Origin of the sequence: Corynebacterium sp. S5S1 (genome assembly GCF_001913985.1) — a bacterium.
In the GTDB taxonomy this organism is placed as follows: domain Bacteria; phylum Actinomycetota; class Actinomycetes; order Mycobacteriales; family Mycobacteriaceae; genus Corynebacterium; species Corynebacterium marquesiae.
Map to the genome: position 1 here is coordinate 1 of NZ_MKXT01000013.1, position 49,612 is coordinate 49,612.

Consider the following 49,612-nt stretch of genomic DNA (forward strand, 5'->3'; position numbering starts at 1 on the left):
ACGACTCAAGGGTCTAACCCCGATGCAATATCGAAATCAGACCCTTGAAGCCCTAACCGCCTAGAATTAAACCAGTCCAACTTTCGGGGGCCAGTTCATCGCGAAAGGGGTCCATTAACGGCGCGCCTTGTCGCGGGAGCGCAGCACCAGGCAAGCGGTGAGAAAGATGGTCGTCCATACCGCGAAGTTTAACCATGCGGCCCACATGGGGTGCGACACTGTGCCTTCCTCCCCGTTAAGAAACTGCATGCCTTCTGCAAGGGGCCACTGGGCGAGTACAACCGGGCCAAAGAGGGGAGTGAAGCGGCCCAATTCCATTAGCGGCTCGGTAAGTGGAGTGAATACATTGGCGGCAAAGAGGAAGAGGACAACGGAGGTCGAGGCGATTGCGACAGAATTGTCGGTGGGCAAAGCCATGGCCCACACCAAGCCATAAAAGCCAAAGGGAATGGAAACTAGGACGCAGGCGATAATGGCTAAAACCCATTGCTGTGGTTGCATTGCAGCTTGTGTCATGGCACCGGTGATAAACACCGCGGTGATGGGGAGCAGTGCCTGAAAGCCGATTGATGTGAGGTTTGCCCACAGAATCTGCCGTGGGTGTAGGGGAGTAAGTGCTAATTGGCGCGCCCACCCAGTCTTGGTATCTGTCACGGCGGAGCCAGCGGCAGATACGGATCCTGCCACGCCGCCGTAGAGGGCCATGCTAATCATCTCTAAGGCGGCGAAGTTTCCTCCTTTAAAGGAGGCATCGCCAAAATCCATCATGGTGCCAAAGAGCAGGTAGAAAAATACCGGCAAGAACGTGCTGAAAAACAGCGGAGTAAGGTTTCGGCGAAGGCGCAACAAGTTATGGATGGCAAACCCGAAAGTGCGCGCACTGGTTGTTGCTGACTGTGCAGTCATTGCATGTTCCTTTCACGAAGTAGCCAACGGAGAGACGGGTTAGGACTGGGATGATGTCAAAGCAAGAAATGCGTCCTCTAAAGAGTGTGTGCGAATAGTCAGGTCATGGGCCGAGGTGTGATTGAGAAGATAGCTCGCAAGTGCATCGGAGTCACGGGTGGTCATCCGGGCGTAGCCGCCAGACAAGGAAATCTCGGCGACGGTGGGTAGCTTTTTCGCATTTAAAAGTGTGCCGTCGAACTTCGCCTCGACTATGCGCTTGCCCGACTGTTCGCGCAGTTCTGTGGCCTTTGCATCGGCTCGCAGCTTTCCTTCGTGTAGGAGAATTATCCTTTCTGCAAAATTGTCTGCCTCTTCGAGGTAGTGCGTAGCGAAGACAATGGTGCGTCCCTGGTCTGCTTGTCTGTGCATGGTGGACCAGAACTCGTGGCGCGCTTGAGCATCCATGCCAGCTGTTGGCTCATCGAGCAATAGGATTTGGGGATTGCCCAAAATAGCGAGGGCGAATCGCACACGTTGTTGCTCGCCACCAGAGCATTTTCCTACTGGGCGGTGCAGGATCCGGTCTAGGTCTGCTTGTTTGGCAACTTCTCCGATGGGAAGGGGATGGGGAAAGGTAGAGGAAATCATCTTTAGGGTGTCCTGGACTGTGAGCTCGGGTAGCAGGCCACCGGTTTGCAGCACGGCTCCAATCTGCGCTGCGCGGATCGCAGCGTGCGGTGTGTGTCCGAGCACAGAAATGTTGCCGGAGGTGGGTGTGGTGAGACCGAGGATGAGATCAAATAGGGTGGTTTTGCCTGCTCCATTGGTGCCTAATAGGCCTACGATCTCGCCTTGGGCGATGCTGAAGGATATATCGCTGAGCGCATGGATAGGTCTGGAGGATTTACTAGCAAAGGATTTGCTTACTCCGGATACGTCGATGGCTGGCGGCTGTGCAGTAGATGGGCTTATAGTGCTCATACCTGGAAAGTATCCGTAGCCAGCAAGAATGATGTATAGGCCCTGTCATTACATTTTCATGACAAGTGTCATGACGCGATAAGGTAGGAGAGTGCTTACTACTCTCGCAGCAGCTGCTGGACTATTCGTGGCCACCAACATCGATGACATTGTGGTGTTGTCCCTCTTCTTCGCCCGTGGTGCTGGTCGCAAGGGCACGACGCCCGCGATTCTGCTAGGTCAGTATTTGGGATTTCTCGGCATACTAGCGGCCTCGGCCATTGTCGGATTGGGCTTAAATGCCGTATTACCTGAGGAATTGATTCGCTACTTTGGTCTCATTCCATTGCTTCTAGGCCTATGGGCAGCGTGGCAAGCATTCCGGGGTGAGGATGACGATGAGGATGCTTCGGGTAAGAGGCTGAGCACACTTGCGGTAGCCGGGGTGACCTTTGCCAACGGTGGCGACAATATCGGCGTCTATGTACCAGTGTTTACCACCTCTACGCCGGCTGAAGTAGCGATCTATTGCGTGGTCTTCTTAATCCTCGTGGCGCCCTTAGTGTGGGCAGCGCGGTTTGCGGCAACGCGGCCGGGCATTGCAGAAGCACTAGAAAAGTGGGAAAGCATACTGTTTCCAGCGGTCTTAATTCTTTTAGGAATTGCGATCTTGCTTGCGGTGTAAACGCAGAATAGAAAAAGCCGGCACCTTCACGGTGCCGGCTGAATATTTGTCGGGCTAACAGGATTTGAACCTGCGACCCCTACACCCCCAGTGTAGTGCGCTACCAAACTGCGCCATAGCCCGCCGTCGAACTGTGCGACTTGTCTAGATTACATCAGTAGGATTCTACTGTGAAATTTGGGGTGTAACCTGCGCTAAAACTCGCCGCTGGAGTACACCCAAGCGCCGCCGACGCGGCGAAACGAGGAACGCTCGCGTTGTGAGCCAACGGCCGCGCCTTTATAAAAGGCCTCAAACTCCACTACGCCGGAATTATCGAGCAATCCGCCTGCTTGGGTGTCTAGGATATCGAGGCGATAAAACCGGACGGGAGAATCCGCCAGGTCGAGTGTTTCAGGGCGAGTATCGGGATCCCACGTACGGAGTAGATAGGCTTCGTCGCCAGAAACAAAGGCGCTAAAGCGCGAGCGCATGAGCGCCTCCGCGGTAGGGGCATTGGTGCCGGCATGGTACCTACCGCAGCACTCGCCGTAGGTCAGGCCGGTGCCGCACGGGCAGCGGCGCGAGGAATCAAAAGCCGCCATTAGAGCGCGTCCACGTCCACGATGGTGACGTTGCCGAGCATGCGCTCCACATCGGTGTCCTTCGCGGCAGAGCGCAGGGCAGCCTCTTCTTCCGCTGAGAGTTTTCCGACAAGCTCGATGCGGCGCTCAAAGCTGGCGGGGCCGGTTTGGGTGATGCTCACGTGGACGTCGTCAAGCGCAAGCCTCTTGCCGGCATCCTTGACTGCTTGGGTAGCGGCCGTGGCCAGCGCGGACATAATTAGGCCCTCGGCGGTAAAGCCCTTACCCTTGCCGCCATTCTTCTTCGTGCGGTCGGCACTGAGGCTGTGGTCATTGTGGCGGACGACCACGCCGAATTTGGTGCCGGTGGCCGGCTGCGCAACTGCGGCGTCGGTTCCTACTTCTTCTGGCCGATAGTCAGGAACGATAAACTGCTCGGCCCACGCACCGATGAGATCCGCAGCGCGGGCTGCCGTGCCCTGCTTGGTGAGCAGATGATCGGCCTTGTCCAAGGAAACCAAGGATTTGGGGTAGCGCGTGAGCAGAAAGATATTTTGCGCATTGTCTATGCCCACCGTTTGGTCAATGGGCGAGTGCAACACCATCAGTGGCTTGCGGAGCTTGGGCAGGTACTCCTCGGGGTTGGTATCCGCCAAGTCCTCGAGGAACTTGCGGGAAATGATAAGGCCGCGGCCGCCGAGGATGACTTCCACCTCGCCGTTGGCATCGACCTCGCCGATTTTGTCCGCATAGTGCAGCACGGAGTGGGCAGGATCAAAGGGCGCGCCAATGGTGGCTACCGCCTTGAGTGATTTCATGGTGGTGGCCGCCTTCAACGCGGCAGCTCCACCTAGCGAATGGCCCATGAGTAATTGCGGGGCAGAGTAGTTCTCCGTCAGCCAGGCGGCAGCGGCATGGATATCATCAACGTTTTGGCTAAAGGTAGTATCGCCAAATTCACCGGCGGACTGGCCAAGGCCGGGAAAATCGAAACGCAAAGTGGCGATGCCGAACTCAGTGAGCTGTTTCGCAGTGCGGGCGGCGCCGGGAGTGTGGCGGGAGCCGGCGAAGCAATGGGCAAAGATGGCGTAGGCGATCGGGGGAGAATCCGGGAAGTCGATGGTTCCGGCCATCTCGGTACCCCGGCTCGAAGGCAGCTTAACGTTGACGGATTGCATGAGAACTACAATAACGGGCCTCTTACTCGCAAGCCATACCAGGTTGACTACAGTCGATAAGAGCAATCCAAATAAGGAGGATGAGGTATGGGCGCGTTCGATTGGTTCTGGAAGGCAATGGGCTCGCAAAGCGAGCGTAACGATAAGAAATCCAAGGCCATCGTGGGTTCAGCCGATGAAGCGGCCCGGGCATTGGGCCAGCAGGACAACGCAGCTGTAGCCCAAGCCGCACGCGATGCCGTTGCAGGCGGCGAAATTGCAGATAAGGCACAGTTCCTCGCGGCCTTAGCAGTAGCGTGCGAGCGTACCCTGGGGATGCATCCCTTTAATGTCCAGTCCCAGGCCGTCCTGCGCCTACTTACCGGAGACGTTATCCAGATGGCAACCGGTGAAGGCAAGACTTTGGTAGGCGCCATGGCGGCTACAGGTTTCGCGTTGACTGGCAAACGCGTCCACGTTGTCACTGTCAATAACTATCTCGCCGCCCGCGACGCCGAATGGATGCGCTCTGTCGTGGAGTTCTTTGGCTTAAGCGTTGCCTCGGTAACTGAGGGCATGTCACCGGATGAGCGCCGCGCTGCCTACGCGCAGGATATTATCTACGCACCGGTCAACGAGCTGGGCTTTGACTTGTTGCGCGATAACCAAATTACCGACCGCTCTCACACGGTGCAGGCAGCCGGCGACGTTGCCCTCGTGGACGAAGCCGATTCCGTCCTCGTGGATGAGGCCCTTGTGCCCCTAGTGCTGGCCGGTAATCGGCCAGGTGAGGCCCCCACTGGGCACATCACCAATGTAGTTTCTCGGCTGCGCGAAAAGCTGGACTACTCCATCTCTGAGGACGGCCGCACCGTTCAACTGACCGAGACTGGTGCCCGCCGCGTGGAGCAGGAATTGGGCATTGATTCGCTTTATTCGGAGGAGAATATCGGCACCATCTTGGTGAAGGTCAACCTCGCCCTGCATGCCAAGGCCCTGCTTATCCGGGACATCCACTACATCGTGGTGGATGGCAAGTTACAGCTTATTGACGCCTCCCGGGGCCGCGTTGCCGACCTACAACGCTGGCCCGACGGGCTCCAAGCGGCAGTAGAAGCCAAGGAAGGCCTAGAGGTTTCTGAAGGCGGGCGCATCCTCGACACCATCACGCTGCAAGAACTTATGCGGCGTTATCCACTTGTGTGCGGCATGACTGGTACCGCGGTGGAGGCGACCGATCAGCTGCGGCAGTTCTATGGTCTTCATGTATCCGTGATCGACCGCAATAAGCCGCTGCAACGCTTTGATGAGCGAGACCGCATTTACGCGACAGTAGATGATAAATCCGCCGCCATCGTGGAGGAAATTGCCACCATTCACGCCACGGGGCAACCCATCCTCGTGGGCACGCAGGATGTCGCCGAGTCGGAAGATCTGGCGGATGCTCTCCGCGATCGGGGAATTGAGGTTAATGTGCTCAACGCCAAAAATGATGAGCAGGAGGCACAGATCGTCGCCGAGGCCGGCGATATTGGACGCGTCACCGTCTCTACCCAGATGGCCGGACGCGGCACCGATATTAAGCTGGGCGGTGCTCACGAAGCTGACCACGATGCAGTAGCGGAAATGGGTGGCTTGGCGGTTATCGGTACCTCCCGCCACCGCACTGCCCGCTTGGATAACCAGTTGCGCGGCCGTGCAGGCCGGCAAGGTGATCCGGGCCTGTCCCTATTCTTCGTCTCCCTTGAAGACGATGTGGTTCAGCAAGGCGGCGACGGCGAGACTGTGCGTGCCCAACCAGCAGAAGACGGGCGCATTGAATCCAAGCGAGTTAGCGATTTTGTGGCACACTGCCAGCGAGTGACCGAGGGTCAACTACTCGAAATTCATGCCCAGACCTGGAAGTATAACCAGCTCCTAGCCGATCAGCGCATCATTATTGATGAGCGCCGAGCCAAGCTGTTGGATACAGATCAGGCCTGGCAGGAACTAACCCAACGCGCTCCGGAGCGCACAGCAGAGCTACGGGAGGTCCCTGAGGAAGCACGCATCAAGGCCGCGCGCGAAATCATGCTCTATCACTTGGACTTGGCCTGGGCCGACCACCTAGAGCTCATGGACGATGTGCGCGAGTCGATCCATCTGCGCGCCATCGCCCGAGAGACTCCCATCGACGAGTACCACCGCATTGCGGTGAGGGAGTTTAAGGACTTGGCTCAGAGGGCCGTCGACAAGTCTGTGGAGACTTTCCGTACAGTGCTTATCGATGCCGCCGGGGCACACCTCGATGACGCCGGCCTCGCTCGTCCGAGTGCTACATGGACTTACATGGTGTCCGATAACCCCCTTGCGGGCAAGGGAAATTCCGTGCTGAGCGGCATCGGAAACATTTTCCGGTGAAATTATTCCCCACGAAGGGGTCACGGACTCACATGAGTCGCTAGTATTGTTATAAGTAACTCGTAACTAATCCCCGGAGGTAACAATGAGCGAGAACACCGGAACCCCGGAACCACAGGTAGAGACCACATCTGTATTCCGCGCAGACCTGCTCAAGGAGATGGAAAACGGCGCGAATGGCAATGATGCTACCGTTGCCGGCACCGACAACCTGGCGGAAGGTCAGGCCCTCCTCGTGGTAAAGCGTGGCCCGAATGCGGGTGCCCGCTTCTTGCTGGATCAAGCGACTACTACCGCCGGCCGCCACCCCGAGGCAGACATTTTCCTCGATGACGTTACGGTGTCCCGCCGCCACGCGGAGTTTCGCAAGAATGATGACGGCAAGTTTGAGGTAGTTGATGTGGGATCTCTGAACGGAACCTACGTTAACCGCGAGCCCCGCAACTCCCAGGTGCTCGAGGTAGGAGACGAAATCCAGATTGGCAAGTTCCGCTTGGTTTTCATCGCTAACCAGAGCTAATTTTTTTACGTAGACTAGCCGCGCTTCCTTATTAGGAGGGGCGGTGTAGTCTGCTTATGGCACGATAAGAACTTTCAGTACCCCTAAGAGATAGACACAGTGAGCGCAGCAGATTCTTCGGCAGCAGCAGTACGCCGCACCAGCCCTAAAGCTAAGAAGCCAAAGACCATGTCCATTGGCGTGGTTTTGGAGACGTTGAATCAGCAATTCCCAGATGTCACGGTGTCTAAGATTCGCTTCCTTGAATCTGAGGGGCTCATCAGTCCACAGCGCACGGCCTCTGGCTATCGCCGCTTCACCCAAGAAGACGTGGACAGACTGCGGTATATTCTCACCACTCAGCGCGATAACTATACGCCGCTGAAGGTTATCCGCGAGCAGCTAGAAGCCATGGATTCCGGCCAGGTGACCGCCATTGTTTCTGCGGGAAATGCAGAAACCCTACTCTCGCCGCAGCAGTTTAGGGCCCCTGTGGTCACGCGCCTGACCGATGTAGAGGTAGCTACCCAAGCTAGTGCCAGCGAAGATGATGTAGCTTCCTTGGTTAAATATGGCCTCATCCGCCCGGATGCCGCAGGCTTTTTCAATACCGACGACGTGGCCATTGTCTCTGCCGCAGTGGCGCTTAAGGCATTTGGTTTTGGCGCCCGTGAGCTCAAGTCCCTGCGCAATAACGCCCGCCGGCAGGCAGACCTGATCTCCCAGGCGGCAGCTCCCGTGGCGCACTCAAACTCTGATACCGCGCATCAGAAGGCAGAGGAAATCTCCCAGCAAATGACCGCTCTAGTGGTCTCCCTGCACGCAACTCTGGTGAAGTCGGATCTGCGCGACGAATACCACTCCTAATACACACGTAATCCCGCGTTTGTGGGAGAGTGGTATTTATGAGTGATGTATCCCTAGAGTTTCACGGTATCCACCAGGTAGGCCCCGAAGACGATGTGTGCGCTGTGCTGCGCTGGCCGGAAGAGAACCGGTTGATCCCCGTGTGGATCTCCCCGATTGAAGGCATGCAACTAGCTGCCGCTTTAGACGGCCACCAGCCTAATCGTCCCACCTCGCACGATCTTATCTGCGAGGTACTAGAGGGCACTGGCGGGGTAGAGGCCATTGAAATTGCCAACTACCACCAGGGAACGTTCACGGTAGATATTAAGGCTCCGAACGGCGAGGTTTATGACTCTCGGTTGAGCGACGCACTTGCCGTATCCGAATATTTCCACGTCCCCATTTCAGCCGAGGCGGGTCTCCTTGCCCAGGTTTCCGTATATGCCAGTGATGCGGACGTGAAAGAGTACTTCGACCTGGAAATTTCCGCCCCCGCCGCAGGCGATAATCTACCGGCCAGCGAAAACAATGATTCCTCGACCTCGGCGTCGGGAAATGCCCAGGCAGATGCGGATTTTGAAGCCATGATGAGGTCTTTGGGTATGGAGGAAAAGGATTTCCTATCGGGGGATGACGACGAAAAAAGTTAATGACACGCGTGTGACTAATGGTGACAATGGGGTTTGAGAAGTCTAAAGTTGTACTTGACAGTTGAGCAAGCAGCGCTTGACGGGCGTATGCGCTTGGCTTTTAATTGATCTTTAGAACTTCCAACAAACCCCATTGGAGTAATTACGTGAGCATTAACGAGGACTTCCAGTCCGAATCCACCTACGTACAGGAATCTCTTTTTGACGTCGGACCCGACGAAGAGGTGGGCTACCGCGTTCCCATCGCTTGCCAAGTTGCCGGCATCACCTACCGCCAGCTGGACTATTGGGCACGCACCAACCTGGTCAACCCTTCCATCCGCACGGCACGCGGCTCCGGCTCCCAGCGCCTGTACTCCTTTAAGGATGTGCTGGTACTCAAGATCGTGAAGCGCCTGCTGGATACCGGCATCTCTCTGCAAAATATCCGATTGGCAGTTGAGTCCCTCCGGGATCGTGGTGTGAATGACCTAGCAGAGCTCACCCTCGTATCCGACGGCACTACCGTTTATGAGTGCCGTTCCAACGATGAGGTCATTGACTTGCTCGCCGGCGGCCAAGGCGTCTTCGGCATTGCAGTTCCGGGTATCTTGAAGGAGCTGTCTGGCACCATTTCTTCTTTCCCTTCGGAGCGCATTGAAGACTTCGCCGAAGACAATGTAGTCGGCCTCGACGAGTTGGCCGCTCGTCGCAAGCGCAAGAGCTCCTAAGCTCACCCACACAGAATCCACCCTCCTTCCCGGCTCACGGGGAAGCAGGGTGGATTTTTGATCTCTATCGCAATGAGAGCACCCTGCAAGACAGCCTATTCCGCGCTGTGTGGCCTCGCGGGATCGAAGTCGAGCCCAAGCTTAGTGCCCGAGCCGACTCTGTCTTTATATCTGGTGCAGTGCCCGTAGCTCCGCGGTGTAGGGGAGCACTAGCCACTATGAGCAGACATGAAAGGCACCGAACGATGCCTCGTTCGGTGCCGTAGGCAAGGAAGAGTTGCGTATTAGACCCCTGCGGCCTTATTAATTGCTCTAGAGACCGTCGCCTCATCGGCTGAGTCAACAGAGGTGAAGCTATCAGCTGCGGACTTCAGTGCGGCATCGACATTGCCTTCACCGACATGAACGACGCTGAGGGAAACGTCCTTGGAGGCGGCGTCGTCAAGAGCGGATGTGAATTGCGCATCATCCATGTCCTGCTCGGTACCAGTAGTTACCACGACCACGCGTGCTTTCTCGCCAGTTCCTGCGGCTTGATCGGCGGCATTGGCGATAGCTGCTACTACGGCGCTGCGTGTTTGCGGAACACCGCCAGTTCCGAACCCATCTAGAGTGCCGGACACAGCGTTGCCATCACCAAAGCCCAGGTTTTGGCGGAAGCCAACCGTGGCGGTCTCAGCGATAGGAGAGGAGTAGTTCCACAACGAGACTGCCCCGCCGTCTGCGGCTAGATCAGAAGCAGTGGTGCCCAAGGCTTGGGCCACAGGGCCGTACATCGGCGCCATGGCCGAAGATGTATCCAGAAGCAGGAGCGTATTCGCCGCCACCGTCACATCGGCCTTGGGAGCTGCTGCGGAACTCGTCGCTGCAGCAGAGCTTGTCGGGGAAGAACTCTTGGGGGCAGCGGAGGTGGAAGCACTGGAAGCAGCTGTCGTACTGTTCTCCGGTGCGTCCTCGGTGCTGCTTTCCACTGCGGCGGGTGCGGCGGAGTCTTCGCCGTCGTCGTTGCCTGCGCCGCGCAAAAGGAAGACCACCAAGGCAATTATGGCCAGTAGCGCGATAATAGCCACCGCAATAACCCATCCCGCTACTGCGAAGCTATTTTTCCCGTTTGAATGCCGTGCCATGTGGTGTCTTCCTCCCAAACAAACTGCCGTTGTTAGTGGCTCATTCTAGCGGGGCAAGTGCTTGATCTATCACAGCGACAAGCCGGTCTCGCAGTGGTTTAGCTGTGAGCGCCAGCGTTCTTTGTCTCGAGACGTACTCGGCCTTGCCCTCAGGGGTCTCGATGGGTACCACGCCAAGTCCCCAATCACGGCAGTCATAAGGAGATGCCTCCATGTCAAGGATGCGCGCTTCAATCGCCAAATCCAGACATTCAAGGAAAAGTTCGCCTGGTACGAGAGGTCCCAGCTTCCAGGCCCACTTATATAGATCCATCGTGACGTGTACGCAGCCTGCCTGGTCATTGTCGGGCTGATCCTCACGATGCAGGACAGTGAGGTTAAGAGGGCGAGCGGGAGGGGTAAAGAACCGGAAAGCATCATAGTGAGAACACTTAATTGAGTGCTCATCGACAACCCGGTTGGTGCCGTCCGCACCGAGCCGCAAGGGCAGCGAATGGCGCGGGGAATCCGTGTGGTAGACCATTGCCCATTCATGCAGACCGAAGCAGTCAAAGTGGACCGGATTGGTAGCGGAACGCCGAAGCAGATTGGAGATATAGCGAACCGAGTCACCTCGACGCTCTAGAAAGCTGGCGAGGTCGACGGTGATGCCTTCTGAGGTGGCGTGGTAATCCCGCCATTCAGCGTGCGGAGGAGTGCCTGCTAGCGCAGTTCCTACACCCGGGTGCCAGCGCTTTAGGTGAGAGGGACGTACGGGGTAGTACTCAAAGAGAAAATCGAAAACAGGGTGGTAGCTGCCAGGATGCCGGAAGCGCTCCAAGCGGTCTGTGGCTTGCTTTTCGTGTTCATGCTGTTGAGCACTCCAGTCCTCAGGGCTCAAGATGCGCATGAGCGTTCACCTCCTTGACTTAACGGCGTCGGCGGCGGGCGACTTTGCCGTCTGAGCGGCGGCGTTGGGAATTGGATTTCTTGACTGGTTTTGCTGGTTGCTGGGGTGCGGCCTGCCCCGGTGGCGGAAGCGCAGGGCCATTGGGTTTGCGAGCGCCCGTAACTTCTTTGAGTATTGGAGAGCCTGCAGGATTGTCACGGTGAGAAATATCGTGCTCCGTAGCTGTGACTCCGGCTTTCTTTATGAGCGCGGCTACTTCCTTGCGTTGTTCATCCATGACCAAAGTGACTACGGTACCCGCAGCGCCGCCGCGTGCCGTGCGGCCGGCGCGATGAAGATAGGATTTGTGCTCTGCGGGTGGATCGACGTGAACGACGAGAGAAACGTCCGCAATATCGATTCCGCGGGCGGCAATATCGGTGGCGACCACAACTGGAATGCTGCCATCGGCGAAGCCTTCGATCGCGCGGGTACGCGCGCCTTGGCCTTTATCGCCATGCAATGGATAAGCGTTGATGCCGGAGCGACGCAATTTCTTGACCTGCCTGTCCACGCCGTGCTTGGTGCGCATGAACATGATGGTTTTGCCTTGGCGGGCAGCAATGCGCAGCACCACCTCGTTGCGGGTGGGCCGCTCGCCGACGAAAAAGAGGTGATGGGACATGGAATCCACTGCAGCTTGCACCGGGGCAGTGGAGTGGACCACCGGATCGTGGAGGAATTGCTCCACCAGTTTGTTGACGTCGCCGTCAAGCGTCGCCGAGAACAGCAAGCGCTGGCCTTGAGCCGGAGTCAGGCGCAGAAGCTTGCGTACCTGGGGCAAAAAGCCCATATCGGCCATCTGGTCAGCTTCATCCAGTGCAGTAATCTGGACCGCATCCAAATGCAGCCTGCCCTGGTCAATTAGATCCTGGGCACGGCCAGGGGTAGCGACAAGAACATCAACGGGGCGGGCGAGAGAGCGTATATGGTGATTAATATTTACCCCACCCACGACAGCAAGCACTCTTAAGCCCAGCGTTGCCGCAGGTTCATCAAGGCGCTGATGAATCTGAGTAGCCAACTCGCGCGTCGGGGCGAGGATAAGCGCCCGGGGATGAGCAGGCTTGGAAGCACCGATTCCGGCAAGGCGGGCGAGCATGGGCAAGCCAAAAGTATAGGTCTTGCCCGACCCGGTAGGGCCGCGGCCGAGTACGTCTTTGCCTGCAAGGGCGTCGGGAATCGCGGCTTTTTGAATAGGAAACGGTTCGGTAATGCCTTCGTTGTGCAGAACGTGTACCAGGCGCTGGGGAAGGCCGAGATCGGCAAAGGTAGTCATCGCTTTTCTATCCTATCGGCAGCGTGGCGGATCGCCGCATTCCACGAGAAAGACCTGCTTGGAAAAGGCGAAAGGGCCCCGAAGGGCCCCAATTACGTCACTGCGAATCTAGTCGGTTTGAGTCAGGCTGCGGTCACCGGACCACTCAATGTGGAAGGTGCCTGGCTTGTCGGTGCGCTTGAAGGTGTGGGCGCCGAAGAAATCGCGCTGGCCCTGAATGAGAGCGGCCGGCAGACGCTCGGCACGCAGGCTGTCGTAGTAGGAGAGAGATGACGCAAAGACCGGTGCCGGCAGTCCCAGCTGGGTAGCGGCGACGACCACGCGGCGCCATGGGTCGATGAGATCTTCCAGCTCGCCCTTGAAGTAGGGATCGAGGATGAGGGCGGGCAAGTCAGCATTATTGTCATAGGCTGCGCGGATGCGATCCAAGAACTTGGCGCGGATGATGCAGCCGCCGCGCCAGATGGTTGCTAGATCGCGCGGGTCAACGTCCCAACCGAATTCTTCGGACCCAGCCTTAATCTCGTCAAAGCCCTGGGAGTAGGCAATGAGCTTGGCGGCATAGAGCGCGCGGCGCACATCCTCGATGAACTCGGCCTTGTCCACATCGAGCGCCTTGATGGTGCCGGCGGGAAGCTGGCCTTCTTGGGCGGCACTGCGCTGCGCGGTGGAGGAGGACAGCGCGCGGGCGAAGACGGATTCGGCAATACCGGTAATCGGAACGCCGAGTTCCAATCCATTGATGGCAGTCCAGCGACCGGTGCCCTTCTGGCCGGCGGCGTCCACGATGATGTCGACCAGCGGAGCGCCAGTCTCCGGATCCTTTTGGGCCAGAACCTCGGCGGTGATTTCAATGAGGTAGGAATCAAGGTCGCCGGAGTTCCATTCGCGGAATACCTCTGCGATCTCGGCCGGTTCCATGCCTGCGCCATAGCGCAGCAGCTGATAAGCTTCGCCGATGACCTGCATATCGGCATACTCGATACCATTGTGGACCATCTTGACAAAGTGGCCGGCGCCGTCCGCGCCAATGTGGGTTACACACGGAGTGCCGTCCACGTTGGCAGCGATGGACTCAAGAATCGGGCCGAGGGTCTCCCACGACTCCTTGGGGCCGCCGGGCATGATGGCCGGACCGTTGAGCGCGCCTTCCTCGCCACCGGAGATTCCGGCACCGACGAAGTGCTTGCCGCGGGCGGCTACGTCCTTCTCGCGGCGAATGGTGTCAGTGAACAAGGCATTGCCGCCGTCGATGATGATATCGCCATCATCCATGGCCTCGGCCAGCTGATCGATGACGGCATCGGTGGCCTTGCCAGCCTTGACCATAATGATTGCCTTGCGCGGGCGCTCCAAGGAAGCCACAAAGTCTTCGATGGTTTCCGAGGGCACGAAGTTGCCTTCCTCACCGTGGGCCTCAATGAGTGCATGAGTCTTTTCAGGGCTGCGGTTATACACCGCTACGGTATTGCCGTTGCGGGCAAAGTTACGGGCCAAATTAGAGCCCATGACCGCCAGTCCCACGACGCCAATCTGAGCAAGTTCATTCTTATCAGTCATGCTGCCTATCCTACGTCACTAGGCTGCGAGGCTGGCATCAATGGCTAGGCTGGTGGACTATGTCGGATACGCAGAAACTCAATGACTTGCTCCACCTCGCGCATACGCGAGTGCTCAACGCAGAAGAACTGGAGTCTCTCAATGCCTTAAACGGCGGCCTTGCAGAATTGCTAGGACTGCAGTTCACCCACGTGGGCCCGCGCGAGGCCCGTGCGAAACTGCAGGTGCTGCCGGAGCATCACCAACCTTGGGGAGTAGCCAACGGCGGGTTGTATTGCTCCATCGCAGAAACCGTGGCCTCCATTGCCAGCGTGGCGGCTGCCGACGCCCCCGCAGTCGGCGTCAATAACTCCAGCGACTTCATTCGCTCCACAGGCGAAGGCGAGTTAGAAGCCGTGGCCACGCCGGTGCAGCTAGGCGGCCGCACCCATGTGTGGAGCGTCGAGATGCGGCAAGGCCGCGAGCTTATCGCCCGCACCACCTTGCGCACTATGATTCTGCGCTAGTTCATCCGAGCGGCGGTAAAAGACATGCCGTGGGCGGAAAGCCGCTGCAGATAGGGCTTTCCAAGTCCGGTGGCCGGGGTGAGTACGCCGCCTGCGCGGCTAGTACCGGAGCGCGAATCGAGCAAGCAGAGCGCAGCCTGGCTCAGCATCATTGCGGTGACTTCATAGCCCGGGTCGCCTTGTGCCGACACGGTGGCTCGCCAGCGTTGGCCATCTTCGGTAATGCCGTGGTGGCTGACCTGGAAATGTGCGCCGTTAGGTCCGGGGGTGGGCAAGACCTTTTCCACTAGTGGGCGCAGGCGCGACTGAGTGCCATCAAAAAGTAGCTTGGTGGCGAGCGCCAGCCCATAGGCGCGGGCGCGACCGGGAAGACCGGTGCCAGCCCACCATGCTTCCTTGTAAAACAGGCGTGTGCCCCACGCGCGCCCGAGCAGAGCGTTAGAGCGGCGCACCACGCGGGTATTGAACATGGACATGAAAAATGGTCCTACCCAGCCCACGCCGTCGACTTCTTTGATTTCGAAGTCATTCTGGAGACCGTCTAAGCGTGGCCCGGCCTTGGGATCCGGGTCCAGTGAGTAAGGATTATGCAGGTTGCGGGCTACATCTTTATCCGCGTGCGCGGCATGCGAGACCTGCAGGGAAGACTCGATGGTGCCTGGTGAGATTCCGCCTTTGAGCTTATCGACGACCATCTGCACCCGTGCAAACGGCTTTCCTGCCGCCTGGTAGAGATTGAGCATGCCAATATCCGAAGGGACGGAATCAAAGCCGCAGGAGTGAACGATGCGCGCACCCGTGGATTGGGCGGTGGCGTGGTGGGAATCGATGCTTCGGCGAATAAAGGGAACCTCACCGCAGAGGTCAACATAATCTACGCCATGGCGCGCGCAGGCGGCAACGACGTGGCCGCCATACAGGCTGTAGGGTCCGACCACGGTGATTAGTACCTTGGTATTTTCCACCATGTGCTCCACAGCGTCGGCATCATCGGCGGCGGCGATGGCGATGTCCCAGTGCTGATTGAGTTCATCGCGCAGCGCGGCTAGCACCGGTCGGTTCCGGCCGGCCAGAGTCACAGAGGGCGCGTTAATCGAGGCAAGGTAGCGCGCCACCAATTGGCCGACCAGCCCGGTAGCGCCGTAAACAGTGATATCGCTCATAGTGCACGAGCGTACCGGAGGGATTAAAGCCAGTGGTTCTTTCGGAACCAAGCCCACAGGCCTACCACTACCAAGATCATAATGATAATCGCCATGGGGTAGCCCAACGCCCAGTGCAGCTCCGGTATGATGTCGAAGTTCATCCCGTAGATACCTGCCACCAGGGTAGGCGCGGCCCACATACCAACGACCGCGGAAATCGTGCGCATGTCGGAGTTCTGCTGCATGGTTACCTTGGCTACCGAGGCGTCGATAAGCGAAGTAAGACGCTCATCGAAGCTGGAGACTTGGTCCTTGACCACAAGCTCATGGTCGTTGACATCGCGCAGGTAGGAGCGCAATTGTTTGGAAATTAAATCCTTGTGGTCAGAAACCATGGACTTCAGCGCCACTGAGAGCGGGTCAATGGCATGCTTCATCTCCAGCACCTCACGCTTAAACATGTAGATGCGGTCCACATCAAACTTGAGGTTCGGGGTGAAGATTTCTTCTTCCAGCTCATCGACTTCGATGCTGATAAGGCGCGAAATCTCCGAATAGCGGTCCACCATCATATCCAGGATCTTCCAGGCCATGGCCACCGGGCCAAGCTCCACTAAGTCCTGCTCATCTTCCACGGTATAAGCCAGGTTGGGCAGCTTTGCGCCGTGGCGCACGGTGATGATGAAGTTGGAGCCCATGATCATCTGGATCTCACCGGTGGAAATGATCTGGCGCTTATCCGTGACCTCATCGTGATCGCGGTAGTTCACGGAACGCGCGACCACGAAGAGCTGATCATCGTAACGCTCGAGCTTAGGGCGCTGGTGGGCCATAACGGCGTCTTCCACGATAAGTTCGTGGATGCCGAACTGGGAGGCCACTTTGGTCATTTGGGACTCGTAGGGCTCATGGAGGCCCACCCAAATGAATCCGCGGCCGTATTCCTCTATGGCTTCCAGCGCGGAGCTGGTGGAATACTCCCCGGGAAGCGCCTCGCCATCCACAAAGACGCGGCAATGTTCGATGGCGCGCTCCGGTGGTACCGCCAGGGAAGTGGGCTTACTAGGAGGCTCGGATTTCTTGCGGCCCCTAAAGGGTGAAGGTACGGATGGCATCTTTTCAGCCTCCTTTGCGCGGTAGTGCGGGTATTTTCCCAATGGGCAGGCGGCGATTTTACGCAGCGGGTAAATCTTACACCGAAGTCGGGTAATATAATCGAATCTATGCCTACGTGGAAAGAAGTAACCGAAGCTAATCCCGAGCACTCCCATAACTTTGCCCGCAAATGGAAGGTGCTTGCCGCACAGGGCAAAGATATCAATGGCGAGGCCCGGCTTATCGACGCCATGGTGGAGCGCAACTCCACCATCCTTGATGCCGGCTGTGGCACCGGCCGCGTCGGCGGCGAGCTGCTTCGCCGTGGCCACAGCGTTGTGGGCGTCGACGTAGACTCCATTCTCATCGAGCACGCTGAGCACGATTTCCCAGAGGGGCAATGGTTCGTGGGAGATCTGTGCGAGGAAGAGGTGCCAGAAGGCCCCTTTGATATCGCCGTATCTGCGGGCAATGTCATGGGCTTTCTAGCGAAGGACGGCCGCGAACCCGCGCTGCGCAATATCTATAATTCCCTAAAACCAGGCGGTCGCCTCGTCAGCGGCTTTGGCGAGGGCCGTGGGTGGGAATTTGCTGATTTCCTCGACATGGCGCAGAAGGTGGGCTACCGAGTCGACTTCACTTTCTCCTCGTGGGACATGAAGCTCTTCTCGGAGCATTCCACCTTCCTCGTCGCCGTTCTGTCGCGCCCTGGTTCGGACTTGCTGGCCTAGAAGCGCCTATCGGCTTGGTCGAAGAAGTCGACCTCATGGTGGCTGGCGGTGATATAGGCGCGCTCGGCCCGCAGGCGGGTGCGCTCATCCGCCTCGGAGAGAGCTTGTTCGACGATGTCGAGGCTAGCGCGAACCCCGTTAAGGAAGTCCTCGCCACCGTACATGGAGAGCCATGAGTGATAGGGGTGTTCGGGGGAATCAAATTCTGCGAGGTGGAGGCCTACTTCTGCATATAGCCAGTAGCAGGGCAGTACCGCCGCAGCGCCCACCACGTAGTCATCCGTGTGCGTCGAACGGATCAGGAAATCCGTATAGGCGCTAGTTACCCGGGAGGCTGCAGTCGTAATATCGCTCTCGAGCCAGCCGCGGTGCAGCTCCGCCTCTACCGCCAAGCAATCATGCGCTCCCTCAGCCCAGTGCAGTTGCTGTGCCGCTTCTGGGGCTTGGCTGGCGAGGCGAGCCAACGCCTTGGAGTAAGCATTCAGGTACTGGGCATCTTGGTCGAGGTAGAAGCCAAAGGCATCCTTCTCCAACGCTCCCGTTCCCAAGGCCCGAATAAAGGGCAGCGCCTTGATTGCCTCCCAGTGATCCCCGGCTAGGTTCCACAGGCGTTGCGTATGCGGGCCGGCTGCGGGAACGCGGGGCTGGTCGACGTTTGCCGGTTCTACCAGGTTGCCGGATAAGTACGGCTGGGGCAGGGTAGACGCCGCCTGCATGAGACGCTGCGAGCGGTGCAGGTGGTCCACGGGCCCGTGTCCCTTGCCCACGTGAAGCGCATCCGCATGGGCAATGGCCTCGTGCAGCCACTGGGTGGACCACGTTAGAGCTGCCGCGGGGCTATCACCGGCTCCCAGGCGGGTGGCTAGGGCAGAGGAAAGGGAACAGCCAGTACCATGCGTATTCTTCGTGTCCACTCGGCTTGCAGCAACGCGGTGCACGGACCCATCCGCATTGACCACCGCATTATCGGCGATGTCACCATCGAGATGCCCACCCTTGACGACGACCGCGGTATTAGCAGCCTTTGCCCACTCCTTTGCCGTGGCAATGGCCTCTTCTAGGTCGCTCGCCTCGTTCGTGTGAGCAAGGACTGCCAATTCTTTTAAGTTCGGGGTGATGAGATCCACCTGGGAGCAGAGATCGCGTACGGCCTGTTCTGCTTCCTCTTCCAGCAGGCGATCTCCGCTGGTAGCCACCATGACCGGATCAAGTACCACGGGAACATCGGCCGGCAGGCGGCGCAGGAAGGCTGCGACCTTGGCGGTAATGGCGGCGTCGGCAAGCATGCCAATCTTTACCGCATCAATCTCCACATCGTCGATGACGGAGTCTAGCTGCTCCTGCAGAAAGTCCACCGGTGGTACGTGGACACTGCGGACACCCTGGGTGTTTTGAGCCACCAACGCCGTCACGACGCTCATGCCGTAGCCGCCTGCGGCAGAGATGGACTTCAGATCGGCTTGAATTCCTGCTCCGCCGGTGGGATCAGTACCGGCAATGGATAGTACTCGGGGATAGATGCCTTTAGCCATGGAAAGCCTCCTTAAGGTGGGCGGCGACTGCTGCGGGGTCCTCGGCCGCCATGATGTCGCTGACTACGCAAATTCCGGCAAACTCGCTGCCCGCCAGCTCGTGCGCATTATGGGTCTTGATTCCACCGATGGCGACGGACTCGATGCCACGCTCATGTGCGGTGTGAGCGAGTGCTGCGGCCGTAGCCGTACCCATGCCGGCTGGGGCGTTTTTCTTCGTTGCAGTCGAATGCACGGGCCCGATGCCGATGACGTCTGGGCGAGCATCGTCCGCAATAGCAGCAAGCTCCTCGTTACTGCCGATGGATAAGCCAATAAGCTGTCCCTCACCCAGCTTCTCTCGGGCTTCGCGAAAAGCCATATCATCCTGCCCAATGTGCAGGTGGCAGCCGAGCTTTGCTGCCACCTCGACGCGGTCATTGATGACTAGCGGGACATCGCCCAGTACGTCAAGCAATTCGCGTGCGGTGCGCTCGATCTGTTCATCGCTAGCTTCCTTGTCCCGGAGCTGGACAACGGTAACACCGCCGCGTACAGCCTCCTGCACGATGGGGACCACGTTGTCTCGCCCGCCAGCCAGATCTGGATCGGTGACCAGGTAGAGCGTCCAGTCAATAGCCACTTAAACCTCCTCCACATCAGTGAGCTTGACTAGGCCCTCGATATCCGCGGTTGGAACATCGTAGAGCGCATCCAGCCAAGCAACGGCAAAGGAGCCGGGGGCGTGGTGCTTCTCGGCGGCCACGCTTCCCGCCGCACCAACGTGCGCGTGGGCGGCGATGATCGCTTCGAAAGGATCCTCCCACGCGGCCAGATATGCGGCGCAGATAGCACCGAGGGAACAGCCAGTACCGATGACGTTTTGGAGCATCGGGTGCCCTGATTCGAGGTAGACGGCACGCGTTGTAGCGCCGACGTGGACGATAAGGTCTCGGGGGCCGGAAATGGCCACGACGGCGCCGGTATCCCTGGAAAGTGCTACTGCCGAATCCAGGGCGGCTTCCACGCCATCGGTAGATTCGACTCCTCGGCCGCCCCGTCCGGTTCCTGCGAGGGCAATGATTTCTGAGGCATTGCCACGGATCGCGCCCGGGCCAAGTGGCAGCACCTCGCGCATGAAGTCGGTGCGGTTACTCAGGCCGCCGGCGCCTACCGGATCGAGTACCCAGGGGGTGTGCGCGGAGTTCGCCCCAGTGATGGCCTCGCGCATGCCGCCGTATTGCTCTGAGCTGGGCGTACCGCAATTGATGAGTACGCCGCTGGCTACCTGCGCAAATTCGCGCGATTCCTCTGGCGTATCGACCATTGCCGGGCTAGCCCCGATGGCCAGCAGGGCATTGGCGGTGACGTTGCTGACGACCTTATTGGTCAAACATTGAATAAGCGGCGTGGACTCGCGCACAGCGTCGTGTGCGCGCAGAAAAGCATAATCCACAACTATCCCTTCGCTAGTTCTAACTGAGTGCAGGTTCGATGGGTATTTCTCAGCCGCACCGTGTGTGGCACCCCATGTTGCGTGTCTCAGCCTAACAAAGGTCACGGAAACTATGTGCGAAAACCAGCGTCCGGGTATCCAGTTGTGGAATCGCCGGCGCTAATAACGGGTAGTCCAGGAAAATAAAAATCGCCGCCCGCAGCCTGCGTGCAGCAGGTGGGGCGGCGATGCGAGCGAGGAGATATTACTTCTCGTTCTTGTTAATGATATTGCGCGCGATGCGCTGCTGGGTGGTGATTTCCAGATTGCCGCGGTCGCGGGAAAGGATATTGGTTGCCCAGTTAACCAGCACGGCCAAACGGCTGCGCAGACCAATGACGTAGGTCAGGTGCAGGCCGAGCCATGCTACCCAACCTGCAAAGCCACCGAATTCGGTCTTGCCCAGCTTAACGACGGCGTTGAAGCGCTTGACGATGGCCATGGAGCCCTTGTCGAAGTAGTCGAAGGCTTCCTTCTCATTAGCGGTAGATTCCTCATCCACCTTGGCCTGAATGAGCTTAGCGACGTGCGCGCCACCCTGGATTGCAACCTGTGCCAGACCCGGCAGGCGGTTGAGGGAGATCATGTCACCGACCATGTAGACGTTATTGTGCTCGCCTACGGTTAGGTCCTCGTTGACGGAGACGCGACCTGCGCGGTCTGCCTCGACACCAGCCTGCTCTGCAACCATCTTGCCCAGTGGGGAAGCGGCCACACCGGCGGACCAGATCTTGGTAGCACCCGTCAGGGTGGTCGCTTCCTCGGTCTTCATATCCTTGTAGGTGACAGTATCCGCGGTTACGTCGGTCACCATGGCGTTGAGGTGAACCTGTACGCCTTCCTTTTCCAAGGTGCGCTGCGCCTTGCGGCCCAGGCGCTTGCCAAATGGTGGCAGTACCTGTGGGGCGCCATCGAGCAGGTAGATCTTGGCGGAGGTGGTGCCGTAGTTGGAGTAGACATCGTTGAGGGTACGGTTTGCCAGTTCGGCAATCTGGCCGGTGAGCTCAACGCCGGTTGGGCCAGCACCAACGATGATGAAGGTGAGCAGGCGCTCGCGCTCTGCGGGGTCGTCAGTAAGCTCAGCCTTTTCAAACGCCGAGATGATGCGGGAACGCAGCTCCAAGGCATCGTCCAAGGTTTTCATGCCAGGGGCGAACTCGGCGAAGTGGTCGTTGCCAAAGTAGGACTGACCGGAACCTGCGGCGACAACCAGGGAGTCATAAGCATAGGTGCGGGAGAACTCGTCCTGCTCGGCGGTCACCGTCTGATCCGCCAGATTGATATCAGTTACCTCAGCGTTGACGAAGTGGACGTTGTCCTGATCACGAAGCAGCTGGCGGGTGGAAGGGGCAACCTCACCGGCGGAAATCATGCCGGTAGCTACCTGGTACAGCATCGGCTGGAACAGGTGGTGGTTCTTCTTATCGATGAGGGTGATTTCCACATCGGCGTTCTTCAGCTTCTGAACGGTGTTGAGACCACCGAAGCCGGCGCCAACCACGACGACGTGGTGGCGGCCACCGTTGGGGCGATAAGGGGTATCAGTCATGGATTTAATGCTACCTTCCTTAAGAAAGCTAATGTTTAGTACCCATACAGTCTAAACACTTCAAACAGAACGCGCATACTTAATGACTGATAAACTTCCGCCGCTGCGTTGCAGACTCCGTGGGAAGAACCGGCGCGGCTGTACGGAGCGCCTAAAGCGGGGTGCGCACAAAGCTGACTAAGGTTGTTCCGGATAGTGACTTCCTCCGCCCACCAAGGAGCGCACCTGGCATTATGTCTTTTACCCGCCCTGAGCATTTGAGCTCTATCGATGCAGAATCCTGGCCCAATGTGGCTACGGTTCCCGCACCTCGTTGGCCTGGAATGAAAGCCCGCCGGGCAGAGGCTGAATTTGCCAAGGCCTGCGATGATGCCGGTCTAGAACTTGACCTAGAAGCTGAAGGTGGACCAGATCTCAAGGTGGGGCATGATGCCTTGTTTGAGCGCATTGCCGCTAGCGGTTGGCTGGGATTTGCGGAAAGTTATATGGCAGGAGAGTGGACCGTCACCTCCTCCTCGCAGCTGGTAAAGGTGCTCGGCCGCCTATTGGGAGCAGGCTACCTCCCCAAGGCCAAAATGCTTGGTACTGGTAAGTCGGAGCCAGGGGAGCTGCCACTGGAATTGGTTCGGCTCTATGCCGGCGATGGATTAAGCCATGTAGGTGGGATTTTTTCCAGTGGCGTACCGACCACCATTAGGGAAACGGTGGAAAGCTATAGCCCCAAGGCCGGCCGCAAGGAGCCGAAGAGCCACTTCGTCGATGTCACGACGCTGAGTGAGCCCACGAGTGTGGATAGGGATGACCTAGGAGATGCGCAGCGTCGCGCGGCGGATTGGCTGCTTGACGTCACCCGTACCGGCGCCGGAACCCATCTGTTGGTATACCCGGCTGCCGGAATGCAGCCGGCGATGCGGGCGACTAAGCGGCGCGCTACGGTAGACGTTTTGACCAGTGATGTGGACCAAATGAGCCATATGCGCGAGGCCCTCGTACTAGAGGGGGCGGACGATTCCATCCATATCGAGCGCATTCCCGACGTCGTCCCGAACCCCAAGCAGTGGCACGGTCACTATGACGCCATCGTCACCGTAGAAAAGGTAGAACAACTCAGCGCTAGTGAGCGCAAAGAGTACATTCGCGCAGTCGACCGGTTCTTGACGCCTAATGGGCGGGCAGGAATCCAATCCATCGTGGCGACCGAGTCGATGACGGAGGCCGGTAAGGCCTCGCTTCAGGCCTTGCGAGCCTATGTGTGGCCGGGGTTGGACTATCCACGCACCACGGAGATGCACCAGCTAGTAGATAAGAACTCCAATTTGCGCATCGTGTCCGAAACTCACGTGGGCACTCATTATTTGGAGTCCCTGCGTCAGCAGCGTTCCTTTTTCGACGGGCACCTGCGAGAGGCAGCGGCCGCTGGGTTCGACCCAGTCTTCCGCCGCTTGTGGACCTTCCAATTTGCCCTCCGCGAGGCCCTTATGACGCTCGGGATGATTGACTCGGTGCAATTTGGGTTGGCCCACCGCAATCGCGGGGGACGGCGTTAGGCGGCCGGCCGTTAAGCGGGTGGCCCTTAGGCCGGCGGCAGCTCGTCGAAGTTCTTCATCAGATCCGCGCTGGGCACAAAGAAATTGGTGCCTGTAAGCGCGGTGGAGAAGTCCAAGATACGGTCGTAGTTTCCCTCCGGCTTGCCAATGAACATATTGCGCAGGCGCTCCATTACGTTTTCTGGATCCTTGGCATAGCCAATGAAGTAGGTGCCCATCTCACCCGCGGCGAAAGAGCCGAAGACCATGTTCTCGCGGTAAATATCTTCCTCTAAGTCGTTGAGTGCGACGTGGGAATTTGATGGCTTAGTGTCATCGTCCAATTCGATATCGTCGGCTTTGGTGCGCCCGATGACCTTCTCTTGTTCTTCAGTGCTTAGCTCATTCCACTTGGCAAGGTCATGGATATATTTTTGAACGGTGACATAGGAGCCGCGGGGGTAGTCGGCGTCATCGCCAAGCAGCACAGTATCTAATGCCTCTTCGGCAAGGGGATTGGCGGTGCCATCCACAAAGCCCAGCAAGTCGCGCTGATCCAGGTACTTGAAACCTTGGGTCTCATCGATAACCGTTGCGGCTTCACCGAGCTGATCGAGAACATGGCGGGCCATCTCGTGGCACAGGTCATAGTTATTTGCGCGGAAGTGGAGAAGAATATCACCTGGCGTGGCCGGGGCCTTATGTGCGGCATCGATTGCCTCAAATTCCTTCAGGCGTTCAGGCATAGGTGCGCTGGTCAAACGTGGCCACATGGAGGCACCAATGCCGACTACGGTATAAAGCTCGCCCTCGTTATAGCGGAAGTTTACGGATTTAAACAGTCCGGCAAACCCCGTGAGCATATCGCGGGTGGCTTGCTCGCCGCCGTCCTTGATTTCAAGGACAAGAAAGAGAGCTGCGCGGGAAGGCTTATCTACTACATGCTGAATCGTCATAACATCGATTCTACGCACCCTTTAGTGGCCAGGTCCGTTCGCTGGCTTGGAATCGCCACTGATAGAGACCTGCTTGGCCTTTGTATGCGCTAGTGTGCATTTTAGTTGAAAAATAACCGATAGCCGGGTGAGAAGATGTTGACATGGATATGAAGAAGCAGAAGAAGCGCCGCGCGGATATTCGTATTGTTTGCGCGGAAAGACGATTCATATGATGAGTCTTTTGCAGGTGTTGCGCTGACGCGCGCTCAAGAAAAAGCGATGGGACAATGTGTAGACCGCTCAGGGGTAACCTGTTGGACTGAAGAGGCACACCTGCGTGGGTGGAAAGGTCCACTGGATGTAGAACACCATCCGGAAGTGGTTTATATCGTATTTAGCGGTGGACACGCGCAGGGATCGGATCCGTCGAGCTCTGAATTCGATCCAGAGCTTAAGGCCGCATGTGCTACGAGAGGCCTAGCCGAAAAAGAAGTCATCCGCCGTATGAGAAATGACGAGAGCTCAATTGTCGTGAAGGAATGGCACATCTGGGAAGCTTCATTCGGGCGCGTGTTGTCAGGAGCGAACGACAGAAGCGAGGTGCAGGTATCGATGTATGGAGTCAGGAACCAACAGGGGGAATACCACCCCTAGTTAAAATGACATAATGTACATTATCGGACAATTACGGATATCTAGAGGACCTTCATGTGTCGCCCTCAATCCTCAATCGCGCCCGGACGCTAACACATCTTCCCGGCCCATCTATTGGGCCCCGATTCAGCTTCGTTAAACCTCCGCGCGATATTACAGCGCTTTGCTTGGCGACGTCCCGCGGTCTCTGCCGCGCCACCCGTCGGCCGCTGGCCGCCAGCCTCAGGCACAGGTATCGATTCCGGCTGTAGCTGATTGGAGTTCGGATTTGCGGCTGCAAACCCCATCTGCCTTTGGGGACTTCTTCATTCCGGGGTCATCCGTTGGCGGCGGTGTTTCGCTTAGCGATCGAAAAACCTGATATCGGCCGAAAATAGGTCCTACTAGCGGGACCAACTACACCACTATATAAAGTCACACTGACGTTAATCGAGGAAGTGCACCCCAACGCCGTGAAGGTCTAATTAGCGATTCCGGTAGGCGCTCCACAGCTGCCAGGTAGTCAACAGCGCCAAAAGGACCGAGATGGCCACAATGACCCACATCTGTTGAACGACTACGAAAATAGTAAAGCCGATGACGACGATGAGGCGCAGCCACATAAACGGAGTAATCTGACGGGAATTCACAGGTTAAGCCCTCGTTAGTTCTTCTCGAAGGAAATGCGGAGATTTACCTCGCCGTTTTCCTCGACCTTCGCGGCGAGCATCTCCGGGGTCTCCACGCCATAATCAAGACGATTAACTGGCACGGTGCCGCCGATGACGATCTGATCGCCATCGCGAAGAACGTCGAAGTCTTGGGAAATCTCGTGCGTTTCATCCTTGATAGTCAGATCTCCGGTGAGCTTGACTGTGCCAATGGAGCCGTCATCCGGGACATCGGCAAGCGAGGCCGGCTTAGTCAGCTCAAAGGATGCCTCTGGGAAAAGCTGAGTCTCAAAGAGCTTGGACTTCATGTTCTGATCACGGACCTTTTTATCCGTGGTCAGTTCATCCATATCAACGGTGACCGTGGCGGCTTTCAAGGTGGAATCAGAAATATCCGCCTGGCCGGTTACCTCCGTGGTTGAACCCGATGTGGTGGTCTTTTCCGCAGGTAGAACCTCATTAAAGGTAAAACCAACCGAGGTATGGTTATTAGCACGGCCCTTGGCTACCTCCCAGGTGCCATCGAGCTCCGTTGATGCGGCCTTTGCGCCGCCGGCGGAAACTGGTTCGGTCTTTACTCCGGCGCCTTTGAGGAGCGAATACACCATCGGGCCAATGGCTACGGCGGTGAGCAACACAATCAGCACCACAAAGATGGTGATGACGAGCTTGCGGTTATAAAAAAGCTTTTTCATCTTCTATCGAAGTCCTTCTAGGCGTCGCGCCAGGGCAACAAGCTCTTCGCACAAACCGGCAAGCTCCTGCGCACTAGCGCCTTCCTCCGCGGCGGTATTGATATCTTCTGCGGAACAACGTAGTTCAAAAAGTCCGTCGCGCAAACTCTCTGCCTTTTCTGGAGTAAGGATGACGGCATTGGCGGGAATCCCCGTGCCACTGACGTTATTTCTTTGCTCATAGGCACGCTGCTTACAGGAGGCGCTGCAAAACTTCCGTGGCCGTCCCCTACCGCCTTGGTCAATGTCCTTCCCACACCATTGGCAGGAACCGACGTTGCGTTCACGACTAGCTGTACGGATCACCCGATACACTTTAGTCCATTTTGGGCGGGCTGGGAACAAAGACGCGTGGGTGTTCGTTATAATTAGTAGCTCTTAGGCGAAGTTTTGCTTCGCACTCAATCAGGGATCTCTTTGAAAAGGATGATGTTGCATGGCAGATCGCGTACTCCGTGGCAGCCGTATGGGCGCAGTCAGCTACGAAACCGACCGCGACCACGACCTCGCACCGCGCCAGATGGTGAAGTACCGCACCGAAGACGGCGAGATTTATGAGGTGCCTTTCGCGGATGATGCTGAAATCCCTGAAGAATGGATGTGCAAGAACGGCAAGCTGGGCCACCTGGTAGAAGGTGAAGGCGTTGAGTCTAAGCCCGCTAAGCCACCACGCACCCACTGGGATATGCTGCGTGAGCGCCGCTCCATCGAGGAGCTCGATGAGCTGCTTGAAGAGCGCATTAACCACCTGCGCTCCCGCCGCCGTTCCGCAGCCCGCCTCCTGAAGGAACAGCAGGAGCAGCAACAAAAGAACTCTTAAAGTTCTACGTTAGCAAAAGGCCCGTACCTCCCTAGTCTGGCTAAGGGACGGTACGGGCCTTATGCGTTGCGGTGGCGCTTACTTCTTCAGTTGCGTAATCTGGTGCTTTGCCAGATGGCCGATCTCGCTGGCGAAGTCAGACACCCAGCCGGCGCCCTTGCGAGCTTGAACGCCTAGGTCATGAATGGAGCCGTCCTTGACTTCTCGGTTGACCAACTTGGATACGGCGTCACTGAAGTCCTGCAGCTGCTCAGCGCGATGAGCAACGCCCCACTTGGTGACCTCGAGCAAGGAATCCTTCACGAAGGAACCATCAAGCTTAGATTCGCCATATTCGCGCTCGGTAAAGGTAATGGGAACCTCGCGGACGTCAAAGCCGGCCTTGACAGCACGGAAGGCCAGATCCACCTGGAAGATGTAGCCGGCCTTGGACAGTTCACCAAAATCTATAGACTCGAGGAGTTCGCGGCGGAACGCACGGTAACCAGCGGTCATATCGGACAGGCCAGCGCCCAGCGCGACGGAAATGTAGATATTGCCCAAGCGGGACAGGTACTCGCGGGATGCTGGCCAGTTGACGGTCTCGCCACCCGGAATATAGCGGGAGCCGATAACTAGGTCCGCGCCCTTGTCCACCTCTTCTAACAGCATGTGAAGCTGTTCTGGGGCGTGGGAGCCATCTGCATCCATCTCGCACAGCACTTGGTAGTCGCGCTCCAATCCCCATTCAAAGCCGGCGATATAAGCGCCTAGTAGGCCGCCTTTGCCCTCGCGGTGAAGAACGTGGATGTGGTCATCTTGCGCTGCGAACTCATCGGCCTTGTCACCAGTTCCATCGGGAGAGTTGTCGTCCACGATAAGGATATGTACCTCCGGGATTGCCGCGCGGACGCGTCCGGTGATAAGAGGCAGATTTTCGATCTCGTTATAGGTCGGGATGATGACCAAGGTTGAGGATTCAAGCGTGCTCACAGTGTTTATGCTCCTACGTATGTATCTGTGCCGGAGCGGCGCGGGGTGCGTCGCAGGCGGTTTGTGCGCAAAGCTACCAGTGCGCAGACTGTTCCAATAATAACCATGAGCCATTGCAGGGGCGAACCAAACCTGACGGAAAAGGTCTCGCCGCTACGCAAGGGCAACTGCTCTACTAAGGCGTCCGGCGTGAAAATCTCCGTGGACTGGCTAACGTGTCCATCTGGGTGAACGATGGCGGATACTCCAGAAGTCGCCGCCACCACCACGGCTCTGTCCGTCTCCATTGCACGCAATCGACTCATGGCCAATTGCTGGTAGGTCATATCGGAATAGCCAAAGGTGGCGTTGTTGGTGGGAGTAGTCAGCAGTTCTGCACCATTTTTCACCGACTCCCTAAAGGCGCTATCGAAGGAGACCTCGTAGCACGTTGCCACTCCAACCGGCACGCCCGCCATGGAGACCACACCTGGGCCGTCGCCGGGCTTAAAATCGCCGGCGAGGTCCACATAGTCAGAAAATTTGGCAAAGAAATCCCGCATGGGCATAGTTTCGCCGAAAGGCTGTAGGTACTTCTTATAGTGATGGTCTCCCACCGTATGACCAGGAGCGAAGACCTGCATTGTGTTGCGGGCTCCCACCTCATCCCGCGTAGCGGTGCCAACCAAAACAGGTGCGTCTATCGCATCGACGGCGCCGCTGATCGCGGAGGCTGCCTTGCCGTCACGGAATGGGTTGATATCAGAGGAGTTTTCGGGCCAGATGACTAGGTCAATGTCTTTTTCGCGGGCGGCCAGCTTCTTTGTTTCGGCCACGTGATTGTTGAGGACCGCTTGGCGTTGCCCGGCAAAGTCTAGGCCCATGCGAGGTACGTTTCCTTGGATTGCGGCAACCTTGGCTTCCCCGACAGTGGAATCGTCTCGGTTGATTCCCAAACCTGCCACCGTCGCGCTTGCAAGGGGAAGAATCGCTGCTAGGAGTGCGGCGCTCTTTGCCTTCCATCCGCGTTGAATCAGCAGCGCAGCGAGACCGCAGCCGCACAGAACAGTGGCTGCGGTAATGAGCGAGGTTCCACCCCACGGCGCCAGGTTGGCTAGCGGTCCGTCGATTTGTCCCCAAGCCAATTTCACCCAAGAGAAACCGCCGAAAGGTACCGAAGAACGCAGCACCTCCACCGCGAGGTAGAAGAACGGGAAGGCAATAAAACCGTATTTCCACCGCGCTACTGCTGCGCCGCCAAGGCCCAGCACAATGGCGTATACCGAAAGCCATACGGCCAAAGCGATGTACGGCCCGCTGCCCACCAATTCGCCGATCCATGGCAGCGTCAGCAGATACAGCACGAGCGAATGTATTACTGCAAGAAGCGCGCCCACGCGGGCGGAAACGTGCCTAGTTCCCCACGGCAGCAAGCTCGCGTACAGCAAGCCCACGCCCACAACGGCAGCCCACCACCAACCACGGGGCTCTATGGCGGCATACGTGAGCAGACCAGAAAGGCCCGCCATAACGAGGCGAGCAAGCGTCAGCATCACTAGCTCTTTCCGCCCTTGGACTCGCCACCGGAGGGTCCGAAGTCATCTGGATCCAGGTTCTCGCTCCAGCGGCGGATCTCTTCCTCATCCAACACCTCATGCGGGCCAGCATCCTGCGTGCTGGGGTGCCCACTTTGTGTTGCTTGGCCACGGCCAAAGGAGCCAAAGTCGCCATAAGAGTCGTGCTGCTGCGCCATCGGGGTGGCCTCGTAGATCTTAACGCCCATGTTTTCGATCTTGCGGTACAAGGAGGCCGCCATCACCGTGCGGAAGACGGCGCGGGTCGGCGAGAAGATAAAGAGGGCTCCGAGGATCGTCGTCAAGAAGCCCGGCATAGAAAGCAACATGCCGCCTACCAAGGTAAGGCCCACATTGCTGGCGGTCTTGCCCACATTGCCGCCGCGAACGACGTATGTACCGTCCCCTGTGCGCTCGACCTGCTTTCCCATCAAGCGGCGCACTTCAATGCCAGCGATGGACATTCCGAAGAACATGGTGACAAAGAGGGCGATAAGCGCCCAACCAACACCGATCCACTTAGAAACGGCCCAGAAGGTCAGGGTCTCTGCGACCATGTAGAGAGCAAAATACATAAACGGCATGGCCTCAGTCTAACGAGGCAGACTGAAAAAGTGCTGACAACACTCATGCGCGAAGGTGCAACTGCGGCAGGTTAGACTAGTGCGCATGTTTACTCCTGCGCTTTTTGAAGACCCCCAGTACGGCACGTGCATCCGCATCCACGTTGCCGGCGGCAGCACCCACGCCCAGGATTGGGTCACTTTGGCGCAGTGCGCCAGTGCTGTTGCGGATGGGTATGTCTACATCGACCGGTTCTCCGCAATCGAGCTGCGCGGTATTAAGGATGCGGAGGCGCTCAATAAGCAGCTCCAGGAGTTGCACTTGCGCGCCACGGCGATGCCGGTGCTGGCTTCTCCTTTGTCGGCGGAGGCCAAGCAAACGGCCCAGGACATCGCGGCTGAGCTGGGCACGGCGGAAGGCGGTCCTGGACTGGCAGTTATCGCCCACGACGACGTACCGACCGGCGCGGCCGCAGTCAGCTTTAGCATCGACGGGGACGGAGCCCTGCGCCTTGAGCGTTCCCCGCTTGGCGACGCCCCTTCGGCCCCACTGACTCCACGCGCTGCCGCCCATCACTATGAGGAGGCGCTCCAAGGCGCCGAATCCCTAGAGCATAATGCCTCCGCTCTGGTTGAACCAGGCCCTATTGGCTGGCTGGATGATCATCTGCCTGCGGGCGTAGTTGACCTTGGCGCGGGCGTGCACCGCGGCGCCATCCCTGCCGAGTTTGCGCAACTTATCGGCCAGTTAGAGGTAGACATCACCGTCACCCCGTGGGGCGGATTAGTCTTTCACAATATTGCCGAGGGTGACGCCGAAGTGGTACTGCGCGTACTCGCCCCACGCGGTTTTATCTTCGACATCAACTCTCCCCTACTACGCGCAGAGTAAAAGAACGCAGAGCTTAGCGCGGCATGTGCCGCCAGAGTGGGCGCGGTACAAGCCGCATGACCCACGCTAGGCCCTGCAGAGCCCGAGGAATCCATATGGTGCGCGAACGCGGTTTACCCCGCCGTGCATCTCGGGCAATGCAGCCGACAACTGCCTCAGCCACATCTGCCGGACGCACGGAAAGTGGTGCCGGCTTCATTCCTTCGGTCATGCTGCCGATGACAAAGCCAGGGCGCGCGGTAATAAGGCCTATCTGGCTGCCGTGCAGCTTGTCCGCCAGTCCCTGACAAAAGGCATCAAGACCGGCTTTGGTAGATCCGTACACGTAGTTTGCCCGGCGGGCCCTCCAGCCTGCTATCGAGGAAAAGGCGACGATATGGCCGCGGTGCATACGCTGGGAAACGAGCGTAAGCAGTGAAATCTGCGCGGCATAATCGATTGTGGTGATGTCGACCGCGTGGGAAGCATCACGTTCTGCCCGCTGCTGGTCGCCCAAGATGCCAAAGGCTACGACAGCTAGCTCAAGGGGGCCTGCCAACTCTATGGCGCGATCAACCACACTGGCATGGGACGGAAAATTTACGGCATCAAAATCAAGCATATGAACGCTGCGCGCACCCGCCGCTCGGAGCCGGCCTTCCACGTCTTCCATACCGTGGGTGCCGCGAGCGGCGAGCACAATATCGTGGCCTGGGGCTACTCTCCTAGCGATTTCTCCGCCGATATCGCTACGGCCGCCTAGAATCAGTACACCAGCCATTAACGGACGTCACGCGGAGCTAGGTTCAGGGACTCGTAGCCATCGTTGGTTAGCACCACGATGTCTTCCAAACGCATGCCCCACTTGCCTTCCAAGTAGATGCCCGGCTCAATGGAAAATGCCATGCCTTCCTCCAAGGCGAGATCGTTGCCTTCCATAATGAAGGGCTCCTCGTGCGTGGACAGGCCGATGCCATGGCCGGTGCGGTGGACAAAGTAGTCGCCCCAGCCGGCTGCCGAAATCGCCTGGCGGACGATGGCATCGATGTCTGCGGCGGTGCTGCCGGGGTGGGCTGCAGCTCGGCCGGCGGCTTGGGCGTCGGCAAGCACGGCATAGGCATCCTGAAAATCCTGCGGAGCCTTGGAAATATCCCCGCCCACTACGTAGGTGCGGGTGCAATCGGAGTGGTAGCCGGAAGGCAAAGTGCCGCCGATATCGACGACGACTGGCTCACCCTCAGCCAACACGCGATCCGAAAAGCTATGGTGCGGGTTGGCGCCATTCGGGCCCGATCCGACAATGACGAAATCGATAATGGAGTGCTCCCGCAAGATGAGCTTTTCGAGTTCGTGGGCTACCTCGGCCTCAGTACGACCGGCCTGCAAAAGCTGCGGTACCTGCGCGTGGACTGCGTCGATGGCACGGCCAGCCTTGCGCAGCTTAGCAATCTCAGCCTCGTCTTTGCGGGTAAAGAGCTCGGCCAATGCATAAGTGGCCAGTTCATAGCCGGCGCGTGGAAGCAGATCTTGGAAACGCAGCACGTGGTCTGCAGTCAGCGACTGGCCCAGCGCTACCTTGCCTAGTCCGTCGCCTGCACCATGCAGAGCCAACTTGTATGGGTCCTCGCCGTCATTCCAGCCACGCAACTCTACATCCAGCTCACCTACTGGAGCAGCCTTGATATCGGTGATATCGGTATTAGGCGCGGCGATCCATGCAGTGCCCCGCTGCGGCACGACCAAGACCGTCAAGCGTTCGTGGGAAGAAACCCAGGAGCCGGTGAGGTAGGCAAAGTCTGGTCCCGTGCCAATGAGGAGCAGATCGATGCCCTTGTCTGCAGCTGCCTTTTGGGCGGCGTGCAGACGCTGGGCGTAGACATCAGCGGAAAAAGTCTGAGTATCAGTCATGTCCCAGAGTCTACTCGTCCGCGCCGCGGATTTTAGGCGCCAATGGCTACGACACCGCGCTGAATTGCGTCGATAGCCCGGCGGGCGTTGCGTTGAATTTCGCCGTCGTACCCAGTCTTAGCCACTTGTTGGAGCAAGTCGATAACTTGCCGGCACCAGCGGACAAAATCGCCGGGGGTGAGCTCGGCCCCGGTTTCATTTGCCGCGGCCATGCAGTAGCCCAACGGTGCCCCAGCCGCCCATTGGTGTACCGCCAATGCGAATCCGGCCTCTGGTTCACGTGTGGGCGGCAGCCGGTGGCGCTGCTCATCAGCGGTAAGTTCGGTGTACACGCGCCACGTGGCATTCATAGCGTCAGCCATGCGCTCGGTGGCTGCTTCCGGTTGCCCACTGGTGGCCTTGCGGTTTTCGAAACAGCACAGGGAGGCAACGCCGGCAAGCTCTGCGGGATCGAGTTCATCCCAAATTCCGCGCTTGAGGCATTGGGCCACGAGCAGATCGGATTCGCTGTGAATTTTGGCAAGGCGTTCACCTTCCTCCGTGATCACCGGTGTGCGATCGGCACCGACGCCGGTGAACTCTACGTAATTCATCTCTGCGAGGAGGTCCACAATACGCTCGAAGGTGCGGCCCAATGTATCCGTTGCTTTATTGACCTTGGATTGCAGCTTGTCCCGATCACGCTCGCGCCGTGCAAGCTTTTGTGCCAGGCCCGCCAGCTGTTCGCGGTCAGTAGCCGGCCAATCGTGAGCTGGATGAGCACGCAGTGCGTCGCGCAACTGACCTACCCGCTTATTTGGCCGGGCGCGGGTGTGGGACTTCATGCGCTTGGGCCGGTCGAAGTGTTCCCGGTGCAAGACATCCTGCACATATCGGGTATTGCGGCGCGGGTTCTTGCGCACCGACTTGGGGATCTTGATGCTACCGACTTGGATCGGTGGGTTATTGATTCCGGCTGCATCGATACGTCCAGACCACCCCGACTCAGTGGTAATCCACGGGCGGGGATCCGCAGTTTGGTTAGCGGGAGTAACAACCGCGGCGAGAATAGGACGCTTCTTGCCGGGCATGGCAATAACATCGCCCAGCTGCAGGCGCCCCAATACCGCGATAACCTCTTGGTTTCGTTGATTGGCACTATCGATTTTTGATTGCTTTTCCTCAACCGTGAGCTCGCGGCGCAGGCGAACATAGTCCATGAGAACCTCGGCGGGATCTTCCCCGTCTTTAGCAGGTGGTGCAAGCGATGCCACGGCTTCATCGAGCTGGTTGCGCAGTTCTCGCACGCGATGCTCGGCGCGTTCAATCTCGCGAGTTTCCTCCACCACGGAGCCATCGGCTTGGAACTGTGCGAAGGACTTTTCCAAAAGGCGGAGAGATTCCTCGAAACCAAGCATTCCCAGCAAATTGATGGCCATATTGTAGCCCGGTGCAAAAGTGGAAATGAGAGGATACGTACGGGTAGAAGCAAGGCCAGCTACTTGACGCGGATCCATGGCGGGGGCCCACTGCACGACTGCATTGCCCAACGTATCGATGCCACGGCGTCCTGCGCGGCCCGTCAGCTGCGTGTACTGGCCTGCGGTGAGATCGACGTGCGCCTCACCATTGAACTTGATGAGCTTTTCTAGCACCACGGTGCGCGCCGGCATGTTGATGCCGAGTGCGAGCGTTTCAGTAGCAAACACGGCGCGGACGAGCCCGCGTACGAATAGGTCTTCTACAATGTGCCGGAAGGCGGGCAGCATACCTGCATGGTGCGCGGCAAAGCCGCGGGACAGGGCTTCGCGCCAGCGCTTAAAGTCGAGGACCTGCAGATCTTCTTCAGGGATACCTTCTACACCCGCATCGACGATGTCCTTAATTTCCTGTGCTTCCTCCTGAGAGGTAAGCACCATGCGGCTGCGCAGGCACTGATAAAGAGCGCCGTCGCAGCCGGCGCGCGAGAAAATGAAGGTGATCGCCGGAAGCATGTCCTGCGATTGCAATACCTTCAATACCTCTGGGCGGCCCAAGGGGCGATAGCGATCCTGCTTCCGGGCGGCGCCGGAGCGTCCCCTTCCCTTACCGTGGAATTCGCTGCGTCCGCCACCCTTGTGACGGGCACGCGCTCGAAAGCCCTTGCCGGACTTATAGTCCGCGCGACCATCGTCGGTATCACCGGCCTCGAGGCGCTGGATTCTACGCTCGAGCTCGGCGTTGACCTGTCCGCCGGATTCTGGCTCGAAGAGCGGATAAATCTTGCGCCCCAGCATCATCCACTGGTCGAGGGGAACTGGGCGGTGTTCCGAAACGATGACGGTGGTATCGCCGCGCACGGTAGACAGCCAGTCGCCGAATTCTTCCGAATTGGACACGGTGGCAGAGAGTCCAATGATGGAGACATGATCCGCGAGGTTGAGAATGACCTCTTCCCACACAGCACCGCGGGAAGCATCGGCCAAAAAGTGGATCTCATCCATGACCACGTGGGTCAAGCGATCGAGGGCCGCGGATTCTGCGTAAATCATATTGCGCAGCACCTCGGTGGTCATGACGACGATCTCTGCATCAGAGTTGATCGATACGTCACCGGTGAGCAGGCCAACGGCCTCTTCGCCATGCTCTTCCACCAAGTCGTGGTACTTCTGGTTGCTCAAGGCTTTAATTGGCGTCGTATAAAAGCACTTGGTTCCCCGGCTCAGCGCCAAAGAGACAGCAAATTCGCCCACGATGGTTTTGCCGGCGCCGGTCGGCGCGCAAACCAGTACGCCATGACCGTCCTCCACGGCCTGGCAGCCCTTTACCTGGAACTCATCCAACGGGTATGGCAGGGCTGCGGTAAAAGAATCCAGATGAGTTTCAGTCATGACTCCCCAGGCTACCCGTGCCTAGAGGACATCGTCGAAAAAGCCGCCGCTGGTCGACGAAGTCCCACTGGCGCCGGTGCGCCATGTCTGCTGCGGCTGCTGCTGTGCCTGTTGTACTGGCTGTGAAACGGGCTGAGAAGGGCCTGGTGAAGGGTTGACTCTGCTCGGCGCCTCGACAGGGGTTGGCCCGCCAATGGCTCCTGGTCCAGCGCCAAGCGGCGAAGCAGTCTCATCATCGAGATCCATCCACTCGGGGCGTTCGTGCTGCATGCGCTTATCGTGGAGGCGGCAGAATTGGAATGCGATCTCGATGAGCAAGATCAGTGAACCAGCCAGTACCACCATCGAGAAGGGATCCTGGCCTGGGGTGACGAAGGCGGCGAAAATCATCACGACGACAATGATGATGCGACGCTTGTCTTTGACATGCTCATATTCGAGCACGCCGATGAGATTGAGTGACACGATAAGCAGTGGGATCTCAAAGCTGATGCCAAAGATAAGCAGCAGGGCCAAGAGAAAGTAGAAATAGCGCTCACCGGTCAGGGCCGCTGTTTGATACTCGGCGCCGATACCCATGAGGAATTCCAAGCCCACGGACAAGATGAAATAGGCCAGCACGGCACCGGCAACGAATAGCCCCACCGCGGCGCTAACAAAGCTCAACGTGTGGCGGCGCTCGTTCTTATGGAGACCAGGCACAACGAAGGCCCAGACCTGATACAGCCACACCGGAGAAGACAATACGGTGCCAGCCAAAGCACCTACTTTTAGGCGCAACAGGAGCATTTCAAAAGGGCTGGTGGCCAATAGTCGGCATTCGCCGTCCGCACTGAAGGAGGCGCGCTTATCTGGGGGCAACGCACAATACGGCTCTCGTAGAATTTCGCCCAACGGAGACAGCCCGAATGGCGCTCGTTGGTACCAAATGAACCCAATGATGGCCCCGACGACAACCGCTAACACGGAAATAATGATGCGGCGGCGCAGCTCCTGCAGGTGCTCCACCAAGGTCATCTCCCCGGTAGGGTTCTTCTGCTTGCGTGAAAAACGCAGCTTACCCTTCACGCTCTTGCTTGCCTTCTGGGGAGATAGAGGCTGTGACTGTGACGACATCAGTGTGGCTCTTTCAACGCAAAGAAGCGAACACTTCCCTACTGCACGGATTGCGGGTGCATATCCGCGCGCTGCAGGGGTGTTCGCGCGACGACAGGTTAGGGGCGTTTACTGCTGAGGATTGGTGTTGTTCTGCTGGCCCGGCTGCATGTCTGGTCGGTTCCAGAATTCCTCATCGGACTGCTGCTTCTGGTTCAGCTGCGCTTGAGACTGAGAACGTTGGGCATCCTCGGAATGCATCTCATTGACCTCAGACTTGAAGATGCGCGCGGAACGGCCAATAGAGCGTGCCAATTCCGGCAACTTCTTTGCACCGAATAGCAAGACGATGGCAAGAACGATTAGGCCAATTTCCATAGGTCCTAGGCTCATGGAGAAACCTCTTTCAACTAGTGCACCAGCATGCCGGGAAGCATAACCGCCAACTTATCTGCCGGCGGGCGGGCGCAGTAAATGGGCAAGTAACTGGCTACTGAGTATAGCCGCTCAACGCGGTGTTTCCTCGCTCCGCAATGAGGTTTACCACGGATTGAGGAGCCACTACCCGCAACCTATCAGCTTGACCAAGGGCAAAGCGAATAAGCCAATCCACTGATCCCATTGGCATCGTCGCAGCTACTTCCCCATTTCCTAAGTCTTCACCCAAGCGCATATCGTAATACTCAGCCAGCCACGTGAATTCTTGGTTAATTGCTAGTTGCACGGTGTCCCCATCGCCCAAATTAAAGGGTGAAGAGGCATCAAAGTCGAGGTCTTTCAGGTGTGGCTGGGATTTTTCCTCCACGATACGAGCCTTACTAATGCGGTCGATGCGGAAAGTGCGATGCGCTTGTTTTGCTTCCTCCCAAGCGGCCAAGTAGGGCTCGGAATCAACGATGAAAATGCGGGCTGGATCCACCACCCTCTCGGATTCAGCATTTGAGGAAGCGCTCCAGTAACGCAGCCGTACCCGCTTTCTCTCATTGATTGCTTGGGTCAAAAGCGCCTGGATATCAGTCTCTTCAGGGGCTGGAGTAGACAGCGACTCATAGATGGCGACTGTCTTTTCATCCATGATGCCGCGCAGCTTAGCAGCGGCGGATTCGACCGCATGGGCGTCGATTAGCCCTGGCATCGCTTGTAAGGACTCCAGGGTGAGGAGCAAGGCGCCTGCTTCAGTCGGGGTTAGCCGTAGTGCCTGGCTTAAACCTTGATCATTATGGATGGTTACCCCATCCCGATAGCTGAAGGAGAGATCGATGAGGTCCTCGGTATTGCGCCCCGTGCCGGAACAAAAGAGGCGATCGAGAGCTTCCTTCAGCTCGCCGGGATCCATGCTTAAGTCCTTGGCTGCTTCCATAGGCGTCTTGTCGGGATGATTTTTAAAGTACGGAATCAGGTTCAAAGAGCGCACGAGCGCCTGAAGCTTCTGCGATCCATCAGCCATGACTAGCGTCCTTCCTCCGGATGTGCTGCCCTGCGCAAAAGGGAAATGACCTCCTGTCGCACCTCGGCTGGTTCTACCACTTGTACCTCCGGCGCGTACCCAGCCGCGGTGCGTACGAGCCAGTCCTTATCCGCCTTATGCAGCAACACCGTGCCATCGGTTTGTTGCTCGCCGGCATCCATGAGCTCTCGCGCCTGCCCTTCTGGGATGACGAGGCGCGCATTAACCTTTTCTCCTCGCTGTAGTGCACACTCTACCAATACCTGCAGTTCTTCAGTGGGATTGGGGTGCTCCGCGGGATCGTGCGAGCGTTTGATGTCAGAGACGCGGAGGGCGCGAAAGACGCGCGGGGCGTTTCGGTCCACATCGAATCCCACGAGATAGATGTGACTGTCACGGTTGACCAGTCCCCACGGATCCATGACGCGGCGTACCGGCTCAATAGCAGGATTGGCACGGTAGGAAAACGTGATGCGTACCTGATTGCGCACCGCAGCGAGCACCGAGGTAATGATTTCCGGGGCAAGTCGCGTGATGTCATTGACCGCCGTGTATACCGGTGCGCCTGCGAGGTTGCGCGAGGCGCCGCTGGCGGCAATCTTGGTCCAACCGGACAAGGAGAAATCGCTCAGGCCTCCGGTTGTACCCACTCCTCCTGCAATGCCTAAAACCATGGCCTCCTCAGGAGAAAATTCTACCGGCGGCAGCTGGTAGCTACTCGCGTCGAGGCGATAGCGCGCCCCGTCTTCGCCGCCGGAATGAACAATGGGCACCCCGGCGCGCTGGAGGGTTGCGATATCTCGTGCCAGCGATTTGACGAAGGCTTCGTCTGATTTATCGCCGTATCCTGCCACATGACTGCGAATCCAGGCGGCGGTGCGATCCGGGCTACCGCCGGAATTGGCGGCGCCCTGTAGCGCGAAAGAGAGGTTGGTGAGTCTTTCTACCGCTTCATCATGCCGTTTCGGCGCGGGGTTGTGTGCTGCCACGTGGTGTGTTGTCTCCCTGGTGCGGCTCGTGTGCTTCTAGCTGTGGTGTAGACGCATATAGTCTAGCAACGCCTCGACCCGATCATCGTCGGCCACGAAGGGGTTAAGTAGCTCCTCGGTGCGCGGCTCTGGGCGGTTGACCTTAAGGCGCGTCCAGTCAACGGTGACGTTGGCCCCAAGGCTACGGGCAGCGGCAAGGAACTGCCCACGCAGCGCGGCACGGGTGGTCGGTGGTGCTGTGTCCATGGCGCATTCGATCTCGGAGTCTGTGATCCAGCGTTCGATAAGGCCCTTGCGCAGTAAGACATGGTAGAGCCCGCGGCTCGGACGGATATCGTGATAGGTCATATCAATCTGGGCGAGCTTGGGGTGGCCCCAGTGGCCACCCAGCCGTGCGCGGTAGCGCTCGAGCAGTCCCAATTTAATGACCCAGTCGATTTCTCGGTCCACGCCGGAGAAGTCTTGAGTCTCAATGGCCTGCAGCATGCGCTGCCAGAGATCCACCACGCGCCGCATTTCTGCCGTGGGAGTGCCGGCGTCCTCCCGCTTGTCCAACCACTGGCTCGCGCGCTGACATAGTTGTTGCTGGACCTCGAGTGCGGTGACGGATCCCCCTCCTGTGAGCGGCAGTTCGGTCGAGCCCGTCATATCACGTGCGATGGCGCGGACATGGTGAATTGGCTTGTCGATGTCGAACTCCGGCAACTCAAATCCAGCCTCCAGCATCTCCAACATGAGCAGCGTGGAGCCAACTTTTAGCGCCATGGTGGGCTCGGCCATGGTGGAGTCCCCCACGATGACGTGCATGCGGCGGAAGCGTTTCGAATCGCCGTGCGGTTCATCCCGGGTATTGATGATGGGACGCGAGCGGGTGGTGGCAGAAGACACGCCTTCCCAGACCTGGTCTGCGCGTTGCGAGAGCAGGAATTGGGCAGGCTTATCGCCCTTAGCGGGCTGGATCATGCCGGCGCCGCAGATGAGCTGGCGGGTAATAAGGAACGGAAGGAGCGCCAGCCCCAAATCCTTGAGCACCATGTGGCGGCTGATGAGGTAGTTTTCGTGGCAGCCAAAAGAATTGCCGGCTGAATCCACATTGTTTTTAAACAGGTACACCGCGCGCGGGTGCCCCTCGGCAGCAAAGGTTTGCTCCGCTTTTTCGCCCAGCCGGTTGACTATCGCATCGCCGGCGCATTCATAGGCCAGAAGCTGGCTTAAGCTATCGCACTCGGCGGTGGCTACCTCGGGATGAGAGCCGACATCGAGGTACAGGCGGCTGGCATTGGTAGAAAAGATATTGGACGAGGAATGCTCCTTGACGATGGGCCGGAAAAGCACGCGCGCCACTTCATCGGGGCTCAAGGCGCGTTCTCCAGGGCCCGCGCTGGTGGTTAAGCCATATTCCGTCTCGATGCCCATGATGCGACGGGCGAAGACAGGATGCTGGTCACTCACCCTTACTGCCCGCCCTTTTGGACATAGGAGCGCACGAATTCCTCGGCGTTGTTTTCGAGCAGGCCATCGATCTCATCGAGCAATTCATCGGTACCGGTGGTATTGATGCTCAGCTGCGTGGAGGTAAACTCTTCCTCCCCGGCGGAGTCATCGCCGCCGTTACCGCCGGTGACCTGCGACTGGTGGGTTGACATGTTATGAACGTCCTTTCCTTCGCCTCTGCCTCGATGCTTGACTATTAGTTACGGTACTCGGGCTGGATACCGCTGTCAGCTAGTCCCTGAAGAAGATCCTCCACCGTACGTGCGGCGTCGATGATCTCCTCGCTCTGGGAGCGGGTCAGGCCGGTGGTCTCATCCATAGGAACCGTGGCCCAGGGTGCCGTGGTTGCCTCGCCTACCCGCACCGTGAGGTTTTGCCAGCTCGCGGCAATGATGTCCTCCCCGAATTTCTGCGTCACTCGCCCTCGGAAATACGCCCGGGTGTCCTCTGGCGGAATGGTGGCGGCGTTTTCGATCTCTTCAGCGCTAAAGAGCTGCCGCATCTGGCCCTTGCGCACCAGCGCATGGTGTAGCGACTTTGCCGGATCGATCTCCGCGTATTGCAGGTCAATGAGCCGCAGCTTTGGGTCTGCCGGATCGATACCGCGGTCGAGGTAGCCCTTAATCAAGCGATACTTCGCCACCCAATCCAACAGGTGCGCGGCCTGCATGGGATCTTCCGCCAAGAGTGCAACTGCCTCGTCCCAAGCCGCGAGCACCTTGTGGTCTGCGTCGGTGCGTGGGGTGATGCGAGCGCGGTATTCGGCGAGGATTTCTAGGGCGGTGAGCTGGCGGGCGTCGGCAAGCTCGAGGCGATGTTGAAGGGAGAGATCGCGGCTGACGCGGGGGACCTCCGCCACGGCGTCCTGCAAGCGGAGATCGCTAAAGTCCACACCCTGCTCAATCGCATCGAGCACCAGCGAGGTCATGCCCAGTTTGAGCAGTGTGGAGGTCTGCGACATATTCGCGTCTCCGATGATGACGTGGAGGCGCCCATAGTCCGCGTGCACCGCATGCGGCTCGTCGCGGGTATTGATGATGCCGCGATTGAGGGTGGTCTCCAGCGAAATTTCCTGCTCAATATAGTCAGCGCGCTGGGAGATCTGGAATCCCGGCTCCTCGCCAAACTCGCCGATCCCCATGCGCCCGGCGCCGATGACTACCTGGCGGGCCACGAAAAACGGGATAAGGGCCTGCGCCATAGTGTCAAAGTCCGTGGCACGGGAGTACTGATAGTTCTCGTGCGAGCCATAAGACGCGCCCTTGCCGTCCACGTTGTTTTTATAGAAGCGCAAGGCAGGGCACGGGTCATGGTTGGCAAGGACGGACTTTCCTTGCGCGCTCAGCCCCGCTACGGACGCGGCGGCTTGCAGGAGCGTGGCGTCACCTGCGGCGTCGTAAAGCGTGGCGTCCCAAGCATTAGTGCATTCCGGCGCGGAATATTCTGGGTGGGCGTGGTCCACATAGAAGCGCGCGCCATTGGCCGTGACCACATTGGCCACACCGATGGCGTTGGGATCCACCACGGGCACGGTGTGGTAGCGCTTGAGATCGAATCCGCGGGAATCGCGCAGCGGGTGCTCCTCTGCAAAGTCCCACCGCGAGCGTGCCCCAGTGTGCAGCGCGGCGTACGCTACCACCGCGTGGGTGGACGAAATGATGGGCGAATACTCCGGCAGCTCCGGGGTGGCAATGCCGTACTCGGTCTCGGTACCTACAACGCGACTCATGCGCTCCTCCTAGCGGTCAGTAGCTCCACCCGCTCAACGCGGGCACCAGCATGGTCTTGGGAGATGATCTTGGTCCACTCCTCCGGGTTGGTGGAGGTAGGCACATACTCGGATTCGGCGCGCTCGGCCGCGATGGCCTGGAGCAAATGCTGCTTGGCGATGCCCCCACGGCGCCCGCCTATCCCCTGCTCACTGCCCGCACGCTGCTGCAGTTCGTCCTTAATAGCCAGCTTCTTGGCGCGGGAGAGGATATTGGCAATCATGGCGCCCGATACAAAGTCCCGGTAGTGCAATACCTCGCGCTCGCCGCTGGAAAAGTGCAGCTGCACAAAGGGGCGATCGGCATAGAGCTCGTCCACCGCGGCGCCGATGAGCTCCTCTAGAGTGCCCTGGTGCGGCACGGTTTCTGCAAAGTGGCGGGCAAAGATCTCGCGGGCGCCCTGTTTATTCGGCCGGTTGACCCGGATCTTGATATCCAGCCGGCCGGGACGCATGATGGCGGGATCGATAAGCTCCTCACGGTTGGTAGCGCCGATGACTATCACATTGGAAAGGCTTTCGACTCCGTCGAGCTCCGTGAGCAGCTGCGGTACCACCGTGGTTTCCATATCTGAGGACACGCCTGAGCCACGGGTGCGGAAGATGGATTCCATCTCATCAAAGAAGATGACCACCGGCCGGTCAGCGCTGAGCTGGGCTAATTCGCGGGCGCGTTCAAAGATGAGGCGGATGCGGCGTTCCGTTTCCCCCACATATTTATTGAGCAACTCTGGGCCCTTGATATTGAGGAAGTAACTCGGCCCATCACTGCCCAGTTGCTGCGCCAAGGAATGGGCCACGGCCTTGGCAATGAGCGTCTTACCGCACCCCGGAGGGCCGTAGAGGAGGACGCCCTTAGGCGGCTGTAGCTCGTATTGGTGGTAGAGGTCCGGATGGATAAACGGCAGTTCCACGGAATCGCGGATCTGGGAAATCTGCTCATCGAGCCCGCCGATGTCCTCGTAGCGCACATCAGGGACCTCCTCAAGGGAGAGCTGGGAGACTTCCGTCTTTGCCACCTTTTCCAGCGCGACGGCAGCCTTGGGATCAACCAGCACGATTTCTCCTGCTGCCACGCGGGTTTCTTCGCGCAGTGTCTGCGATAGCAGCACCACTTTTTCCTCGCCAGAGGAATTTGCTACGATGAGGCGTTTATCTCCTAGGCGCTCGACCACGGTGGCGAGCTCGCCGGTGCGCTCGGGTGCGCACCCTTCCACCACCACGAAGCCATCGCCCAAGCGAACCTGCTGGCCGGCCACTAGGCTGCCTGGTTCCACATTGGGCGAGACTTTAAGCTGCATCACGCGGCCGTTGGTGTAGACCTCCGCGGTGGTTCCCACCTCGCTGTGGGTAGGCGAATAGCCTAAGAAAACGCCGTAGGTCGATGCCGGCTCAGCCAGCGCATTAAGCTCCGCAAAAAGCTGTTCGAGCTTCCCACGCGATTCCTTTAATAAGCCCGCCAACTTCTGATTGCGGGCAGCAAGCTGGCTGATCTGCCGCTTATAGTCCGTGGCTTCATCCATGCCCACTACTCTAACGCGGCCCAGCCGGCGAAAGAGGGCAGTTGCGCTTTAAATTCTGGGTGCTGAGGTGAACCTATTTCCAGCTCTACTTGCGGGCTCGGCGCTGCGGGCGCGGAGGGGTCACGCCATCGGCCAAGCGGCGGGTCCAGATAAGGAAGGCGGTATGCGCATTCATGCGGTGCTCCGGGCGCGTAGCAAGGCCTTCGACCTTCCATTCGCGCACCAGCGATTCCCACGCCTTAGGCTCGGTAAAACACTTGAGCTCGCGGATTCCTTCCATGACCTTCATCAACTGCGGCACCGTTGCTACGTAGGTCATGAACACACCACCGGGGATGAGGAGATCGCGCACGGTCTCCAGGTGCTCCCAGGGCTCGAGCATATCGAGAATTACGCGGTCTACCGGCCCACCTAAGTCCTCGGCGGTGACGTCTCCTAAATCGCCGAGGCGCGGCGACCACCACTCGGGCTGCTCGCCAAAGTATTCCTTCACGTTATCTACCGCATACTCAAGATGGTCATCGCGGACCTCATAGGAATACACATGACCTTCTGGACCCACGGCGCGCAGCAGGGACATAGACAATGCACCCGAACCTGCGCCGGCCTCGAGCACCCGCGCGCCCATGAAGATATCGCCTTCTACCAAAATCTGCGCCGCATCCTTGGGATAGATCACCGCAGCACCACGCGGCATCGACAGCACGTGGTCCACCATCAAGTGGCGGAAAAGGAGGAAGGAGGAGCCAAGGGTGGACTCGATAACCGAGCCCTCATCCATGCCCACGATGTCATCATGGTTAATGATGCCCTTGTGGGAGTGGAACTGGCCTCCTTCTTCCAGAATGACCGTGTAATGGCGCCGCTTGGCGTCGGTAAGCTGCACGCGGTCGCCATAGGCAAAGGGGCCGGAATAAGCCATGTCTCAAGACTCCTCGAGGTTGCGGTTACTATCCCACCAAGTATGCCTCAAGAGCCTGCGCGAGCCATACTTGGTCCCGCTCGCCTACCATTTCACGCGCCGAGTGCATAGACAGCATGGGCACGCCCACATCGACGGTATCGATGCCCAAACGCGTCGCTGTAATGGGACCAATGGTCGAGCCACAGGGCACATCATTATTGCCCACAAACCGCTGCACCGGCACGCCTGTCTTCTCGCATACTGCTTCCCATAACGCCACCGTGGTGGCATCGGAGGCATAGCGCTGATTGCCATTGATCTTGGTCACCGGACCCTTGCCGATGATCGGTTGGTGCGTGGGATCGTGCTTGCCCACGTAATTCGGGTGCACCGAATGCGCGGCATCGGCCGAGACACAGCTCGAGCGGGAAAACATCTGGAAGCGTTCCTCCTCGTTGGCACCCAGCGCCCGCGCCGTGCGGGTGAGTACATCCGCTAGGATGGGACCGCCCGCACCGTAGCGCGAGCTAGAGCCCACCTCTTCGTGGTCAAAGGCCATCATGACCAAGACATCCTTGCCCTGATAGCCTTGGGCGGCCTTCTTCATCGCCGCTAGCGAGGCGTATACAGACGACAGGTTATCCATGCGGCCAGCCGCAATGAACTGCTCGCCGGCGCCAAAGACTTCGCCGCGAGCGGCATCGGCCGTAATCAGGTTAAAGGAAGCAATATCCTGCTTGGCGACGCCCACCTTCTCCCCCACTACCTGCACGATGGACGCCTCTGGGTCACCGACGCTCAAAATTGGCTGCATGTTCTGCTGGCGGTCCGGCTTAAACTCATCTTTGCGGTAGAGGTGAATGGCAAGCGACGGCAGGCGCAGCACTGGGCCAGTATTGACTAGGTGCCGCGTGCCATCCTTGCTAATGATCTGCCCGGCTACGGTCAGCTCCCGGTCAAACCAGGTATGCAGTAGTGCCCCGCCATAGATCTCTACTGCCACCTGTTGCCAGCCGGCCGCGGAAAAGTCCGGCGTGGGTTTAAGAACCAAGCCCGGCGAATCTGTATGGGACCCCACGATGCGGAAACCAGAATTCTTATCCGCGCCCTCTGGCACGTACCACGCCGCTACCGCGCCGCCGCGCACCATAACGTGGCCGCCAGGTACAGCGGACCACTGCGTTCCCTCATCCTGTACCTCAAATCCCGCCTCGCACAACTGGCGGGATACCTCATCGGCAGCGTGGTACGAAGAAGGAGAAGCAGCAATGAAATCTAGGAAATCTGCGGTATAACTCATACCTCCTAGCTTGCCACGAATCGCGCGGCGATAGGCTAGATACACCATGGCTACTTCATCTACACCCCGCCCACTCGCCCTGTCGCCCTCGCGCGCCTCCGACTATAAGCAGTGCCCGCTGCTCTATCGCTTCCGCGCCATTGACAAGTTGCCCGAGCCCAAGACCATCGCGCAGGTCAAAGGAACCCTCGTGCACGCTGTCCTGGAAGAGATGCACAAGCTACCGCGCGACGAGCGGACCTATCCTGCCGCGGTAAAGATGATTAAGCCTTCCTGGGCAGAGATGACCGCCAAAGACGAGGAACTTTTAGAGCTCGTGCCAGAAGAAGACACCTACGACTTCTTCGTTGCTGCCAGGGAACTGCTCAAAGGCTATTTCCAGATGGAAAATCCACAAGGCTTTGATTGCCAAGAAACAGAGATGTACGTCAATACGGTCCTGCCCAATGGCGTCCCCGTCCGTGGCTTCATCGACCGCGTGGACCGCGCCCCAACCGGCGAGGTCCGAGTCGTGGATTATAAAACCGGCAAGAAGCCACTTCCCCGCTATTCCCACGATGCACAGTTCCAGATGCGCTTTTATGCGCTGGTCTACTGGCGCATCCTAGGCACCATTCCCCACCAGTTGCGCCTGATGTACCTCAAGGTCTTGGACTCGATGTTTCTTAGCCCAAACCGTGAGGAGCTCGAATACTTCGAGCGCGATCTCGGCGAATTGTGGGCAAAGATTGAGGCCGACGGGCGCGCCGGGAACTTCCGCCCGAAGCCGTCTAAGCTCTGCGGCTGGTGCGCCCACCAGGATCTCTGCCCGGAGTTTGGCGGCACTCCGCCGCAGTACCCGGGCTGGCCGGGTTCCGCGGCAGATACAAAGGACTAGCGCCCCACCTGCCTAGAAAAGGCCCGAAATGGTGCCCTGCTTATCGACATCGATATTATTGGCCGCAGGCTTCTTCGGCAGCCCCGGCATCGTCATGACGTTGCCCGTGAGCACGACGACAAACCCCGAACCGGTGCGCGGCAGCAATTCGCGCACATGCAGCGTATGGCCTTCCGGCGCCCCCAGAGCAGAGGCATCATCGCTGAAGGAATACTGTGTCTTAGAGATGACCACCGGCAGCTTGTCCCAGCCATTGTCTTGGATGTACTTCAGATCCTTGAGCGCCTTTGCCCCGTATTCCACACGGTCTGCGCGATAGATCTCGCGCGCGATGGTTTCGATGGAGGCCTCGATTCCCTCCTGCGGATCGTAAAGCTGCTTGGCTCCGCCCTGCAGGTTCTCCAGCAAGGTCTCTGCCAGCTTGGTAGCGCCCTCGCCGCCCTCGGACCACACATTGGCTTCCTCCAAGGCCACTCCGAAGTCTTCGGCCCACTGCCGCATGAACTCGCGTTCTGCTTCGGTATCGGACCAAAAGAGGTTGAGCGCTACTACCGGCTTGATCCCGAACTTGCGCAGGTTTTCTACGTGTCGCTCTAGGTTGACTATGCCCGCCTTGAGGGCATCCAAGTTTTCCTCGGTGAGTTTATCCTTGGCCACACCGCCGTTGTATTTTTGCGAGCGGATGGTGGCAACGACCACGGCGCCAGCAACATCTAGGTCGCCAAAGCGCGCCTTGATGTCGACGAACTTCTCTCCTCCTAAGTCGGAACCGAACCCAGCCTCGCTTAAGACGATATCGCCGAATTGCAGTGCGGTGTGGGTTGCCAGTAGGGAGTTGCAGCCGTGCGCGATATTGGCGAAAGGACCACCGTGCACCAAGGCCGGCACGCCGCCAAGGGTCTGTACAAGGTTGGGGTTGAGAGCATCACGCATGAGCGCTGCGAGCGCACCTTCCGCATTCAAATCACGCGCAGTAACAGGGCGCTGATCATAGGTGAAGCCGATGGTGATATCGCCGAGGCGCTTCTTTAGGTCCTCGAGGTTCGTGGCCAAGCACAAGATAGCCATGATTTCGGAGGCCGCGGTAATGGTGAAACCGGTTTCTGCAGGCACACCATGAGCTGGCCCACCCAGACCGGTCACCACGTTTCGCAGGGCACGGTCATTGACGTCCATGCACCGCTGCCATGTCACGCGCCGCGGGTCGATGCCCAAGGCGTTGCCTTGGTGGATGTGGTTATCAATGATGGCGGCCAGGGTGTTGGTTGCAGAGGTAATGGCATGAAAATCGCCGGTGAAGTGAAGATTGATGTCTTCCATGGGGACAATCTGTGCATAGCCGCCGCCAGCCGCGCCGCCCTTAATACCCATCACTGGTCCCTGGGAGGGCTCCCGCAGGGCAACGATGGCCTTCTTGCCCAACTGATCCAGGGCGTCGGTAAGGCCGATGAGCACGGTGGATTTTCCCTCGCCGGCAGGTGTGGGCGATACACCGGTGACAAGCACCAGCTTGCCCTGGTTTTCCTTGGAATAGTCCACCTTTGTGATATCGACTTTGGCTTTGGTGGTGCCATAGGGAATCACGGCATCGGCAGGAATGCCCGCCTTGGCTGCGACCTCTGCAATCGGCTGCAATTGGTGGGCTTGGGCAATTTCAACATCGGATGGCTGAGTAGTCATGACCTAAGCCTACCGAGCGGCGGAGTTAAATAGGGCTCATTTAAACAAGAAAGTGAAATGGATTAACAAGCCCACTGATGCAGCAATCAAAAAGGCGCCCCTTTAGGGGCGCCCGGCGGAATCAAGCGGTGGATGCGCCACGCTTGAATAGTTCGTTAAGTATTTCACGTGGGGTTGCGCCGCCGAGGATTTGTCGGGGTGTTTCGTTGA

General features: G+C 58.4%; 48 protein-coding genes and 1 tRNA gene. 13 read left to right on the plus strand and 36 right to left on the minus strand.

Annotation, left to right across the window (positions count from 1 at the left end):
* Window positions 1-64 (plus strand): IS3 family transposase (locus BKN05_RS12625; protein ID WP_353734806.1); only part of this gene is annotated, 64 nt, incomplete at its 5' end.
* A 50-nt stretch (window positions 65-114) separates the two neighbouring features.
* Here BKN05_RS12625 and BKN05_RS06210 read toward each other — a convergent pair.
* Together BKN05_RS06210 and BKN05_RS06215 are read right to left on the minus strand one after the other, a co-directional pair.
* Window positions 115-906 (minus strand): ABC transporter permease, encoded by a 792-nt coding sequence (locus tag BKN05_RS06210; protein ID WP_284788677.1) that lies wholly within the window; start codon window positions 904-906, stop codon window positions 115-117.
* A gap of 39 nt (window positions 907-945) precedes the next feature.
* Window positions 946-1,869, minus strand: a complete 924-nt coding sequence (locus BKN05_RS06215; protein WP_286688233.1) for an ABC transporter ATP-binding protein — start codon at window positions 1,867-1,869, stop codon at window positions 946-948.
* Between the two features lie 91 nt (window positions 1,870-1,960).
* Here BKN05_RS06215 and BKN05_RS06220 point away from each other — a divergent pair, with 91 nt between their 5' ends.
* Window positions 1,961-2,533, plus strand: coding sequence for a cadmium resistance transporter (locus BKN05_RS06220; RefSeq protein WP_286688234.1), 573 nt, complete (start codon window positions 1,961-1,963; stop codon window positions 2,531-2,533).
* A 49-nt stretch (window positions 2,534-2,582) separates the two neighbouring features.
* Here the strand turns inward: BKN05_RS06220 and BKN05_RS06225 are convergent.
* The 3 genes from BKN05_RS06225 to BKN05_RS06235 all read right to left on the minus strand — a co-directional run bounded on the left by BKN05_RS06225 (window position 2,583) and on the right by BKN05_RS06235 (window position 4,274).
* Window positions 2,583-2,656, minus strand: a tRNA-Pro gene (locus BKN05_RS06225).
* A 71-nt stretch (window positions 2,657-2,727) separates the two neighbouring features.
* Window positions 2,728-3,117, minus strand: coding sequence for a YchJ family protein (locus BKN05_RS06230; protein ID WP_286688235.1), 390 nt, complete (start codon window positions 3,115-3,117; stop codon window positions 2,728-2,730).
* Window positions 3,117-4,274: a bifunctional alpha/beta hydrolase/OsmC family protein gene (locus tag BKN05_RS06235; RefSeq protein ID WP_225746975.1), complete on the minus strand. Its 1,158-nt coding sequence runs from the start codon at window positions 4,272-4,274 to the stop codon at window positions 3,117-3,119. The genes BKN05_RS06230 and BKN05_RS06235 overlap by 1 nt, the downstream gene beginning before the upstream one ends.
* A gap of 87 nt (window positions 4,275-4,361) precedes the next feature.
* Here BKN05_RS06235 and secA2 point away from each other — a divergent pair, with 87 nt between their 5' ends.
* From secA2 to BKN05_RS06260, 5 genes are all read left to right on the plus strand, one after another.
* Window positions 4,362-6,653 carry an accessory Sec system translocase SecA2 gene (gene secA2, locus BKN05_RS06240; RefSeq protein WP_049378118.1) on the plus strand — a complete coding sequence of 764 codons (2,292 nt, stop codon included), beginning with the start codon at window positions 4,362-4,364 and terminating at the stop codon, window positions 6,651-6,653.
* An 85-nt stretch (window positions 6,654-6,738) separates the two neighbouring features.
* Window positions 6,739-7,173: an oxoglutarate dehydrogenase inhibitor Odhl gene (gene odhI / locus BKN05_RS06245; protein ID WP_049378119.1), complete on the plus strand. Its 435-nt coding sequence runs from the start codon at window positions 6,739-6,741 to the stop codon at window positions 7,171-7,173.
* 99 nt (window positions 7,174-7,272) lie between these two features.
* Window positions 7,273-8,019, plus strand: a complete 747-nt coding sequence (gene ftsR / locus BKN05_RS06250) for a transcriptional regulator FtsR (protein ID WP_049378120.1) — start codon at window positions 7,273-7,275, stop codon at window positions 8,017-8,019.
* A 38-nt stretch (window positions 8,020-8,057) separates the two neighbouring features.
* Window positions 8,058-8,651, plus strand: a complete 594-nt coding sequence (locus tag BKN05_RS06255; RefSeq protein WP_049378121.1) for a bifunctional nuclease family protein — start codon at window positions 8,058-8,060, stop codon at window positions 8,649-8,651.
* 146 nt (window positions 8,652-8,797) lie between these two features.
* On the plus strand, window positions 8,798-9,361 hold the full coding sequence (locus tag BKN05_RS06260; protein ID WP_286688236.1) for a MerR family transcriptional regulator: 564 nt from the start codon (window positions 8,798-8,800) through the stop codon (window positions 9,359-9,361).
* A 284-nt stretch (window positions 9,362-9,645) separates the two neighbouring features.
* On the opposite strand, the gene BKN05_RS06265 is transcribed toward BKN05_RS06260, so the two are convergent.
* The 4 genes from BKN05_RS06265 to gnd form a co-directional block, all read right to left on the minus strand.
* Window positions 9,646-10,488, minus strand: a complete 843-nt coding sequence (locus BKN05_RS06265; protein ID WP_286688237.1) for a hypothetical protein — start codon at window positions 10,486-10,488, stop codon at window positions 9,646-9,648.
* Window positions 10,489-10,528: 40 nt separating this feature from the next.
* The gene (locus tag BKN05_RS06270) at window positions 10,529-11,377 is read right to left on the minus strand and encodes a 3-methyladenine DNA glycosylase (RefSeq protein ID WP_286688238.1); all 849 of its coding nucleotides are present in this window, start codon (window positions 11,375-11,377) and stop codon (window positions 10,529-10,531) included.
* Window positions 11,378-11,396: 19 nt separating this feature from the next.
* Entirely contained in the window at window positions 11,397-12,695 is a 1,299-nt protein-coding gene (locus tag BKN05_RS06275; RefSeq protein ID WP_049378125.1) for a DEAD/DEAH box helicase, read from the minus strand.
* Between the two features lie 108 nt (window positions 12,696-12,803).
* Window positions 12,804-14,255 (minus strand): NADP-dependent phosphogluconate dehydrogenase, encoded by a 1,452-nt coding sequence (gene gnd / locus BKN05_RS06280; RefSeq protein WP_005324746.1) that lies wholly within the window; start codon window positions 14,253-14,255, stop codon window positions 12,804-12,806.
* A 59-nt stretch (window positions 14,256-14,314) separates the two neighbouring features.
* Here gnd and BKN05_RS06285 point away from each other — a divergent pair, with 59 nt between their 5' ends.
* Window positions 14,315-14,761 (plus strand): PaaI family thioesterase, encoded by a 447-nt coding sequence (locus BKN05_RS06285; protein ID WP_005324747.1) that lies wholly within the window; start codon window positions 14,315-14,317, stop codon window positions 14,759-14,761.
* Here BKN05_RS06285 and BKN05_RS06290 read toward each other — a convergent pair.
* Window positions 14,758-15,924, minus strand: coding sequence for a saccharopine dehydrogenase family protein (locus tag BKN05_RS06290; protein WP_239274277.1), 1,167 nt, complete (start codon window positions 15,922-15,924; stop codon window positions 14,758-14,760). The two genes, BKN05_RS06285 and BKN05_RS06290, sit on opposite strands and share 4 nt — an antisense overlap.
* 23 nt (window positions 15,925-15,947) lie before the next feature.
* The gene (locus BKN05_RS06295; RefSeq protein ID WP_049378129.1) at window positions 15,948-17,021 is read right to left on the minus strand and encodes a magnesium and cobalt transport protein CorA; all 1,074 of its coding nucleotides are present in this window, start codon (window positions 17,019-17,021) and stop codon (window positions 15,948-15,950) included.
* A 108-nt stretch (window positions 17,022-17,129) separates the two neighbouring features.
* On the opposite strand from BKN05_RS06295, the gene BKN05_RS06300 reads away from it, so the two are divergent.
* Complete coding sequence (locus BKN05_RS06300) at window positions 17,130-17,732, plus strand: class I SAM-dependent methyltransferase (protein ID WP_049378130.1); 603 nt, start codon at window positions 17,130-17,132, stop codon at window positions 17,730-17,732.
* Here BKN05_RS06300 and BKN05_RS06305 read toward each other — a convergent pair.
* The 4 genes from BKN05_RS06305 to BKN05_RS06320 all read right to left on the minus strand — a co-directional run bounded on the left by BKN05_RS06305 (window position 17,729) and on the right by BKN05_RS06320 (window position 22,287).
* Entirely contained in the window at window positions 17,729-19,264 is a 1,536-nt protein-coding gene (locus BKN05_RS06305) for a bifunctional hydroxymethylpyrimidine kinase/phosphomethylpyrimidine kinase (RefSeq protein WP_284788651.1), read from the minus strand. The two genes, BKN05_RS06300 and BKN05_RS06305, sit on opposite strands and share 4 nt — an antisense overlap.
* A complete protein-coding gene (gene thiE, locus BKN05_RS06310; protein WP_284788649.1) occupies window positions 19,257-19,886 on the minus strand; it encodes a thiamine phosphate synthase in 630 nt (209 codons plus the stop codon). The genes BKN05_RS06305 and thiE overlap by 8 nt, the downstream gene beginning before the upstream one ends.
* Window positions 19,887-20,699, minus strand: coding sequence for a hydroxyethylthiazole kinase (gene thiM, locus BKN05_RS06315; RefSeq protein WP_239274273.1), 813 nt, complete (start codon window positions 20,697-20,699; stop codon window positions 19,887-19,889). It abuts the gene before it with no gap.
* Between the two features lie 244 nt (window positions 20,700-20,943).
* Window positions 20,944-22,287, minus strand: a complete 1,344-nt coding sequence (locus tag BKN05_RS06320) for an NAD(P)/FAD-dependent oxidoreductase (RefSeq protein ID WP_286688239.1) — start codon at window positions 22,285-22,287, stop codon at window positions 20,944-20,946.
* 233 nt (window positions 22,288-22,520) lie between these two features.
* Here BKN05_RS06320 and BKN05_RS06325 point away from each other — a divergent pair, with 233 nt between their 5' ends.
* On the plus strand, window positions 22,521-23,834 hold the full coding sequence (locus BKN05_RS06325) for a class I SAM-dependent methyltransferase (protein WP_239274272.1): 1,314 nt from the start codon (window positions 22,521-22,523) through the stop codon (window positions 23,832-23,834).
* Window positions 23,835-23,860: 26 nt separating this feature from the next.
* On the opposite strand, the gene BKN05_RS06330 is transcribed toward BKN05_RS06325, so the two are convergent.
* The 4 genes from BKN05_RS06330 to BKN05_RS06345 form a co-directional block, all read right to left on the minus strand.
* Complete coding sequence (locus BKN05_RS06330) at window positions 23,861-24,769, minus strand: Dyp-type peroxidase (protein ID WP_286688240.1); 909 nt, start codon at window positions 24,767-24,769, stop codon at window positions 23,861-23,863.
* A gap of 1,100 nt (window positions 24,770-25,869) precedes the next feature.
* The gene (locus tag BKN05_RS06335; protein WP_286688241.1) at window positions 25,870-26,034 is read right to left on the minus strand and encodes a hypothetical protein; all 165 of its coding nucleotides are present in this window, start codon (window positions 26,032-26,034) and stop codon (window positions 25,870-25,872) included.
* 14 nt (window positions 26,035-26,048) lie between these two features.
* Window positions 26,049-26,750 carry a YceI family protein gene (locus BKN05_RS06340; RefSeq protein ID WP_225746960.1) on the minus strand — a complete coding sequence of 234 codons (702 nt, stop codon included), beginning with the start codon at window positions 26,748-26,750 and terminating at the stop codon, window positions 26,049-26,051.
* A 3-nt stretch (window positions 26,751-26,753) separates the two neighbouring features.
* Window positions 26,754-27,095 (minus strand): hypothetical protein, encoded by a 342-nt coding sequence (locus tag BKN05_RS06345; protein ID WP_034655353.1) that lies wholly within the window; start codon window positions 27,093-27,095, stop codon window positions 26,754-26,756.
* Between the two features lie 130 nt (window positions 27,096-27,225).
* Here BKN05_RS06345 and BKN05_RS06350 point away from each other — a divergent pair, with 130 nt between their 5' ends.
* On the plus strand, window positions 27,226-27,609 hold the full coding sequence (locus BKN05_RS06350; protein WP_023021567.1) for an RNA polymerase-binding protein RbpA: 384 nt from the start codon (window positions 27,226-27,228) through the stop codon (window positions 27,607-27,609).
* Between the two features lie 78 nt (window positions 27,610-27,687).
* Here the strand turns inward: BKN05_RS06350 and BKN05_RS06355 are convergent, their stop codons facing one another.
* Genes BKN05_RS06355 through BKN05_RS06365 form a run of 3 tightly spaced genes read right to left on the minus strand, consistent with a single transcriptional unit; the run spans window position 27,688 to window position 30,718 of the window.
* Window positions 27,688-28,581, minus strand: a complete 894-nt coding sequence (locus BKN05_RS06355) for a polyprenol monophosphomannose synthase (RefSeq protein WP_286688242.1) — start codon at window positions 28,579-28,581, stop codon at window positions 27,688-27,690.
* Between the two features lie 5 nt (window positions 28,582-28,586).
* The gene (gene lnt, locus BKN05_RS06360) at window positions 28,587-30,113 is read right to left on the minus strand and encodes an apolipoprotein N-acyltransferase (protein WP_396334667.1); all 1,527 of its coding nucleotides are present in this window, start codon (window positions 30,111-30,113) and stop codon (window positions 28,587-28,589) included.
* A 2-nt stretch (window positions 30,114-30,115) separates the two neighbouring features.
* The gene (locus BKN05_RS06365; RefSeq protein ID WP_286688244.1) at window positions 30,116-30,718 is read right to left on the minus strand and encodes an FxsA family protein; all 603 of its coding nucleotides are present in this window, start codon (window positions 30,716-30,718) and stop codon (window positions 30,116-30,118) included.
* An 85-nt stretch (window positions 30,719-30,803) separates the two neighbouring features.
* Between BKN05_RS06365 and BKN05_RS06370 the strand changes: the two genes are divergently transcribed.
* Window positions 30,804-31,589: a precorrin-3B synthase gene (locus BKN05_RS06370; RefSeq protein WP_286688245.1), complete on the plus strand. Its 786-nt coding sequence runs from the start codon at window positions 30,804-30,806 to the stop codon at window positions 31,587-31,589.
* 13 nt (window positions 31,590-31,602) lie between these two features.
* On the opposite strand, the gene BKN05_RS06375 is transcribed toward BKN05_RS06370, so the two are convergent.
* The 13 genes from BKN05_RS06375 to BKN05_RS06435 all read right to left on the minus strand — a co-directional run bounded on the left by BKN05_RS06375 (window position 31,603) and on the right by BKN05_RS06435 (window position 46,845).
* A complete protein-coding gene (locus BKN05_RS06375; RefSeq protein WP_286688246.1) occupies window positions 31,603-32,349 on the minus strand; it encodes an SDR family oxidoreductase in 747 nt (248 codons plus the stop codon).
* Window positions 32,349-33,476, minus strand: coding sequence for a M24 family metallopeptidase (locus BKN05_RS06380; RefSeq protein ID WP_286688247.1), 1,128 nt, complete (start codon window positions 33,474-33,476; stop codon window positions 32,349-32,351). Before BKN05_RS06380 ends, BKN05_RS06375 begins: the two co-directional genes overlap by 1 nt.
* Before the next feature lie 32 nt (window positions 33,477-33,508).
* Window positions 33,509-36,325: a DEAD/DEAH box helicase gene (locus tag BKN05_RS06385; protein WP_286688248.1), complete on the minus strand. Its 2,817-nt coding sequence runs from the start codon at window positions 36,323-36,325 to the stop codon at window positions 33,509-33,511.
* A gap of 21 nt (window positions 36,326-36,346) precedes the next feature.
* Complete coding sequence (gene tatC, locus BKN05_RS06390; protein WP_396334668.1) at window positions 36,347-37,441, minus strand: twin-arginine translocase subunit TatC; 1,095 nt, start codon at window positions 37,439-37,441, stop codon at window positions 36,347-36,349.
* Window positions 37,442-37,549: 108 nt separating this feature from the next.
* On the minus strand, window positions 37,550-37,813 hold the full coding sequence (gene tatA / locus BKN05_RS06395) for a Sec-independent protein translocase subunit TatA (protein WP_286688249.1): 264 nt from the start codon (window positions 37,811-37,813) through the stop codon (window positions 37,550-37,552).
* 97 nt (window positions 37,814-37,910) lie between these two features.
* The gene (locus BKN05_RS06400; protein ID WP_286688250.1) at window positions 37,911-38,867 is read right to left on the minus strand and encodes a helix-turn-helix transcriptional regulator; all 957 of its coding nucleotides are present in this window, start codon (window positions 38,865-38,867) and stop codon (window positions 37,911-37,913) included.
* A 2-nt stretch (window positions 38,868-38,869) separates the two neighbouring features.
* Window positions 38,870-39,856 carry a helix-turn-helix transcriptional regulator gene (locus BKN05_RS06405; RefSeq protein ID WP_286688251.1) on the minus strand — a complete coding sequence of 329 codons (987 nt, stop codon included), beginning with the start codon at window positions 39,854-39,856 and terminating at the stop codon, window positions 38,870-38,872.
* Between the two features lie 36 nt (window positions 39,857-39,892).
* Window positions 39,893-41,272, minus strand: a complete 1,380-nt coding sequence (gene pafA, locus BKN05_RS06410) for a Pup--protein ligase (protein WP_198493264.1) — start codon at window positions 41,270-41,272, stop codon at window positions 39,893-39,895.
* A gap of 38 nt (window positions 41,273-41,310) precedes the next feature.
* Window positions 41,311-41,502, minus strand: a complete 192-nt coding sequence (locus BKN05_RS06415) for a ubiquitin-like protein Pup (protein WP_198493046.1) — start codon at window positions 41,500-41,502, stop codon at window positions 41,311-41,313.
* A 44-nt stretch (window positions 41,503-41,546) separates the two neighbouring features.
* Complete coding sequence (dop, locus tag BKN05_RS06420; protein ID WP_286688252.1) at window positions 41,547-43,079, minus strand: depupylase/deamidase Dop; 1,533 nt, start codon at window positions 43,077-43,079, stop codon at window positions 41,547-41,549.
* The gene (gene arc, locus BKN05_RS06425; protein WP_286688253.1) at window positions 43,076-44,641 is read right to left on the minus strand and encodes a proteasome ATPase; all 1,566 of its coding nucleotides are present in this window, start codon (window positions 44,639-44,641) and stop codon (window positions 43,076-43,078) included. Before arc ends, dop begins: the two co-directional genes overlap by 4 nt.
* Before the next feature lie 85 nt (window positions 44,642-44,726).
* Window positions 44,727-45,563 (minus strand): tRNA (adenine-N1)-methyltransferase, encoded by an 837-nt coding sequence (locus BKN05_RS06430; RefSeq protein ID WP_005324783.1) that lies wholly within the window; start codon window positions 45,561-45,563, stop codon window positions 44,727-44,729.
* A gap of 28 nt (window positions 45,564-45,591) precedes the next feature.
* Window positions 45,592-46,845: a M18 family aminopeptidase gene (locus tag BKN05_RS06435; RefSeq protein ID WP_286688254.1), complete on the minus strand. Its 1,254-nt coding sequence runs from the start codon at window positions 46,843-46,845 to the stop codon at window positions 45,592-45,594.
* Window positions 46,846-46,891: 46 nt separating this feature from the next.
* Here BKN05_RS06435 and BKN05_RS06440 point away from each other — a divergent pair, with 46 nt between their 5' ends.
* The gene (locus BKN05_RS06440) at window positions 46,892-47,722 is read left to right on the plus strand and encodes a RecB family exonuclease (protein ID WP_225746945.1); all 831 of its coding nucleotides are present in this window, start codon (window positions 46,892-46,894) and stop codon (window positions 47,720-47,722) included.
* A gap of 12 nt (window positions 47,723-47,734) precedes the next feature.
* Here BKN05_RS06440 and BKN05_RS06445 read toward each other — a convergent pair whose 3' ends face one another.
* Complete coding sequence (locus BKN05_RS06445; RefSeq protein WP_286688255.1) at window positions 47,735-49,402, minus strand: formate--tetrahydrofolate ligase; 1,668 nt, start codon at window positions 49,400-49,402, stop codon at window positions 47,735-47,737.
* Window positions 49,403-49,612 lie beyond the last annotated feature (210 nt).

What these genes read in the sequence shown, in the direction of transcription:
- BKN05_RS06210 (WP_284788677.1), bottom strand. Translation starts at nt 906, where the DNA reads ATGACTGCACAGTCAGCAACAACCAGTGCGCGCACTTTCGGGTTTGCC.
- BKN05_RS06215 (WP_286688233.1), bottom strand. Translation starts at nt 1,869, where the DNA reads ATGAGCACTATAAGCCCATCTACTGCACAGCCGCCAGCCATCGACGTA.
- BKN05_RS06230 (WP_286688235.1), bottom strand. Translation starts at nt 3,117, where the DNA reads ATGGCGGCTTTTGATTCCTCGCGCCGCTGCCCGTGCGGCACCGGCCTG.
- BKN05_RS06235 (WP_225746975.1), bottom strand. Translation starts at nt 4,274, where the DNA reads ATGCAATCCGTCAACGTTAAGCTGCCTTCGAGCCGGGGTACCGAGATG.
- secA2 (WP_049378118.1), top strand. Translation starts at nt 4,362, where the DNA reads ATGGGCGCGTTCGATTGGTTCTGGAAGGCAATGGGCTCGCAAAGCGAG.
- odhI (WP_049378119.1), top strand. Translation starts at nt 6,739, where the DNA reads ATGAGCGAGAACACCGGAACCCCGGAACCACAGGTAGAGACCACATCT.
- BKN05_RS06255 (WP_049378121.1), top strand. Translation starts at nt 8,058, where the DNA reads ATGAGTGATGTATCCCTAGAGTTTCACGGTATCCACCAGGTAGGCCCC.
- BKN05_RS06265 (WP_286688237.1), bottom strand. Translation starts at nt 10,488, where the DNA reads ATGGCACGGCATTCAAACGGGAAAAATAGCTTCGCAGTAGCGGGATGG.
- BKN05_RS06270 (WP_286688238.1), bottom strand. Translation starts at nt 11,377, where the DNA reads ATGCGCATCTTGAGCCCTGAGGACTGGAGTGCTCAACAGCATGAACAC.
- BKN05_RS06275 (WP_049378125.1), bottom strand. Translation starts at nt 12,695, where the DNA reads ATGACTACCTTTGCCGATCTCGGCCTTCCCCAGCGCCTGGTACACGTT.
- gnd (WP_005324746.1), bottom strand. Translation starts at nt 14,255, where the DNA reads ATGACTGATAAGAATGAACTTGCTCAGATTGGCGTCGTGGGACTGGCG.
- BKN05_RS06285 (WP_005324747.1), top strand. Translation starts at nt 14,315, where the DNA reads ATGTCGGATACGCAGAAACTCAATGACTTGCTCCACCTCGCGCATACG.
- BKN05_RS06290 (WP_239274277.1), bottom strand. Translation starts at nt 15,924, where the DNA reads ATGAGCGATATCACTGTTTACGGCGCTACCGGGCTGGTCGGCCAATTG.
- BKN05_RS06295 (WP_049378129.1), bottom strand. Translation starts at nt 17,021, where the DNA reads ATGCCATCCGTACCTTCACCCTTTAGGGGCCGCAAGAAATCCGAGCCT.
- BKN05_RS06300 (WP_049378130.1), top strand. Translation starts at nt 17,130, where the DNA reads ATGCCTACGTGGAAAGAAGTAACCGAAGCTAATCCCGAGCACTCCCAT.
- BKN05_RS06305 (WP_284788651.1), bottom strand. Translation starts at nt 19,264, where the DNA reads ATGGCTAAAGGCATCTATCCCCGAGTACTATCCATTGCCGGTACTGAT.
- BKN05_RS06320 (WP_286688239.1), bottom strand. Translation starts at nt 22,287, where the DNA reads ATGACTGATACCCCTTATCGCCCCAACGGTGGCCGCCACCACGTCGTC.
- BKN05_RS06325 (WP_239274272.1), top strand. Translation starts at nt 22,521, where the DNA reads ATGTCTTTTACCCGCCCTGAGCATTTGAGCTCTATCGATGCAGAATCC.
- BKN05_RS06330 (WP_286688240.1), bottom strand. Translation starts at nt 24,769, where the DNA reads ATGACGATTCAGCATGTAGTAGATAAGCCTTCCCGCGCAGCTCTCTTT.
- BKN05_RS06340 (WP_225746960.1), bottom strand. Translation starts at nt 26,750, where the DNA reads ATGAAAAAGCTTTTTTATAACCGCAAGCTCGTCATCACCATCTTTGTG.
- BKN05_RS06350 (WP_023021567.1), top strand. Translation starts at nt 27,226, where the DNA reads ATGGCAGATCGCGTACTCCGTGGCAGCCGTATGGGCGCAGTCAGCTAC.
- lnt (WP_396334667.1), bottom strand. Translation starts at nt 30,113, where the DNA reads ATGCTGACGCTTGCTCGCCTCGTTATGGCGGGCCTTTCTGGTCTGCTC.
- BKN05_RS06365 (WP_286688244.1), bottom strand. Translation starts at nt 30,718, where the DNA reads ATGCCGTTTATGTATTTTGCTCTCTACATGGTCGCAGAGACCCTGACC.
- BKN05_RS06370 (WP_286688245.1), top strand. Translation starts at nt 30,804, where the DNA reads ATGTTTACTCCTGCGCTTTTTGAAGACCCCCAGTACGGCACGTGCATC.
- BKN05_RS06375 (WP_286688246.1), bottom strand. Translation starts at nt 32,349, where the DNA reads ATGGCTGGTGTACTGATTCTAGGCGGCCGTAGCGATATCGGCGGAGAA.
- BKN05_RS06380 (WP_286688247.1), bottom strand. Translation starts at nt 33,476, where the DNA reads ATGACTGATACTCAGACTTTTTCCGCTGATGTCTACGCCCAGCGTCTG.
- BKN05_RS06385 (WP_286688248.1), bottom strand. Translation starts at nt 36,325, where the DNA reads ATGACTGAAACTCATCTGGATTCTTTTACCGCAGCCCTGCCATACCCG.
- tatC (WP_396334668.1), bottom strand. Translation starts at nt 37,441, where the DNA reads ATGTCGTCACAGTCACAGCCTCTATCTCCCCAGAAGGCAAGCAAGAGC.
- tatA (WP_286688249.1), bottom strand. Translation starts at nt 37,813, where the DNA reads ATGAGCCTAGGACCTATGGAAATTGGCCTAATCGTTCTTGCCATCGTC.
- BKN05_RS06400 (WP_286688250.1), bottom strand. Translation starts at nt 38,867, where the DNA reads ATGGCTGATGGATCGCAGAAGCTTCAGGCGCTCGTGCGCTCTTTGAAC.
- pafA (WP_198493264.1), bottom strand. Translation starts at nt 41,272, where the DNA reads ATGGGCATCGAGACGGAATATGGCTTAACCACCAGCGCGGGCCCTGGA.
- BKN05_RS06415 (WP_198493046.1), bottom strand. Translation starts at nt 41,502, where the DNA reads ATGTCAACCCACCAGTCGCAGGTCACCGGCGGTAACGGCGGCGATGAC.
- dop (WP_286688252.1), bottom strand. Translation starts at nt 43,079, where the DNA reads ATGAGTCGCGTTGTAGGTACCGAGACCGAGTACGGCATTGCCACCCCG.
- arc (WP_286688253.1), bottom strand. Translation starts at nt 44,641, where the DNA reads ATGGATGAAGCCACGGACTATAAGCGGCAGATCAGCCAGCTTGCTGCC.
- BKN05_RS06430 (WP_005324783.1), bottom strand. Translation starts at nt 45,563, where the DNA reads ATGGCTTATTCCGGCCCCTTTGCCTATGGCGACCGCGTGCAGCTTACC.
- BKN05_RS06435 (WP_286688254.1), bottom strand. Translation starts at nt 46,845, where the DNA reads ATGAGTTATACCGCAGATTTCCTAGATTTCATTGCTGCTTCTCCTTCT.
- BKN05_RS06440 (WP_225746945.1), top strand. Translation starts at nt 46,892, where the DNA reads ATGGCTACTTCATCTACACCCCGCCCACTCGCCCTGTCGCCCTCGCGC.
- BKN05_RS06445 (WP_286688255.1), bottom strand. Translation starts at nt 49,402, where the DNA reads ATGACTACTCAGCCATCCGATGTTGAAATTGCCCAAGCCCACCAATTG.